51 protein-coding genes (2 of these 51 running past the window's edge) are annotated in these 57,671 nt (G+C 62.1%); 23 read left to right on the top strand and 28 right to left on the bottom strand.

The annotated features are described in order from the left end of the window. From ADU59_RS14765 to ADU59_RS14715, 11 genes are all read right to left on the bottom strand, one after another. Window positions 1-2,721, bottom strand: partial view of a molybdopterin cofactor-binding domain-containing protein gene (locus ADU59_RS14765; protein ID WP_068954932.1) — the 5' portion only. 435 nt of this gene lie to the left of the window's left edge; only the first 2,721 of its 3,156 coding nucleotides appear in the window; the start codon lies at window positions 2,719-2,721; the stop codon falls past the left edge of the window. A gap of 2 nt (window positions 2,722-2,723) precedes the next feature. Next, the gene (locus tag ADU59_RS14760; protein ID WP_068954865.1) at window positions 2,724-3,593 is read right to left on the bottom strand and encodes an aromatic ring-hydroxylating oxygenase subunit alpha; all 870 of its coding nucleotides are present in this window, start codon (window positions 3,591-3,593) and stop codon (window positions 2,724-2,726) included. A gap of 21 nt (window positions 3,594-3,614) precedes the next feature. Then, window positions 3,615-5,000 carry an amidohydrolase family protein gene (locus tag ADU59_RS14755; protein ID WP_068954864.1) on the bottom strand — a complete coding sequence of 462 codons (1,386 nt, stop codon included), beginning with the start codon at window positions 4,998-5,000 and terminating at the stop codon, window positions 3,615-3,617. 45 nt (window positions 5,001-5,045) lie between these two features. Then, window positions 5,046-6,605 (bottom strand): GMC family oxidoreductase, encoded by a 1,560-nt coding sequence (locus ADU59_RS14750; protein WP_068954863.1) that lies wholly within the window; start codon window positions 6,603-6,605, stop codon window positions 5,046-5,048. Further along, window positions 6,605-7,213, bottom strand: a complete 609-nt coding sequence (locus ADU59_RS14745; protein ID WP_068954862.1) for a thiamine pyrophosphate-dependent enzyme — start codon at window positions 7,211-7,213, stop codon at window positions 6,605-6,607. Before ADU59_RS14745 ends, ADU59_RS14750 begins: the two co-directional genes overlap by 1 nt. Continuing rightward, window positions 7,210-7,710, bottom strand: coding sequence for a thiamine pyrophosphate-binding protein (locus tag ADU59_RS14740; protein WP_068954861.1), 501 nt, complete (start codon window positions 7,708-7,710; stop codon window positions 7,210-7,212). The genes ADU59_RS14745 and ADU59_RS14740 overlap by 4 nt, the downstream gene beginning before the upstream one ends. Window positions 7,711-7,803: 93 nt before the next feature. After that, the gene (locus ADU59_RS14735; RefSeq protein WP_068954860.1) at window positions 7,804-8,724 is read right to left on the bottom strand and encodes a LysR family transcriptional regulator; all 921 of its coding nucleotides are present in this window, start codon (window positions 8,722-8,724) and stop codon (window positions 7,804-7,806) included. A 3-nt stretch (window positions 8,725-8,727) separates the two neighbouring features. Continuing rightward, window positions 8,728-10,527, bottom strand: a complete 1,800-nt coding sequence (locus ADU59_RS14730) for an adenine deaminase (RefSeq protein ID WP_068954859.1) — start codon at window positions 10,525-10,527, stop codon at window positions 8,728-8,730. 33 nt (window positions 10,528-10,560) lie between these two features. Continuing rightward, window positions 10,561-11,193 carry a glutathione S-transferase family protein gene (locus ADU59_RS14725; protein WP_068954858.1) on the bottom strand — a complete coding sequence of 211 codons (633 nt, stop codon included), beginning with the start codon at window positions 11,191-11,193 and terminating at the stop codon, window positions 10,561-10,563. Then, the gene (locus ADU59_RS14720) at window positions 11,193-11,933 is read right to left on the bottom strand and encodes a Rieske (2Fe-2S) protein (protein WP_083198276.1); all 741 of its coding nucleotides are present in this window, start codon (window positions 11,931-11,933) and stop codon (window positions 11,193-11,195) included. Before ADU59_RS14720 ends, ADU59_RS14725 begins: the two co-directional genes overlap by 1 nt. A gap of 32 nt (window positions 11,934-11,965) precedes the next feature. Continuing rightward, window positions 11,966-12,202: a hypothetical protein gene (locus ADU59_RS14715; RefSeq protein ID WP_068954856.1), complete on the bottom strand. Its 237-nt coding sequence runs from the start codon at window positions 12,200-12,202 to the stop codon at window positions 11,966-11,968. Window positions 12,203-12,252: 50 nt separating this feature from the next. Here ADU59_RS14715 and ADU59_RS30260 point away from each other — a divergent pair, with 50 nt between their 5' ends. From ADU59_RS30260 to guaD, 8 genes are all read left to right on the top strand, one after another. Beyond that, window positions 12,253-12,756, top strand: a complete 504-nt coding sequence (locus ADU59_RS30260; protein ID WP_139093174.1) for a hypothetical protein — start codon at window positions 12,253-12,255, stop codon at window positions 12,754-12,756. Then, on the top strand, window positions 12,753-13,877 hold the full coding sequence (locus ADU59_RS14710) for a BMP family ABC transporter substrate-binding protein (protein ID WP_068954855.1): 1,125 nt from the start codon (window positions 12,753-12,755) through the stop codon (window positions 13,875-13,877). The genes ADU59_RS30260 and ADU59_RS14710 overlap by 4 nt, the downstream gene beginning before the upstream one ends. Before the next feature lie 119 nt (window positions 13,878-13,996). Then, the gene (locus ADU59_RS14705) at window positions 13,997-15,565 is read left to right on the top strand and encodes an ABC transporter ATP-binding protein (RefSeq protein ID WP_068954854.1); all 1,569 of its coding nucleotides are present in this window, start codon (window positions 13,997-13,999) and stop codon (window positions 15,563-15,565) included. Further along, window positions 15,565-16,614, top strand: coding sequence for an ABC transporter permease (locus ADU59_RS14700; RefSeq protein WP_193427082.1), 1,050 nt, complete (start codon window positions 15,565-15,567; stop codon window positions 16,612-16,614). Before ADU59_RS14705 ends, ADU59_RS14700 begins: the two co-directional genes overlap by 1 nt. A gap of 13 nt (window positions 16,615-16,627) precedes the next feature. Further along, window positions 16,628-17,563, top strand: coding sequence for an ABC transporter permease (locus tag ADU59_RS14695; protein ID WP_068954853.1), 936 nt, complete (start codon window positions 16,628-16,630; stop codon window positions 17,561-17,563). A gap of 20 nt (window positions 17,564-17,583) precedes the next feature. Then, entirely contained in the window at window positions 17,584-18,984 is a 1,401-nt protein-coding gene (locus ADU59_RS14690; RefSeq protein ID WP_068954852.1) for an 8-oxoguanine deaminase, read from the top strand. 25 nt (window positions 18,985-19,009) lie between these two features. Then, on the top strand, window positions 19,010-19,867 hold the full coding sequence (locus ADU59_RS14685) for an aromatic ring-hydroxylating oxygenase subunit alpha (RefSeq protein ID WP_068954851.1): 858 nt from the start codon (window positions 19,010-19,012) through the stop codon (window positions 19,865-19,867). Further along, entirely contained in the window at window positions 19,864-21,228 is a 1,365-nt protein-coding gene (gene guaD, locus ADU59_RS14680; RefSeq protein WP_068954850.1) for a guanine deaminase, read from the top strand. Before ADU59_RS14685 ends, guaD begins: the two co-directional genes overlap by 4 nt. Before the next feature lie 359 nt (window positions 21,229-21,587). Here guaD and ADU59_RS14675 read toward each other — a convergent pair whose 3' ends face one another. Further along, a complete protein-coding gene (locus ADU59_RS14675) occupies window positions 21,588-21,839 on the bottom strand; it encodes a helix-turn-helix domain-containing protein (RefSeq protein ID WP_068954849.1) in 252 nt (83 codons plus the stop codon). Window positions 21,840-22,040: 201 nt separating this feature from the next. After that, the gene (locus ADU59_RS14670) at window positions 22,041-22,325 is read right to left on the bottom strand and encodes an acylphosphatase (protein WP_338012938.1); all 285 of its coding nucleotides are present in this window, start codon (window positions 22,323-22,325) and stop codon (window positions 22,041-22,043) included. Between the two features lie 229 nt (window positions 22,326-22,554). Between ADU59_RS14670 and ADU59_RS14665 the strand changes: the two genes are divergently transcribed. The 4 genes from ADU59_RS14665 (at window position 22,555) to ADU59_RS14650 (ending at window position 25,807) form a co-directional block, all read left to right on the top strand. Continuing rightward, window positions 22,555-22,761, top strand: a complete 207-nt coding sequence (locus ADU59_RS14665) for a hypothetical protein (RefSeq protein ID WP_068954929.1) — start codon at window positions 22,555-22,557, stop codon at window positions 22,759-22,761. A 44-nt stretch (window positions 22,762-22,805) separates the two neighbouring features. After that, a complete protein-coding gene (locus tag ADU59_RS14660; protein WP_425332019.1) occupies window positions 22,806-23,324 on the top strand; it encodes an acyl-CoA thioesterase in 519 nt (172 codons plus the stop codon). A 26-nt stretch (window positions 23,325-23,350) separates the two neighbouring features. Continuing rightward, window positions 23,351-24,310 carry a LysR family transcriptional regulator gene (locus ADU59_RS14655; RefSeq protein WP_083198275.1) on the top strand — a complete coding sequence of 320 codons (960 nt, stop codon included), beginning with the start codon at window positions 23,351-23,353 and terminating at the stop codon, window positions 24,308-24,310. 222 nt (window positions 24,311-24,532) lie between these two features. Then, on the top strand, window positions 24,533-25,807 hold the full coding sequence (locus ADU59_RS14650) for a glycerate kinase type-2 family protein (protein WP_068954928.1): 1,275 nt from the start codon (window positions 24,533-24,535) through the stop codon (window positions 25,805-25,807). A 45-nt stretch (window positions 25,808-25,852) separates the two neighbouring features. Here ADU59_RS14650 and ADU59_RS14645 read toward each other — a convergent pair whose 3' ends face one another. The 4 genes from ADU59_RS14645 to ADU59_RS14630 form a co-directional block, all read right to left on the bottom strand. Further along, complete coding sequence (locus ADU59_RS14645) at window positions 25,853-26,872, bottom strand: LacI family DNA-binding transcriptional regulator (RefSeq protein ID WP_068954846.1); 1,020 nt, start codon at window positions 26,870-26,872, stop codon at window positions 25,853-25,855. A 120-nt stretch (window positions 26,873-26,992) separates the two neighbouring features. After that, window positions 26,993-28,003 (bottom strand): zinc-dependent alcohol dehydrogenase family protein, encoded by a 1,011-nt coding sequence (locus tag ADU59_RS14640; protein WP_068954845.1) that lies wholly within the window; start codon window positions 28,001-28,003, stop codon window positions 26,993-26,995. 23 nt (window positions 28,004-28,026) lie between these two features. Next, window positions 28,027-28,797, bottom strand: coding sequence for an L-iditol 2-dehydrogenase (locus tag ADU59_RS14635; protein WP_068954844.1), 771 nt, complete (start codon window positions 28,795-28,797; stop codon window positions 28,027-28,029). A gap of 221 nt (window positions 28,798-29,018) precedes the next feature. Continuing rightward, entirely contained in the window at window positions 29,019-30,332 is a 1,314-nt protein-coding gene (locus ADU59_RS14630; RefSeq protein WP_068954843.1) for an ABC transporter substrate-binding protein, read from the bottom strand. A 322-nt stretch (window positions 30,333-30,654) separates the two neighbouring features. On the opposite strand from ADU59_RS14630, the gene ADU59_RS14625 reads away from it, so the two are divergent. Then, window positions 30,655-31,656 carry a tagatose kinase gene (locus ADU59_RS14625; RefSeq protein ID WP_068954842.1) on the top strand — a complete coding sequence of 334 codons (1,002 nt, stop codon included), beginning with the start codon at window positions 30,655-30,657 and terminating at the stop codon, window positions 31,654-31,656. Beyond that, window positions 31,649-32,926: a D-tagatose-bisphosphate aldolase, class II, non-catalytic subunit gene (locus ADU59_RS14620; RefSeq protein ID WP_068954841.1), complete on the top strand. Its 1,278-nt coding sequence runs from the start codon at window positions 31,649-31,651 to the stop codon at window positions 32,924-32,926. The genes ADU59_RS14625 and ADU59_RS14620 overlap by 8 nt, the downstream gene beginning before the upstream one ends. A 54-nt stretch (window positions 32,927-32,980) precedes the next feature. On the opposite strand, the gene ADU59_RS14615 is transcribed toward ADU59_RS14620, so the two are convergent. The 8 genes from ADU59_RS14615 to ADU59_RS14580 form a co-directional block, all read right to left on the bottom strand. Beyond that, on the bottom strand, window positions 32,981-33,790 hold the full coding sequence (locus ADU59_RS14615) for an ABC transporter permease (protein WP_068954840.1): 810 nt from the start codon (window positions 33,788-33,790) through the stop codon (window positions 32,981-32,983). Continuing rightward, window positions 33,787-34,656: an ABC transporter permease gene (locus ADU59_RS14610; protein WP_068954839.1), complete on the bottom strand. Its 870-nt coding sequence runs from the start codon at window positions 34,654-34,656 to the stop codon at window positions 33,787-33,789. Before ADU59_RS14610 ends, ADU59_RS14615 begins: the two co-directional genes overlap by 4 nt. Window positions 34,657-34,715: 59 nt before the next feature. After that, window positions 34,716-35,894 carry an ABC transporter substrate-binding protein gene (locus ADU59_RS14605; protein WP_068954838.1) on the bottom strand — a complete coding sequence of 393 codons (1,179 nt, stop codon included), beginning with the start codon at window positions 35,892-35,894 and terminating at the stop codon, window positions 34,716-34,718. A 53-nt stretch (window positions 35,895-35,947) separates the two neighbouring features. After that, entirely contained in the window at window positions 35,948-37,033 is a 1,086-nt protein-coding gene (locus ADU59_RS14600) for an ABC transporter ATP-binding protein (protein ID WP_068954837.1), read from the bottom strand. A gap of 1 nt (window position 37,034) precedes the next feature. Beyond that, a complete protein-coding gene (locus tag ADU59_RS14595) occupies window positions 37,035-39,098 on the bottom strand; it encodes a hydantoinase/oxoprolinase family protein (protein WP_068954836.1) in 2,064 nt (687 codons plus the stop codon). Continuing rightward, window positions 39,095-40,789, bottom strand: a complete 1,695-nt coding sequence (locus ADU59_RS14590) for a hydantoinase B/oxoprolinase family protein (protein WP_068954835.1) — start codon at window positions 40,787-40,789, stop codon at window positions 39,095-39,097. The genes ADU59_RS14595 and ADU59_RS14590 overlap by 4 nt, the downstream gene beginning before the upstream one ends. A gap of 120 nt (window positions 40,790-40,909) precedes the next feature. Then, window positions 40,910-43,585: a winged helix-turn-helix domain-containing protein gene (locus tag ADU59_RS14585; protein WP_068954834.1), complete on the bottom strand. Its 2,676-nt coding sequence runs from the start codon at window positions 43,583-43,585 to the stop codon at window positions 40,910-40,912. Between the two features lie 199 nt (window positions 43,586-43,784). Beyond that, window positions 43,785-45,407 (bottom strand): ABC-F family ATP-binding cassette domain-containing protein, encoded by a 1,623-nt coding sequence (locus ADU59_RS14580; protein WP_068954833.1) that lies wholly within the window; start codon window positions 45,405-45,407, stop codon window positions 43,785-43,787. 176 nt (window positions 45,408-45,583) lie between these two features. Between ADU59_RS14580 and pepT the strand changes: the two genes are divergently transcribed. Then, complete coding sequence (gene pepT, locus ADU59_RS14575; RefSeq protein ID WP_068954832.1) at window positions 45,584-46,816, top strand: peptidase T; 1,233 nt, start codon at window positions 45,584-45,586, stop codon at window positions 46,814-46,816. Here pepT and eglC read toward each other — a convergent pair. Further along, window positions 46,813-48,204 carry an endo-1,3-1,4-beta-glycanase EglC gene (gene eglC / locus ADU59_RS14570; RefSeq protein WP_068954831.1) on the bottom strand — a complete coding sequence of 464 codons (1,392 nt, stop codon included), beginning with the start codon at window positions 48,202-48,204 and terminating at the stop codon, window positions 46,813-46,815. The two genes, pepT and eglC, sit on opposite strands and share 4 nt — an antisense overlap. 230 nt (window positions 48,205-48,434) lie before the next feature. Continuing rightward, window positions 48,435-49,103, bottom strand: coding sequence for a GntR family transcriptional regulator (locus ADU59_RS14565; RefSeq protein WP_068954830.1), 669 nt, complete (start codon window positions 49,101-49,103; stop codon window positions 48,435-48,437). Between the two features lie 388 nt (window positions 49,104-49,491). Between ADU59_RS14565 and ADU59_RS14560 the strand changes: the two genes are divergently transcribed. From ADU59_RS14560 to ADU59_RS14525, 8 genes are all read left to right on the top strand, one after another. Continuing rightward, the gene (locus ADU59_RS14560) at window positions 49,492-50,160 is read left to right on the top strand and encodes an amino acid ABC transporter permease (protein WP_068954829.1); all 669 of its coding nucleotides are present in this window, start codon (window positions 49,492-49,494) and stop codon (window positions 50,158-50,160) included. 10 nt (window positions 50,161-50,170) lie between these two features. Continuing rightward, window positions 50,171-50,821, top strand: coding sequence for an amino acid ABC transporter permease (locus ADU59_RS14555; protein WP_068954828.1), 651 nt, complete (start codon window positions 50,171-50,173; stop codon window positions 50,819-50,821). A gap of 52 nt (window positions 50,822-50,873) precedes the next feature. Then, window positions 50,874-51,716, top strand: a complete 843-nt coding sequence (locus tag ADU59_RS14550) for a transporter substrate-binding domain-containing protein (RefSeq protein ID WP_068954827.1) — start codon at window positions 50,874-50,876, stop codon at window positions 51,714-51,716. A gap of 64 nt (window positions 51,717-51,780) precedes the next feature. After that, the gene (locus ADU59_RS14545) at window positions 51,781-52,503 is read left to right on the top strand and encodes an amino acid ABC transporter ATP-binding protein (protein ID WP_068954826.1); all 723 of its coding nucleotides are present in this window, start codon (window positions 51,781-51,783) and stop codon (window positions 52,501-52,503) included. Between the two features lie 14 nt (window positions 52,504-52,517). Next, a complete protein-coding gene (locus ADU59_RS14540; RefSeq protein ID WP_068954825.1) occupies window positions 52,518-53,399 on the top strand; it encodes a shikimate dehydrogenase in 882 nt (293 codons plus the stop codon). 45 nt (window positions 53,400-53,444) lie between these two features. Then, the gene (aroQ, locus tag ADU59_RS14535; protein ID WP_068954824.1) at window positions 53,445-53,894 is read left to right on the top strand and encodes a type II 3-dehydroquinate dehydratase; all 450 of its coding nucleotides are present in this window, start codon (window positions 53,445-53,447) and stop codon (window positions 53,892-53,894) included. 18 nt (window positions 53,895-53,912) lie between these two features. Continuing rightward, complete coding sequence (locus ADU59_RS14530; RefSeq protein WP_068954823.1) at window positions 53,913-54,950, top strand: Gfo/Idh/MocA family protein; 1,038 nt, start codon at window positions 53,913-53,915, stop codon at window positions 54,948-54,950. A 22-nt stretch (window positions 54,951-54,972) separates the two neighbouring features. Continuing rightward, window positions 54,973-56,862, top strand: coding sequence for a bifunctional sugar phosphate isomerase/epimerase/4-hydroxyphenylpyruvate dioxygenase family protein (locus tag ADU59_RS14525; protein WP_068954822.1), 1,890 nt, complete (start codon window positions 54,973-54,975; stop codon window positions 56,860-56,862). Between the two features lie 55 nt (window positions 56,863-56,917). On the opposite strand, the gene aptA is transcribed toward ADU59_RS14525, so the two are convergent. Beyond that, window positions 56,918-57,671, bottom strand: partial view of an omega-aminotransferase AptA gene (gene aptA, locus ADU59_RS14520; RefSeq protein ID WP_068954821.1) — the 3' portion only. The gene runs 584 nt beyond the window's last position; only the last 754 of its 1,338 coding nucleotides appear in the window; its start codon lies off the right edge, out of view; the stop codon is at window positions 56,918-56,920.

Below are 57,671 nucleotides of genomic sequence, written 5' to 3'. Positions count from 1 at the left end.
GAAGGCAAACAGGAAGCGGGCGTTGCCGCTGGTATAGTCCGTCTTCGGAAAATCGAAGCGCGTCGAGACAGCGGGCAAAGCGCCGGGACCGAGCGCATCGGCAAGCTGCCGGAAGCTCAGGAGGGGCATGCCGCTGTTCGATCCACACTCGCCGATGCCGCCGGCCATGAGGACAAGCTGCCGGACCGGCCGCCCAAGCACGCCGGCGGCGGCGGCCAGGATATGCGCCGAGAATTCAGGCGCTGCCAGCGCGGCCGCTTTCCAGACGACGTAAGCACCGCGCGAGGCGGTGGTCGAGCCGGATTCCGGTGTCTCTGCGGTATCGCCCGTCACCGCGCGGATGTCAGCGCGGGCGCAGCCGAGCGCGCTCGAGACAGCGGCCTGAACGGAGGTCAGCAGCCCCTGCCCCATCTCGTCCAATCCATACAGCGCCTCAATCATGCCGTCCGGCGCCAGCCGCAATCCACCGCCCCCCGGATCGGGCGGCAGGGTACCAAGGCCATTGCCCTGATAGTTCAGTGCCATACCGATGCCGAGAACCTCGCTGCCATCGAGCGACAGGCCAGCGGGCTTTTGCCAGAGCGGGTCGGCCTGCGCGGCAGTGAGCATTTCAGCCAGCCGTTCGGAGGGCGCGACCTTCTGGCCAAGCGTTCCCGCCATGCCCGGCTGCCGCAGATTGCGGCGGCGCATATCGAGGGGATCGAGACCGCAGGCTGCCGCCAGCCTGTCCATCTGGCATTCGACGGCAAAGGTCATCTGATTGGCGCCGAAGCCGCGAAAGGCACCGCAGACCCCGTTGTTGGTATAGGCAAGCCTGCCGCTGCTGGCGACATGCGGAACGACATAGGGGCCGCAGGCATGTTCCAGCGCCGTTTCGAGCACCGCTGCGCCGAGAGAGACATAAGCTCCGGCGTCGCCGATTACCTCCACGTCCTGAGCGAGCAGCATACCTTCGCTATCGCAAGCCGTGCGCATGCGGATCGTCATCGGGTTGCGCTTCGTGCCCGCCATCACCGATTCCGCCCGGTCGAGCTGCAGGCGAACCCGGCGGCCGGTCTTCAAGGCCAGAAGCGCCAGGGCAGGTTGTACGGTCAGTTCGTCCTTGCCGCCGAAGGCCCCGCCGGTGGGGCTGGTGACAACGCGGATTTTCTCTTCCGGCATCGCCAGGATTCGCGACAGTTGCAGCCGGTCGCGGCTGCCGTGCTGGCCGCCCGCGCAGACGGTCAATATCCCGTCTTCGCCGACGAAGGCATGGCCACCTTCGGTTTCCATGAAGCCGTGCATCTGCCTCGGTGTCTCATAGGTAGCCTCGACCACATGGGCGGCGCGGGCAAAGCCGGTCTCGATGTCGCCCTTCGAAAAGCTCAGGGCACATTGCAGATTGCCGCCATTATGGACCGCCTGCGCATCCGGCAGGAGGGCCGCGTGCGGATCGGTCACCACCGGCAGTGGCGCATAGTCGACCCGGATCAGGGCAAGCGCTCTTTCGGCCGTGCGCGCATCGACGGCGGCGACAGCGGCCACTGCGTCGCCGGCATAACGGACGGTGTCGAAGCAGAAGGCCGGCTGGTCCTGGATGACGATACCGAAGGCATTGTCTCCGGGGACGTCAAGGTGCGTCACGACAGCAGCGACACCGGGCAGCGCTTCCGCGGCGCTGGTATCGATCGAGACAATACGCGCATGCGGGATGCCGGCGCGCAGGATACGTCCGACCAGCATGTCCGGCGTTCGATGGTCGGTGAGATAGGTAAATGTACCGGCGACCTTGGCGGGACCATCCGGACGGACATGCCAGCGATCGCCATGCGCGGCTTTCGACAACAGTGTTTCTGCTCCTAGATTGCTGGACGCCTGCACGATGCCCATGGCGCTTGCCTGGGTGTCACCCGTCAGTGTGCCGCTGAGACCGTGAACGAGAGCATTGGCAGCAGCATGGCGCCGATAGGCGGCGGAGCGGAACGCGTCGTCAGGCGCGACGATGTCTGAAAGGAGAGCGGTGTGGACCCCGGCCCAATCGATTTCCGCAAGGTTGAGGCCCGCAAGTATCCGCTCCGCCTGCAGCAATCGCGCCGGCACGACACTACCGCCGCCGACGGCCAGCCGGGCGGCGCGGATTGTGTCACCATCGAGATCAAGCACGGCCGAAATGCCAATGATGCTCGGCGTGAACGCGGCGCGCAGACCGATCTTGCGCTGTGTCCAGCGGCAACCGGGCTTTGGGCGGGGAACGATGATGGTCTCGATGACGGTGGGGCCGCTCTGGTCCTCCGCAAGCCATGCGGTCAACGACACCGTCCGTCGCCCCTCAAGCGTTGCGATCTCGAGCGACGCATCCAGCGCCAGAAGGGACGGCAAAAGACAGCCGCTTCGCCCGGCAATATTGCCGCCGATGGTCGCCAGATTGCGCACGGCGGGGCCTGCGACGGTTTTCGCGGCGGTGGTCAATAGCGGCAGGGCAATAGCCAGTGCAGCATCCATCGTCAGACGGGCGAGCAGCACGAGCGCGCCGATGCGGACCCGATCGGGACTGATATTGATCGCCGACAGCCCGGCGATCCGTGTCAGATCGATCAGCCGCTCCGGCTTCGGCTGGCCTTTGGCCCATTCGAGCTGAAGCGCCGTCGCGCCGGCCACAAGGCGGGACGACGGGTTCGCAGCAAACGACAGCGCTTCGTCTGCCGAAGCCGCGCGCACCACCGTGAACCCGCCTGCGGCCATGATCATGCAGCTCCTGCCGTGGTGCCGAAACGCAGGCCTTTTTCCTTCAGCCAGCGGCGATAGGCGATGGAGGAACTGTCGGCACGCGTCGGGATTTCCTGGCGGGGTTCCAATGGCAGCAGCAGCGGCCGCTGGTTTTCGACGATGATGCGGTCCTGCAGGAAGATGACCTGCTCGAAATTGAGCAGTGCGGTCTGCGTCGAGGCATCATCGACCAGATACATCACCGGCTGGGCCCGGCAGAGCCCCTCTTCCAACGGCTGGATGAAGAGCGCGATGGCGTCCAGCCGGTTGGGCGAGGTCGGACAGACCCGGTAGAGCATCACCACGAATGGATTGGGCACGCGGTAGGTCAGCTGCACGAAAGCACCTTCGGATTCGGTGGCAGCGATGCGCGGTTGGAAGAAAGTGCAGTTGGTGGCCCAGACCTCATCGACGTCACGGCGGATCTCGCTGAGATAACCCGGTACTTCCGTATGCGGTTCGGAGCCGAGAATATCCGCATGGACGAAGGGGAAATGCGCCATGTCGAGGAAGTTTTCCACGACACGCAGACCCGAGGCGCGCATCTTCACCCAGCCGCACGGCACGAAACGGCGATCGTCCTCGCCCGCTTCCATGATGTCGAAGATCTCGCGGCGGGGCGTTCCGAGCGTCGTCCAGACGCAGCCGTAGCGCTCGCGCACCGGCAACTGCGGGCCGAACGAGCCGCCGTCAAGCACCTCGCGGACGACCGGCGCACCGCTTTCGTCGCGGTAAAGCTCGATCTCCTGTCCGAGCAGGCGCGTGCGCACCGGCCGGACGGTGAGGTCCGCGCCCGTTTCCACGGCGTACCACTCGTCAAGCGCTGCCCTGTCGATCGTCTTGCCCATCCGCTCAGGCTCCCTTCGCGTTCATTGGGTCTTTTGGGTCCATTGGACCGTTCCGCCGGTGTTTTCTGCCAGAAAGGCGGCGCGGCGGGCAAAATGCCCCGGCGCGAGCATGTGGATTTCACGGATGATATCCTGCATATCCGCCGTTTTCAGCACGCCGTCTTCAACCAGGATCTGTCCGTCCACCATGGTCAGCGACACGTCGCCGCCACGCACGGCATGAACGAGATTGTGCTGCAGGTTGAAATAGGGCCCCTCTCCGAAGAGCGGTGTCATGCGCGGCGTGTCGGTTCGCACGGCAATGATATCGGCCCGCTTGCCCACTTCGATGGAGCCGATTTCATCATCGAGCCCGATCGCCTTTGCGCCGGTGATCGTCGCCATTCGCAGCACCTGCCAGCTGTCCATGGCGGCGGCATCCAGATCCTTGAGCTTGCCGAGCAGCGAGGCGACCTTCATTTCCTCGAACATGTCGAAATTGTTGTTTTCCTTCTCACCATCCGTGCCGATGCCGACGGGAACGCCCGCCGCCAGCATGTCGCCGACCAGTGCGATGCCGCTGGCGAGCTTCATGTTGCTGACGGGATTGTGCGCCACGGATACGCGGTGGCCGGCGATGAGCGCGATTTCGGCGGCATCGAGCCAGACGCCGTGGGCGATCATGGTTCGCGGTGCTTCGAAGAAACCGAGATCCTCCAGCACGAACATCGGCCGCTTGCCGTAGCGCGTCTGGAATTCGGCAAGCTCGATCTCGGCTTCGCTGCAATGGGTGTGGAAGCCGGTGCCGTGCCTCTTGGCGATCTCGATGGCACGTCTCTGGCCCGCCTCGTCGGCGTAGAAGAGATGTTCGAGACCCACCCAGACATTGACGCGGCCGCCGGCCTTGCGATGCCATGTCTCGATCAGTTCCTCGTTCATGTCGAGCGTATCGAAATAGTTGTATTCAGGATGCTCGCCGACATAGGGCACGGCAACCAGCCGGTTGCCGATCGCCTCGGCCGCCTTGGCGCTGCCGTTCATGAAACGCCACATGTCGACCACGGTCGTGGTGCCGCCGAGCACCGATTCCGCATAACACAGCCAGGAGGCGGCTTCGGCTTCATGCCGCTGCAGGACGCGATGCATGGGATTGATATGCAGCGTCAGCCAGTCCCAGACCGGCAGATGCTCCGCCGTGCCGCGCAGGAAGCCGGAATGGGCGTGGGCGTTGACGAGGCCCGGCATCAGCACGCTGTTGGCCACGCGCTTGACCGGTACGCCGGCATGCGCGGCCTGCAACGCCGAAAGCGTGCCGACGGCTGCGATGCGGCCATCCTCGATCAGCACCGCGCCATCCGGAACGACGCTGTTTGCGGCATCCATGGTGAGCAGATAATCGCCTGCCAAAATCATGTTTTCCGTCGTCATGGCCGCAGCCTCCCTTTCGGCTTGTTCAAGTGAGCCATGCAAATCTCAGGCCGCTTGCAGGATGAAGTCCGCCGCGCGCTCGCCGATCATGGTGACGGGCGCATGGGTATTGCAGCTGGGAATGATCGGGATGACCGAGGCATCGGCGATCGTCAGGCCATCCAGCCCGCGCACCGCCAGGCGGCTGTCGACGACGGACATAGCATCTTCGCCCATCTTCGCGGTGCCGCAGGTGTGAAAGAAGGTCGAGCAGGACATGCGGATGAAATCGACGATTTCCGTCCGGCCCGGGTGCTTGGCCGGCGCTGCGAAGCCATCAAACCAGTCGGCATAGGCCTGCGTTCTGGCAAGGCTCAGGGTGAAATCGACCGCCTCGACCAGATCATCCATGTCGCCTTGCTCGGCCAGGAAATTCGGCTGTATGTCGAGTAGCGACCGTGGATCCGTACCCAGCAGCCGCAGAAAACCGCGGCTGCGCGAGCGCATGAGCCCGGTACCGATCGCAAAGACATCGCCGCTCAGATCGTGGTTTGCAGCCACATCCGGAGTGGCGCTGCGGTTCAACACAGGGAAGGCGTGGATGTTGGGCTGGGCAAGGCTTGCCTGCGTCTTCCAGTTGACCATCGACCCGCCGCCATTGTCGCGCGGCGGACCGACGGGCTTGCGGGCGCGGAAATTGATGGCGCGGACCAGCGGATGATCCTGCAGGTTCTGGCCGACGCCGGGCAGCGCCGCCAGCACGGGAAGCCCCAGCCGCTTCAATTCGGCGGGATCGCCGATGCCGGAGAGCATCAGCAGGCGGGGCGTGTCGATGGCGCCCAGTGCCAGAACGATGCCGGCGCCGGCACGGGTTTCCGTGAGCACATTGCCAACCATATGCCGGACGGAAACGCAGCGCCGCCCATCGAAACCAAGGGAAACGGCAAGCGACCCGGTCAGGACATGCAGGTTCTCACGATCGAGCACAGGCCAGAGATAGCCCTGCGCCGAACTCCAGCGCTTGCCCCGTGATATGTTGAAATTGGAAAGCGCGGCACCCTCGTTGCCGGGACCGTTGGGGTCGTCGATGACCGGGACACCCAGTTCGTGCGCACCGTCGATCAGGGCCGTGGCGAGCGGATGCGGACCAGGGCTGCGCTCAATCCGAAGCGGACCGCCGGTGCCGCGAAACGCCGTTTCACCGTCTTGCCAGTCCTCGCAGCGTTTGAAATAGGGCAGAACGCCGGCAAAGCCCCAACCCCTGGCACCCGCCGCCTCCCAGGCGTCATAATCGGCCGGATGGCCGCGATACCACATCATCCCATTGATGGCTGACGAGCCGCCCAGCACGCGGCCGCGCGGAATGCCGATCGTGCGGCCGTCGATACGATCCGTCGGCGCATAGTCGTAGCCCCAGTCATAGACGCTGCGACCGAGCGGCACCCATTGGGTGGGGTCGTCGATCTCGGGGATGCCGATGCCATCCGGCCCCGCCTCGATCAGAAGCACATCCGCCCCGGCATCCACCAGACGGCGAGCAACCGCCGCGCCGCCCGACCCCGAGCCGATGACGATATGGTCATAGCTTGGCTTCAAGGGACGTTTCTGGATGAAGGGATGCGTCATCAATTATGCTCGCTCGGCCCCATGATGACGATGCCTTCGGTGGCTTCGACATGACGCACGAAAATGTACTTGTCCTCCCGGCCGTCGCTGTGCTTGCGCTTGATGTCCGGCTGGACCGTTCCCGCGACCTTGGCGACAACCACGTAAGGCACATTGGCGGCAAGGCCCGCCGCGCAGTGGGCATCGAATTCCTCGAGCGTGCGGGCGGTAAAGGCATTGTCGATGCCCGCGCCACGGGCGATGGCGGCAATATCCACACGGCCGGAGGCAGTATGGGTCGGCGGGCCACCGATCGACTGGTAGCATTCGTTGTCCCAGACGACAACGAACAGGTTTTTCGGCTGCTCGTTGCCAAGCGTGGCGAGGATGCCGAGATTGAACATCATGCCACCATCGGTATCCAGCGAGACGATGCGCCGGTGCGGCAGGCCGGCGGCCAGCCCGAACGCCTGCGGCGTAACGCAGCCGAGCTGTTGCTGAAACAGGCTGGCGGCGCGCATATGGGGTGCTGCGTTGTACCATTCATCGACGCTGGCGCCGAGCGACAGGATCACCAGTTCGTCCTTGAGGCGGGCGGACAGAGCCTTCATGCAATCGAAGCGTTTCATCGCACCACCTCGCCGCCGAGTGCCACGGCCGAATGATAATAGGAGGCATAGGACCATGCGTAGGCATCCGTGATGGCGCGCTCGATCTTGTCTTCCTCGCGCACGACGGAATAGGGAATGCGCAACGCATTCAGCACCGGCTCCATGGTGATGCCGTGCGGGATGGCCCACCAGTTGTTTTCGCCGAGTTCGCCGCGATAACTCATCAGCATGACGACCGGAATGCCGGCGCCAAGCCCCATGCGGGCGAGCGGTTCGACCGAAGCACGCAGGCCGGAGTTTTCCATCACCAGCGCCGCCTTCTTGCCGGACAGGAAAACGCCGCCGCAGATGGCAGCCCCCTCGCCCTCGTTGGTCACCCTTATGGTGCGGATATCCGGATCGGCATCGAGCGCCGGATAGAGTTCCTTGAAAAGCGAATCCGGCAGGTAGCAGACAACACTGACCCCCGCCTTCTTCAAACCGCGGATCACCGCGTCCACTGCGCTCTGCTTCATGAATTTTCCTCTTTGAAGCCGGACCTTCGCAGGTGGGACCTGTTTCAAATAGTGGTTATTTCTTGACGCAAATGATGCACAAAACGCAACATGTCAGCGCTGCAGTCCATCGATCGCCTGCGCCAGCAGGGTTCCAAACGCGGTCGCCGCATCGGAGATCTCCTTTGCCGAGCGCGACAGCAGCATCAGGCGGCGCGGATTGATCTTCGGATCGCGAAGAGGCACGAACATCAGGGCACCCTCGGCCATTTCCTGCTCGATGCCGACCCGCGTCTGCAGCACCGTGCCGAGGCCGCGTTTGGCCATGTCGACCATCAGGCCGATCGAGTTGGTGCGCGAGCGGCGGTTGAGCTCGACCAGCGAGCGGCTGAAGGCTTCCTCCACCGAATTGCCGAGCATGAGGCTCGCATCCGACATGATCACCCGTTCGCCGGCGAGATCAAACAGCCTCAGCTCCTTCCTGCCGGCAAAACGGCTGCCGGGCAGCGCAAGCACACCCAACGGCAAGGTGACCGAGGCGATACGGCGGACGTTGCGCGGGATGCGCACATCGAAGGTCAGCGCCAGATCGCAATCGCCCTCCGCCACCGCATCGCAGACTTGCTGCGAGCCCATGACTTTCACATCGACGGTGATCTCGGGGTGTTTCGCCCAGAAATCCGAAAGCGCCTTCGGCATCAGGCCGCGCGCAACACTTTCGATCACCGCGACCGACACCGTGCCGCGGTGCAGGCCATGCAGATCGTTGATCTCCGACCAGGCACGGTTCAGCTCGGCGGTCGAGACGCGGGCGTGATAGAGCATCAGCTCGCCGGCGCTGGTCAGTTTCAGGCGCTGCCGGATACGTTCGAACAGCGGTGTGCCAAGCTCATCCTCCAGCTGCTTGATGACGCGGCTGATCGAGGAAGGCGCCGCATTCAGCGCCAGCGCCGCCTGCCGGATCGAGCCAAGACGCGCGACCAACTGGAAATAGTGGATGCGGGTTGCGACAAGGCCGAGCCGGTAAGGGTCCATGGATCAAGCCACCTCGAACAATGGCACGATCTCCATTTCGGGCACCAGCACCAGCCCCTTGTCGGTGATGCGGATTTCCGGGATGACCGAGAGCGGGATCAGGTTGAAGCCCATATAGGGGATCGAGCAACCGGCCTTCTCCCATTCGACCTTCAGCGCCCGCACCTGTTCGGCGACTTCCGTGACGCGCTTGTCGGAGAGTAGGCCGGCAATCGGCAACGGCACCATGGCGGTGACCTTGCCATCCCTGACGACGCAGGCGCCGCCTTGCGTTTCCTCCAGCGCCCGCAACGCCACATGCATATCGGCCTCGTTGGTGCCGGCGATGATGATGTTGTGGCTGTCATGGCCAACGGAGGACGCAACCGCTCCCTGCTTGAGGTTGAAACTGGTCAAAAGGCCATGGGCGACATTGCCCGCAGATTTGGCGTGGCGCTCGACGACGGTGACGAAGCACAGGCCATGGCGCTCGAAATGCGTCTGCCAGTCATTGGCCGGTTCCAGCGTCACGGTGACATGGCCGAGCGTGATGCCCGGCAGTTCCGTCTTGATGGTGTGGGCGATGACCTTTTCTGTCGGCAGGTCCGGCGTCAGCTTGATCGTCTTCGGCAGCTTGACCGTATGATAGGCGGCCTGCGGATATTGGTAGCGCGTCGACAGGGCCTGATCGAGCAGCGGAGTGATCTTGCCGCCATCGACGACGAGTTCGCCGCCATACCATGTGCTGACCGGTTTGAAGGCATCATCGAGAAGAACGAGATCGGCCCGGCGTCCACCGCCCAGACCGCCAATATCGCCTTCCATGCCGAAACGGGTGGCGCCGTGCAGCGAGCCCATGGCCCAGGCCTGTTCCGGTCTCATGCCCGCCTTCATCGCCTCGCGGGTCACCCAGTCGAGGCCGAACATCATCAGGTCGTCGGCGTCGCGGTCGTCGGTACAAACAGCGACGCGCTTGTGCGAGGAGCCGAGTTCGGTGATCGTCTTGATCGCATCCGGCAGGCTGTGCCATGGCGTCGACGGCGGGCCGCCGCGCAGGAACAGCCAGATACCGGCCTCCAGCATGTCGTCGGCAATCTCGCGATCGATGGCTTCATGGGTGTCGGTGACGCCGGAGGCCGCGTAGGCCGATACAAACTCGCGGCCATAGACATGGCCTGAGACCGGGCGTCCGCGCTCCAGCGCTGCGGCAAGGATCGCATGGCTGCGTTCGTCGCCCATGGCCACCTGGACGAAATCCATCTTTTCGCCGAGTGCTACGGCTTCGGGCCATTTGTCGAACAGCGCTGCAATCTTGGCCGCAGTCAGATCACCGCCGGCCGTTTCGAGTTGTGGCGAGGTTGCCGGCACCGTGCTCGGCACGGTCAGGAAGATCGACAGCGGCGCCATGCGGGCATCTTCCAGCATCGCCTCGACGCCGGCCACGTCCATGACATTGCCGATTTCGTGACTGTCGCAGAAGATCGTCGTCGTGCCGTTGAGGAGAGCCGCCTCGGCATAGGCGCAGGCCGTCACCATCGAGGACTCGATGTGGATGTGCGGATCGACCAGGCCGGGCGCGATGATGCCGCCCCTGGCCTCGTAGCGCTTCGCCGATCCCTTGTGGGTTCCGGCCGGTTTCACCGCTGCGATACGCCCGTCCGACAGCCAGATCTCCCGGTCCGGCAGGATGCGCTCGGAATAGGTGGAAAGCACCCGGGCACCCCCGATCACCAGATCCGGTTCGCTCCGTCCGGAGGCGACATCGGCAAGCCGCCGCGTCATCGTCGACAATGGTTTTACGGAGAAACGGGTCAACGCACGCATCGGATCACTCCCTTATCCTGTTCTGTCTCTGCTTCAATGGTAGTCCGGAATGCCCGGCATGGTCATGAAGCCCTTGATCGTCCGGAATTTTCGCGCCCAGCGCCGAAGTGCCGGATATTCGTCGTGATCGATGCCGAAGTCTCTGGAAAGAGCGAAGGCCGGAAACAGGGCGATATCGGCGATCGTCGCGTCACTTCCGACAAACCAGTCCGCGCCTTCAAACCCGCGCCCCGTCATGTGATCGTCCATGATCCGCAAAGCCCTGGCGGACGCCGCACGCAAGGCCGTCTCGTCGCCCGGCGCATCAAACAGCGAATGCTGGCGGGCAGTGATCGTCGCATCGAGATCGCGGGCGGAGAAATTCAGCCACTGCATGACCAGCGCAAAAGCGGCACCGGATTCAGGCAGCCACTTTCCGGTGGCATCGTGCGTTTTGGCGAGATGAGCGAGGATTGCTTCGGTGCCGGAAAGAACGAGATGATTGTCCTTGAGGATCGGCAGCCGGCCGGCGGGGTTCATCGCCAGGAATGCGGGTGTCGTCTGTTCCCTGCCCGGAAAGACATCGACAGCGATCGTCTCCCATGTCAGCCCGAGCATCGAAAGACCAAGGCGGACCTTATAGCAGCTATCATCCAGCTCGTAATTGTACAGCATCAGGGCCGTCATCACAGCGCCTCCGCAACAGCGTGTGCAGAGGCAGCGAAAGTTTTCTTCGGCGGGTTTTCGATGCGGTAGCGCAGGTCGAGCGCCCAGGAGAGGAAATGGGCCTGCCCGCCGCCTTCATAGATTTCCGGCAGGCCGGAAATCACCACATGAAGGGCCGTCCGCTTATCCGTAATGGTCTGGATGCCGACCAGCAGCCGGTCCTGCCCGGCAGAGACCGAATAGAGCGACGGCGCAACGGCAGAGACCGTGGTTTCGGCATCGCGCCCGGCCGAGAAGGGAGCAAGCGTCATATTCTCGAGCGCAGCGATGGCAGTGTCCGCGGAACAGTCGACATAGAGGCTTTGAACGGGAACCGTTCCTGTCTCGTCGGCCGGTACCGTCAAAGGCCCGGCATCCGCCGCCAGCGTCGTCCAGATCATGCCGGCCCGCTCCTGCGTCAGATAAACAGGCACCTTGATCGTCTTCGGAACCTCAAGGTCGGGATGGGCGGGAATGTACTGGCATTGGCCGCCGGTATCGTACTGCCAGCCGTGATAGAGGCAGGCGATGTGATCGCCGCGCACGAAGCCGAAGCTCAGACGCATGCCCCTGTGCGGACAGCGGTCCTCCCAGACATGGGCGACGCCGCTATTGTCGCGCCAGACCACCAGATCCTCGCCGGACAGCCGTGTTCCCGCCGATGTGGCGGTTTCGATCGAATGGGACAGGCTGACCGGTTGCCACATGTTTCCCGTACTCATTTTCAACTCCTGTTTCGCCGCCCACCGACCCGTCAGGCGGCGGTGCGAACCACATCCAAGACAAGACAGTCATAAGGGCCAAGGCTGCAGGCCATTTCGAAGGCATCGACCAGATCGGCCGCCCCTTCCACGGTAACACTCAGTGCCGCATCGTCTGCGCTGGTGATCTCGAGCGTGATGTCCAGGCGGCGGGCGCGATGACCGGCAAATTCGATAAAGGCATCGGGGTTCAGATGTCCTTTGAAGACGAGGCGGGCCTTTTCATTCATGCGCGCAGCCCCAAACGATCATCACCCTGCTGGCGAGGCCAGACGGCACTGTGACACATCCGTTCAAACTGCGGGAACTGCCTCAAAACTTCACTTCCGGACCAAAAAACTTCCAAAATGCACAATATTTACTCATGCACTCTATTTGTGCAAAATTGCCATTGCGGGTTTTACGCCCAGAAAAAACGCGCCGTCAAGTGTTGCGTTTTGCGCACCGCAATCATCGGGAAATACGCTCTATTGCGAACACCGGGCTTCTGAAACTGTTTCCGCGCTGGCCGGATCAGGGGTCAGAAGCGGCACTTTGCGCCACAGCCGTCAAGACGCACTGCCAATGCCCGCGCCACGCCGCCTCCATAGGCCGGCATCCTGGCCTGCGCCTGACAGCCGCGTCCTGCATGGCCGGATGGCAACGAGCACCGCCTCCTCCCCGACCATCCGGCTTGGCACATTTGTTGCGTTGCCAGTTCACAGTATCGAAAGCGGCATTGGCGGCAGACCGGATCATCCGGCTGCCGGAGAGAGCCGTCAACAATCAAAAGGGGAATACATGATCGACCTGCGTACACTTTCCCGCCGAGGCTTCCTGAACATGAGCGCCGTGGGCGCCGCAGCCCTTGCCATGCCCGGCGGGCTCCTGCGCCCGTCGACCGCCCTGGCGGCCACGCTTCCGGCCGTTGCCGAAGAAGACGCCGTCATCGGCTTTGGCCATGTCGGCCCGATCACCGACGAAGGCTGGACCTGGAGCCACCATCAGGGCCTGCTCGCCGTCAAGGAGGCCTTTCCGAAGCTGAAAAAGGTCATCGAAGTCGAGAACGTTCCCTATTCCGCCGACGCGACGCGCACCTACCGCCAGTTCGTCTCGGAAGGTGCCAACATGATCTTCGACACGTCCTCGACCGGCGACTTCCTGCACGACGTGGTCAAGCGCGCGCCGGATGTGGCCTTCATGGAGTGCAACGGCCACCAGACGATGGACAATCTGGGCTGGTACTATCTGGCCCATTGGTATCCGACCTACGTGCTGGGCGTTGCCGCCGGCCACCTGTCAAAGACCGGCAAGCTCGGCTATGTCGCGTCCTTCCCGGTCGCCTCGGTGTATACCTCCACCAACGCCTTCCTGATGGGTGCGCGGACCGTCAACCCGAACGCGACGCTACAGACGATCGTGATCAACTCCTGGTTCGATCCGCAGGCCGCAACCCAGGCCGGCACGGCGCTGATCGACAACGGCTGCGACTTCCTCTTCGGCATCATGGACGAGGCAGGTTACCTGCAGGTGGCTGAAAAGCGGGGCGTCTGGGCCGCCATGTGGAACACCGATATCCGCCGCTACGGTCCGAATTCCTATGTCTCGTCGATCATCATCGACTTCAAGGATTTCTACGTCGATCAGGTCAAGAAGCGGCTGGCTGGCGAATGGACACCGACCGAGAACCTGTTTGGCATGGGCAAGGGCGTCGATCGCGATGCCTGGGGCGAAAAGGTCCCGGCGGATGTCGCCAAGGCGGCCGATGCGGTGCGCGACAAGATCCTCGGTGGCTGGTCGCCTTTCGTCGGCGAACTGAAGGACACGACCGGCACCGTGCGTCTCGCCAAGGACCAGAAGATGACGGAACTGGAGCTCTACAATTGGGATTGGTCGGTCGAGGGTGTCAGTGGCCTGACGAGCTAGGCCGCCGCGACGCCGCATGACAACTTGAACCAGGGGGCGGCGTCCATCGCCGCCCTTCCCTCCCGCGACACCTACCAGGCCCGGCATTCGGGCACGTCTCATGCAGCCGGACCTTTTCGATGAATGACATTTTGCAGAGCCTTCCGCCGGGAACGCCACCGCTTGTTCAACTGAAAGGCATTGCCAAATACTTTCCCGGCGTCATTGCCAACCAGGATGTCGATCTCGACGTCAGGCCCGGCGAAATCCATGCGCTGCTGGGCGAAAACGGCGCCGGCAAGTCGACGCTGATGAACATCCTCACCGGCATCTACCAGCCCAATGCCGGCGAGATCATCATCGACGGCTATGCCAAGGAATTTGCCTCGCCGCTCGATGCGATCGCCGCCGGCATCGGCATGGTGCATCAACATTTCAAGCTGGTACAGGCGTTCACGGTGGCCGAAAATATCCATCTTGGCTGGGACAAGACGCCCAGGCGCGCTTCCGCCCAGAAGCTTAAGGCCCGCACCGCCGAACTCGCCGCGAAATTCAATTTGCAGGTCCGTCCCGACGCCCGTATCAGCGAGCTCTCGACCGGCGAGCAGCAGCGTGTCGAAATCCTGCGGGTGCTGGCCCGTGAGGCGCGCGTCCTCATCCTCGACGAGCCGACCGCCGTGCTGACGCCCGCCGAAGCGCGCGAACTGTTCAAGGCGCTGCGCGAATTCCGCAACCGCGGCAATGCCGTGATCTTCATCAGCCACAAGCTCGACGAGGTACTGGAAATCTCCGACCGCATCACCATTCTGCGCGGCGGCCGCAAGATCGCCACCGAGCAGGCGGCCGATTGCAATCCGCGCTCGCTCGCCAAGCAGATGGTCGGCCGCGACATCGTGCTGGCCGACATGCGCCAGCGCCCCGCAGGTGCAGCGCCGATTTCCGTAGAACCGGTCTTGCGGCTCGACGCCGTTTCGGCGCTCGGGGAAACCGGACTTTCCGCCCTGCACGGCGTGACGCTCGACGTCTTTGCCGGCGAGATCGTCGGCATCGCCGGGGTTGCCGGCAATGGCCAGCGGGAACTGAGCCAGGTGCTGACGGGTATCCGCGCGCCCTCCTCCGGCCAGATCCTTGTCGACGGCAAGCCGGTGACCCGCGCCAATGCCGCCGATTTCGTCGAGATGGGTATCGGCCACATTCCGGAAGACCGGCTGCACAGCGGCCTGGCGCCGGCACTCAGCGTCACCATCAACGCCGTCATGCGCGAATACAAGAAGCCGCCCGTCACCACCGCCGGCCTCTACCGCCCGGGGGCAGCGACCACGCTCGCGAAGGATATCGCAGAGATTGCCGACGTCGCCGTGCCGGATTTCGCCATGCCGATCCGCAACCTGTCGGGCGGCAACCAGCAGCGCCTCGTTGCTCGCCGTGAAATGCGCATCGCCAGCAAGGTCTTGATCGCCGCCTATCCGAGCCGCGGTCTCGATGTCGGCGCGATCAACACCATGCTGAAATACATCGTCGAACTGCGCGACGCCGGCGCCGGCATCGTGCTGATCTCGGAGGAACTGGAGGAACTGCTCAATCTCTCCGACAGGATTGCCGTGCTTTATGAAGGGAAGATCATGGGTGTGATTGACAATGACAAGGTCGATATCGACGAGATCGGCCTGTTGATGGGCGGCCGCCAGCAGACCAAAGAGGTCGCCTGATGCTGTCCAGCCTGCGTCTTCAGCGCCTTCCTTCCGCCCATCCCGGCATTGCGCTTGCCGCCCGTGTCGCAGCGATCGTGATCGCCCTGCTTCTTGCCTCCATCGTCCTTGAAATTTCAGGCGCGGCACCACTGGAGCTCGGCGCGCAGGTGATCAGCGCCACCTTCGGCTCCACCTACGGCATCGAGGATCTTTGTCTCCTGCTGATCCCGCTTCTCTTGACCGGCCTCGCAGTGGCCGTCGGCCAGCAGATCGGTGCCTGGAATATCGGCGCTGAAGGCCAGTTTTATGCGGGAGCCTTTTCGGCGACCGCCATCGGCCTGTTCGTGCCCGGCCCGCCGGTCGTCATCCTGCCCTTGATGTTCATCGCCGGTGCTGCCGGGGGCATGATCTGGATCCTGGTGCCGACGCTTGCCCGCGCCTATGCCGGCGTCAACGAACTGATCACCACGCTGCTGCTCAACTTCGTTGCGGCCTTGCTGGTCTATTATGTCTCAACCGGCCCATGGCGCGACCGCGTCGGGATGTCCAATTCCTCGACCCCGCGTCTGTCTGCCGAAATTCCGGAATTCTGGGGATTGGTCCATTGGGGCCTGCCGCTCGGCGTGCTGATGGCGGTCGGCTTTGCGCTGGTACTCTCCTATTCGAAATGGGGCTATGAAGTCCGTCTGTCCGGCTCCAATCCATCGGCGGCAAAGTACGCCGGCATTCCGGTGCGCCGCCATATCATCACCGTCATGCTGCTTTCCGGCATGGTCGCCGGCATTGCCGGCATGTTCGAGGTCGCCGGCACCGTGCACCGGCTGCAAGGCGGCATTTCCAACAATTTCGGCTATCTCGGCATCATGGTCGCTGTGCTCGCGCGCAACTCCTGCATCGGCGTGATCTTTTCGGCAGCCCTGATGGCACTGATCCTCAATGCCGGCATCATCCTGCAGACGCAGGGGCTGACCACCTCGGCGGTGCTGGCGATCACCGGCCTCATCCTGTTCCTCACCGCGATCGGCGACGAGCTGGCGCATTACCGCATCACGCGCATCAAGATCTGAGGAGAGAAAAAACATGGACCTCCTGACCGGACTGTTCTCGACCGCTTTTCTCGCCGGTGGGGTTCTGGCACTGGCAGCCCTTGGCGAGGTGCTGGCCGAGCGCGTCGGCGTCGTCAATCTGGGCGCGGAAGGGCTGATGGCGATGGGGGCGATCACCGCAATCGCCACCGTGACAGCGACACCCAATCCCATGCTCGGCTTCATTGCGGCGCTCGCCGTCGGCACCCTGTTCGGCGTGGTGTTTGCCACCGCCACCGTCTGGCTGCGCGCCAACCAGGTGCTTTGCGGGCTCGCCTTGACGTTGATGGGGACAGGGCTTGCCTCGACCATCGGCCGCTCCTATTCCGGCATGCCGGCGCGTGCCGTCTTCGCGCCCATAGAGATCCCGTTTTTGAGCCAGCTTCCCATTCTCGGCAAGGCGCTGTTTTCGCAAAACATCCTCGTCTATCTCATCTACATCATCCTGCCGCTGGCACTCCATTACCTGCTGTTCAAGACGCGTCACGGCCTCAACCTGCGCGCAGTCGGCGAAAACCCGGCAGCGGCGGATGCGGCCGGCATTCCGGTTAACGCGATCCGCTTTGCCTATGTCACGGCGGGCTCGGCGCTCGCCGCCGGCGCCGGTGCTTATCTCACCCTCGCCTTCGTGCCCTCCTGGTCTGACGGTGTGGTCGCCGGCCGCGGCTGGATCGCGGTGGCGCTGGTGATTTTCGCCGGATACCGGCCGATTCCAGCGGTGCTCTCCGGCCTGCTCTTCGGCCTCATCACCGCGCTCGGCTTCGTTGGCCAGGCGCGCGGATGGCCGGTGGCACCCGCCGTTCTCTCGATGCTGCCTTATCTTGGCACCATCGCGCTGATTATCGTGCCGGTTCTCGCCTGGCAGCGCATGCGCCGTGTCATGGCGGCACCCGCCGCCCTTGGCGAACCCTATTTCCGCGACGTCCGCTAAACGTCCGTATCGGAGGCGAAATGCCCAGCCTGCTTGTCAAGAACATCGATCATCTCGCCACTTTCGACGACACCCGCCGTGAACTAACGAATGGCGCCATTCTCGTGCGGGACAACGTGATCGAGGCCGTCGGCACCACCGGGGAACTCACACATCTTCAAGCCGATGAGACTCTCGATCTCTCCGGCCACATCGTCATGCCCGGCATGGTCAACACGCATCACCACATGTACCAGAACCTCACCCGCGTCATGGTGCAGGACGACGAACTGCTGGTCTGGCTGAAGACGCTCTATCCGATCTGGTCGGAACTGGACGATGATGCCATCGGCATTTCGGCACGGATCGCCATGGCCGAGCTCATCCATTCCGGCTGCACCACCAGCTCCGACCATCTCTATATCCTGCCGAACAACTGCACGCTGGATGCCACCATCGATGCCGCCCGTGATATCGGCCTGCGTTTTCACGCAGCACGTGGTGCGATGTCGCGCGGTGAAAGCCAGGGCGGCCTGCCGCCCGATCGCTGCGTCGAGAAGGAGGATGCCATCCTGCTGGATGCTGAGCGGCTGATCGGCCGGTATCACGACAATGCGCGCCATTCGATGAACCGGATCATTCTCGCGCCCTGCTCGCCCTTCTCGGTGACACCGGACCTGATGCGCGAGGCGGCCACGCTAGCGCGCAAGCATCCCGGCGTGCATCTGCATTCGCATCTGGCCGAGGAGCTGTTTGAAGAAAAATATTGCCACGAGATCTACGGCATGCGGCCGGTGGAGTTCGCCGAATCCGTCGGCTGGCTGGGACCGGACGTCTGGTTTGTCCATTCGATCTTCATGACCAGCGCGGAGATCGACCGTTTCTCCGAAACCGGTACCGGCGTCGCCCACTGCCCGTCTGCCAACATGCGCTGCGGACAGGGCATCGCCAAGATCCGTGAAATGCTCGACAAGGGCGTCAAGGTCGGCCTCGGCGTCGATGGCTCGGCCTCCAACGACACCTCCAACATGTTCATGGAAGCGCGGCTGGCGATGATGCTCCAGCGCGTCGCGCCGCATCATTACCTTTCGGAAAAGCCCGGTGGACGTGGTGGTTTCGGCGGCACGCCGAAGGCATTGTCGGCGCGGGAATCGCTGGAAATGGCAACGCGCGGCGGAGCCGCCCTTCTCGGCCGCGACGATATCGGCTATCTTGCACCCGGCATGAGCGCCGACTTCATCGCCGTGAAACTGAACCAGCTCGGGCTCTCCGGCACGCAGCGCGATCCCTTGGCGGCGCTCGTCATGTGCGGTCCGTTCAAGGTCGATTATTCCTTCATCAACGGCCGGGAGATCGTCCGGAAGGGCGAATTCACGGGTTTCGATGTCGAAGCGGCGATGTCGGCCCATGAAGACGTGATGAACCGCATCTACCGCCAGTGAAGACGGACATGAAGAGGACCGCACCATGAGCAGACCCGCCGAAAAGGCAGCCCTCGACCAGTGGTATTGCATCGAGGCGCTGCAGGATATTGCCGAGGGCACGATGGCCAACCGGCTGCTTGGGATCGACCTGACGGTGAGCCGCGCAGCCGACGGAGCAATTACGGTTTATGCGGTGGACCGAAGCGAACCTCTTCAGGCGACGGAGCGCTACGGCTATCTCTGGGTGACGCTTGGGCAACCGGAAACCGATGTTCTGCCAATCCCGGAAACCGACGAAGACGACCGCCGCGTCATCGTCTGCGGCGCGATCTCGGTGAAGGCATCCGGCCTGCGCATCGTCGAGAACTTCCTCGACATGGCGCACTTCCCCTTCGTCCATACGGATATCCTTGGCGCCGAGCCGAATACGGAGGTGCTGCATTACACCACCGAAATCCGCCGCGACGTCGATGAGGTCTGGGCGACCAACTGCCAGTTCTTCCAGCCGCAGGCAGCTCTCTCGGCGACCGGCGGGATCATGACGCAGTACATGTACCGCGTCGCCAATCCCTTCGCGACCATCCTCTACAAGACCTGCCCGAATGCCGCCAACCGCTGGGACGTCATCTGCCTGTTCGTCCAGCCGCTCGATCCGGATCGCTGCCGGGCGCATCCGGTGATGTTTCTGATCGATGATGTCTCGGCGTTGACGGACCTCATCCATTTCCAGCAGCTGATCTTCCTGCAGGATCGCATCATCCTGGAAAACCAGCGCCCGCGCCTTTTGCCGCTCGAGCCGCGCTCGGAAATCCCGACCCGCGCCGACGCATCCTCCATCGCCTATCGCCGCTGGCTGAAGGAAAAGGGCATCACCTACGGAACGAACGTGCAGGCCGCATGACCCATCTTCGTGGCAAGACACTTCTCGCCTCCGGTTTTCACATGCCCGAGCGCGGGACAGTCGATGAACTGACGGACGCGCTGATCGCGATCGGTGCGGATGGCGTGATTCAATCGGTCCGGCGCCCCGACGAAGCGGGTTACGAGGCCGAGAAACGCGCGCGCTCGGCGGAAGGAAACCTCGTTACCCTGCCGACGGGCTCTTTTCTCCTGCCGGGTCTGGTCGATCTCCATGTCCATGCGCCGCAATATCCGCAGCTTGGGCAGGCCCTCGACGTTCCGCTCGAGGTCTGGCTGCATCAATACACCTTCCCGCTCGAAGCGCGGTATGCCGACATCGCCTTTGCCAGACGAAGCTACGGGCTGCTTGTCGATGACCTGCTGGCCAGCGGCACGACGACGGCTCTCTATTTCGCCACCATCCATCAGGATGCCAGCCGCCTTCTGGCAGATCTCTGCCTGGAGCGGGGGCAGCGGGCGCTGATCGGCAAGGTGGCGATGGACAATCCGGACCAGTGCCCGGACTATTATCGCGATGCATCGCCGGAAGCGGCGATCGGCGGCACGCAGGCCCTGATCGACTATATCCATGCGCATCCGGACAATGAGGAACGTCTTGTCAGGCCGGTGATCACGCCGCGTTTCATTCCATCCTGCACCGATGCCGCGCTGGAAGGACTGGGTGCCCTTGCCAGGAGTTGCGGGTGCCATGTCCAGACCCATTGCTCGGAAAGCGACTGGGCGCATGGCTATGTGCTTGAGCGCCACGGGATGACCGACACCGAGAGCCTCGATCGCTTCGGACTGCTCGGCAGGCGCAGCGTTCTCGCGCACGCGAATTTTCTGACACGGCTGGATATGGAAACGATCCGGGTGCGGCAGGCGGCGGTGGCCCATTGTCCGGTGTCCAACGCCTATTTCGCCAATGCGGTGTTTCCCCTGAAGGCAGCACTGGAAAAGGGCCTGCATGTGGGGCTCGGCACTGATATTTCCGGCGGACCGATCGGCTCCATGTTCGATGCCATGCGTGGCGCGATCATGGTGTCGCGGATGCTGGAAACGGGCACCGATCCCGACCTTCCGCCCGAGGCAAGAAGCAGGCAGTCCAACAGCCGCGTCGATTTTCGCGATGCGTTCTATCTCGCCACCACCGGCGGCGGCATCGCGCTGGATTTGCCGATCGGCCGGTTCGAACCGGGATATCAGTTCGACGCGCTGGCCATCGACACCACGGCTGAAAATGGGACTATCCGCCTGTGGGACGATCTCGATCGCGGAGACGCCGTTCTGCAGAAGATCGTCTATACCGCCTCAAAACCGAACATCGCTACCGTCTGGGTCAGCGGACGGCCGGTCAAATAAGACCATCGGCCGATTGCGTGATAGCAAGCTCCCCGCCTCTTGAGATGGCAGCCGGGTCCCGGACGAAAACCGGGGCCCGGCCCGCAAGCCGTGTTCGGCGTACCGATCGCCATCCGGGTCGAAAGCGGCGCCGCATGCCAACAGGCCAAGGGGTGTCGCGTGCCGGGACGGATCGGTGAAATTCTGGAATATATCGGTTATTTTTGTTGAGAAAGAGCGCGCCGGGGTTTTGGAGTGTTCTGGGTTCCAACCCCGTCTCGCAGTCTGTGCCTCGATCGTGGAAAATCTGACGCCGTGAGTGCGGCAATCCCGTTTATCCACACCACTGTCTCAAACAGCTGGCCGAGGCAAAAATCGGTTTAGGAATCGGTGGTCAACAAGGCCGACACAGGAACCTGGAGTGCCGCGGCAATCCTTCTCAGCTTCGCCGGGTCGGCGTCCGTGCCGTCTTCGATCGCTGCAATCTCGGAATTCGCCAGTCCGCATGTTACCGCAAGGTCCTCGATGCTGTAACCGGCAGATTCCCGATAGGCCTTGACCCGGGATGCTACGGTTGTGCCGGAAATTGCGCCGAGGCCGAGGCCATCGATGGTGTTGAGTGCAATGGACATAGAAGTCTCCTGTTGTTCATGGATATGACGTACGCGCTTTATGGTTCCCCGTTTTCATGTCTGACGGTAAAATGTCGATCACCCTTTTATTGCTGCATTGCATCATCGACAAGCAAATATTGTTGCACCCGCTAGCGAAGTCGAATGGATGTCTAAAAATACCAATAGAAACAATATGTAAGGTAGATCTTGCTCCGGCCACTATTTCGTGATGCGGAACCCCGGGGACACCTCACCAAGGGAGGTTGACGCGGTTTCGACGCTGGAAACGAGGGCACCGGGTGGTCCGTTCCGAAGCAGTTGCAGCATGGCGGAGACTGCTCGATCCGGCCCGGCGATCAAGGCCTTCACCGATCCATCGTCTTCGTTTCTGACCCAGCCTGACAGACTGAGTCGCTCAGCCTGGCCGCGCGTCCAGAAACGGAACCCCACACCCTGCACCCTTCCGGTGATGCGAACCAGCAGTGCCTTGCGGTCATCCGTCACGGCCATCTCCCTAAATGCCAGTCCCGTCAATCTGGAGCATGCGCGCAGGATTGCAAGCGCGGTTTCCGTTCCGGCATTGCGTACTGAAACCACGGCGGACCAATATGCAGCGGGGGTACTCTCTTGCTCTTTGTAACACGGCCTTGCCCTGTTATTGGAGAGGATGGGTCAATTCGAAACATGCGCGAAGCCTCTTCGGCCGCGACAATCGACAGCAATGGACGTGCAGATGGATACCGTGGAAATCAATGGTCGAAGCGATTTTGCTCTTTGGGCAATCCAGCGGGCACAAGAAATCGTCATGGCGGAGGGCGCAGCACTTGCGCTGGCAGCCCGCGATATGGATGAGACGGCGCTTAAGGACAATGGAACGGCGTTGGGTAAGGCCATCGCAGATGCGATGCTCGAAGTCTTTGATGGGTTGATGACCGAGTAGACTGACTGGGATCGAGGGCGCCCTCGGGCACAGTCTATCGCGCAATGGAAACGGCAGGGAGATTCGCTTTGGAATCCGGGCATGACACAAGCCAACTCGAGATGGTCGTCCTGATGACGCCCGACATGGCCAATTTCAGCGGTAAAGTTCATGGCGGCGCGCTTCTCAACCTTCTGGACCGGGTCGCCTTCTCCTGTGCCTCGCGCTATTCGCAGGAATATGCGGTGACCCTCTCGGTCGATCAGGTCGTCTTCCGCCAGCCGATCCATGTCGGCGAACTCGTCACCTTTCGTGCCTCGATCAATTATGCCGGCCGAACCTCGATGGAGGTCGGCATCCGGGTCGAGGCGGAAACCATCCGCACGGGCGAGCGCCGGCACACCAATTCCTGCTATTTCACGATGGTGGCCGTCGATGCCGAGGGACGCCCCACCAACGTTCCGGCCTACAATCCCGAGACAGCCATCCGAAAGCGGCGCCAACGGGCAGCGGAAGTGCGCCGCAGCCTGAGACGTGAATTCGAAGAGCGCTTCCAGGCGGCCGGTTCCGCCCCGGAAGAGTAATATAGGCCGGAGCGGAGCCCGCTCCCATGCGGAACCCGCTTGCAAGGATATCGGCGTCCATATGGCGTAGACAGGTCGGCACCATGGAAATCTATCAGCTTCGGACATTTCTTGCCGTCGCGCGCTGTCAGAATCTGACGCGAGCCTCCGAGCAGCTTCATCTGAGCCAGCCCGCCGTCTCCAAGCAGATCAAGGCGCTGGAAGAGGAGCTCGGGCTGGCCCTGTTCGAGCGCACTCCGGCGGGCGTCCTGCTGACGAAGAGCGGCCGGGACATTCTCAGTCTGGCGGAAACGACCCTCGCCGCGGCCATGGCCCTGACCGGCAAGGCCGCGCAGTTGCGCGGCGAAGTCGCAGGAACAGTGCGGCTCGGCACGATCATCGATCCCTCCTCATTGCAGCTGGGAGATTTTCTCGCCCGGATGCTGCAATGGCATCCGATGATCGAGATCAAATTGAAACACGGCATTTCCGGCGACATCCTGAAGCAGGTCGAATCGGGCGAACTCGATGCCGGCTATTACCTCGGAACGGTCGAACGGCCCGGCATCGCGGCGGTCGAGCTTCGCAAGGTGGGCTATGTCGTCATTGCACCGGGAGGCTGGGCGTCAAAGGTCCACAATCAATCGATAGAGGACCTTGCGGCCTTGCCATGGGTCGGGCCTCACATCCACAGTTCGCAATATCGCATCCTGCAGACGCTTTTTTCCGATGCCGGGGTGATGCCGCCGGCGATGGCGATCGAAGTCGATCAGGAATCGTCGATGATCAGCCTGGTCAAGAGCGGCGTCGGGCTTTGCCTGATGCGCGAGGAGATTGTCCGGGCCAGCGCCCGCGAGGGAGAACTGCTGATCTGGGAAGGCGCCATCCCGCTCTGCCCGCTGTCGTTTATCTATGCTGAAGACCGCAGAACGGATGGCGCCATCGCCGCGATGCTGCATGTTCTCGACGGAATGACTGCGCCCACGGAGATGCCGAAGCCCGAATAGGGGTCTCCCAAAGGAAATCATCCATCCGGCAGGACGATTGCTTTCCCCGCTTTCATCAGAGCCATATCTTCATGCTATTCACGCATCGTCGGCGCGTCATTCCCGGCGGGAATGACGGCAATTCCGAAATGCCATTGGCGCGCATTTCTGCCGGCTGTTAGAGCTGCACAATCGGCGGATCGCCAAGACTTTGCGTCCATGTTTGAAAAAGGCCAGTCCATCATGCCAGCCTCCATTGCACCCGAAGCCTGCCTGAATGCAGTTTTCGCAGCCGCGCTCACCGCCGTCGATCCTCTGGTGGTGGTGCCGCCATTCCTGCCCGCGCCGCCCCGCAGCGGACGTACCGTGGTTATCGGCGCCGGCAAGGCTGCCGCCAGAATGGCGCAGGCGGTGGAGCAACACTGGACGGGAGAGATCGAAGGCCTCGTCGTTACGCGCTACGGCCACGGGGCCGATTGCCGCCGGATAGAGGTAATCGAAGCAGGGCATCCGGTGCCTGATGAAGCGGGAGCGCAAGCGGCGCGGCGTATCCTTGATCTCGTTTCCGGCCTCGGACCGGAAGACCTCGTGCTGTGCCTGATGTCGGGCGGCGGCTCGTCGCTTCTCACCATGCCGACCGACGGTGTTTCTCTTGCCGAAAAGCGGGCCATCAACCAGGCACTGTTGCGAAGCGGCGCACCGATTTCCGACATGAACTGCGTTCGCCGGCATCTGTCGGCAATCAAGGGCGGAAGGCTTGCCGATGCCTGCGGCCCGGCGCAGATCGTGACGCTGGTCATTTCCGACGTTCCCGGCGATGATCCGGCGATCGTCGCATCCGGGCCGACAATCCCCGATGCCAGCACCCCGGCGGATGCGCTCGCCATTCTGGAGCGCTATGCCATCCCGGTTCCGGATCACATACGGGCGATGCTGCGCAAGCCCACTGACCGCAAGGCAATCGTGCACAACCCTTTCAACCGGGTAAGCGTCATCGCCTCCGCCCAGCATGCGCTGGAGGCCGCGGCACAAAAAGCCCGCGAACTGGGGCTCACGCCGCTGATCCTCAGCAACCGCATCGAGGGCGAATCCCGCGACGTGGGGGCGGTCCATGCTGCGATCGCGCGCCAGATCCGGGATTTCGGTCAGCCTGTCAGCGCTCCCGCACTGCTGCTGTCAGGAGGAGAAACCACCGTTAGCGTCCGGGGCAACGGCCGGGGCGGCCGTAATGTCGAATTCCTGCTGTCGCTGGCGGCCAGCCTTGACGGCTGCGCGGATATCCATGCCTTGGCCTGCGATACGGATGGGATCGACGGGTCGGAGGACAATGCCGGGGCAATCCTGCGGCCGGATACGCTGGAACGTGCCCGCGCGCTTGGCCTGAGTGCCGGGGATCATCTGGCTGGCAACGATGCCTACAGCTTCTTCGCCAAGCTGGACGATCTGATCGTCACCGGCCCGACCCGCACGAACGTCAACGATTTTCGCGCCGTGCTGGTGACCGCATCGCATGCCTGAAAACCGCGCCCGCCGGTCATCTGTGCAGTTCGGCTGAAACGGCCATCAAGCCGAGCTGCGCAGCATAATATCCGCGGTCAGCAACACCCGCTCGTCCATTCCGCCCGCACCTGAAACGGGTGCAGCATCGCCAAGCTTGTACAACAGCAGATCGATCGCGCGCCGTCCGATCTCGTTGTAGTTCTGCGCAACGGTCGTCAGCGGCGGGCAGGCGTAGCGCGACAGGGGATGATCGTCATGCCCTGCCACCCGCAGATCGCAATCGCTGCCATGGCCGACCTTGAGGCCCTTCCGGTACGCGGCCGAGATGACGCCGAACGCCACCCGGTCGTTGGCGCAGAGGATGGTTTTGGTCGGCAGCAGGTTGCCGCCCTCAAACAGTCGCGTCGCTTCCTCGAACCCGAACCGCTCGAAATCCCAGGTGGCGCTATCGGTGACATCGATGATTTCCGGCGTGAAGCGAAACTGCTCCATCGCCTCGATATAGGCATGCTGCCGCGTTGCCGCGTTGATATTGACCTGGGGCATGCCGAAGTAACACGGTGGCTCTCCCGAACGGCACAGGTAATCGACGATCAGGCCGAAGCTCTGGCGATTGTTCGTTCCCACGAAGGCCGATGTCTCGTCCAGGGGCGAATCCACATAGATCAGCGGAATGTCCTTGCCGAGCTGTTCGAGCGTGGAATGGTGAGACTTGATCCCGAGCGGGGCGATGACGGCGCCGGCGACGTTCATCGATTTGAATGTCGTGATGGCCCGGTCTTCCATCTCCGCCTTGCCATCGGAAGACAGCACGAAGGCCAGGAACCCGGCTTCGTTGGCGGTCGATTCGATACGGCGCGTCAGCGCCATATAGAACGGGTCGGTGGAATTCGGGATGATGACGCCGATAATGTTGCTGCGCCTGCGATTGAGGTTGACGGCAAACATGTTCGGGCGAAAACCCGATTTCTTGAGCGCCACCTCGATGGCGTCCCTGGTTTTCTTGCGCACCGAGGCCGGATCGTTGAAGTATTTCGAGACTGTAGGGCGCGACAGGCCGACGAACTCGGAAAAATCCTCCATCGTTCTGATCGTTTTCCCCAAGTGCTTACTCCCGATGCGGCAAACCTTTCGGCTTTTTAGATGATGAAGCGATACGCGGAAAGTCGAAAGCGCACCAGCCGTCACGAGGCCCTCAAATACCTAGTCCGCGACGAACTGCACCTTCATCGTTGCGGCATCGCCCGATTTTTTCGTCAGGAAAGGCAGGATTTCCAGCAGCGGCAGGCGATGCGACACCAGCCGTGCCATGGCGCCGTCGTCCTTCGTCAGGATATCCAGCGCATCCGGGATATTGCGATTGAGCGAATGCGAGCCGACCAGCTTGATCTGCCTCCGGAAGATCTCGAACGGGGCCACGGAAATCCGCGTATCTGGTGCGCAGACGCCGAAGACCAGAACCGTTCCTCCGTCCGCTGTGAAATCGATCATTCCTTCGACAACACTTGCGATGCCGGTGGCGTCGGCAACGAAATCGAAGTCCCGCTTGCGCGCCAGCAGTTCCTCGGATCCGGACATCGCACCCTTGAGCCCGAGGTCCTGCGCAAACGCAAGGCGGTTCTCGTTGATATCGGCAACGGTCACCGTCCCGACACCCTCCGCCTTCAGGGACAACGCCAGGAGCAGACCGATCGGGCCGGCGCCAAAGACGAGGGCACTTTGCGAGCCGGAGGGGCCGGTCTTGAGATCGGCGCTGCCGAGCCCGTTGAGCACGCATGCCAGAGGTTCAGCCAGGGCGGCGACATCGAACGGCAGGTTGCCGATGTCGTGGAGATGATCTGCCTTGACGACGCTGAACTGCGCGAAGCCGCCATTGTGCGTGACGCCATAGGCCTTGAGATTGCGGCAGAGATTGGTCAGCCCCTTGCGGCAGGCGTGGCACTCGCCGCAGGGCAGGTTTGGATCGACCGCCACCCTTGAACCCGGTTGAACACGGATCACATCAGAGGCGACCGCCTCGACGACACCGGCATATTCGTGGCCGGGAACCAGAGGGAAGCGTCCCTCCCCGTAGCGGCCATGCAGAACGTCGATATCGGTGTGGCACAATCCGGATGCTTTCACGCGCACAAGCGCATGGCCCGGGGGAATTTCAGGCAACGGCAGGTCAGCCGAGGCGGCCACGCCCTTGGCGGTAAATTGGATGGCTTGCATCTCTTGTGTCTCCTCGCGTCCGCTCAGCTCATCCAGTTTCCGCCGTCGACATTGTATGTCTGGGCCAGAATGTAATCGCTGTCGGCGGAGGCGAGAAAGACGGCAAGGCCCTTGAGGTCATCGGGCGTCGCGAAACGGCCGATCGGCACGGACTTGGCAACGGCGGCCTTCTTCTCTCCTGGCTTCAGGCCTTCCCATTCGGCAAACTTTGCATCGACGATGTCCCAGTGCTCGCCGTCAACGACGCCGGGGGCGATCGCATTGACATTGATGCCGTGCTTGACGAGCGCCAGCGCCGCCGACTGGGTGGCCGAGATGATCGCAGCCTTCGATGCGCAATAAAGCGTGACGAGCGCTTCGCCGCGCCGTCCGGCCTGGCTTGCCATGTTGATGATCTTGCCGCCCCGGCCACGGGCGATCATGACGTTGGACACGGCCTTCATCACGAACAGCGGCGCCTTCAGATTGATGGCGAAGACCCGGTTGTAGCTGTCCTCGGTGATCTCGTTGATCGGCGCCATGTCGAAGATGGCGGCGTTGTTGACGAGAATGTCGATGCCGCCGAACTCTTCGTCGATGGCTTTGACGACCGTTTCGATCGCCGCGAGGTCCGTCACATCGAGTTTGACAGCCTTGGCGGCCGGGCCGATTGCCGCGGCAGCGACTGTAGCCCGCTGGATGTCGATGTCGGCGATCACGACCTTGGCGCCTTCCTTGACAAAAGCCTCGGCAAAACCGAGCCCGATGCCGCGTGCGCCGCCCGTGATCAGCGCGATCTTGTTCTGTAGCTTCATGTCGGTCTCCGATAGTCATGGTCCGCCGCGGTTTGTGTTTGGCGGGATCGTTCCAGGGGTGGCTTGGATAGAACTGGCGTTGTGGAACCAGGGCGCTGCGGTCAGGATCCGAGGTGGCTGGCCCCGCGGATCGCCTTGATCTTCAATCTGCAAGGCCCGGCAGATCGGCCGCCGGACCTTCCGAGGGAGCTGCCCGCGGCCGGAGCCGCAGGCAGAGACCTTTACTTGATGTAACCTGCCCGCGTCATGTCGCGCTCGACCTGCTTCTGAGCAGTTTCAAGGGCTGCATCGACGCTCTGCTGGCCAGCAAGTGCCGATGCGATCTGCTGCCCGACAACCGTGCCGATGGCCTGGAACTCAGGGATCGCCACGAACTGGACGCCGGTATAGGGAACCGGATCCTTCGTCGGCTTGGACGGGTCGGCGGACAGGATTGCCTCGAGAACCGTTGCCGCAAACGGCGCGGCCTTTTGATATTCCGGCAATGCGTAGGTCGACTTGCGCGTACCCGGTGGCACGGCAACCCAGCCCTCCTTTTCGCCGACCAGCTTTACGTATTCCTTCGAGGTCGCCCATTTAAGGAACGACTTCGCCGCCTCGGCCTTTGTCGAGGTCTGCGGAATGGCAAGATTCCAGGACCACGACCAGCTCGAACCATTCGGCGTCACGGCAACCGGCGAACGCGTGAACGCGGTCTTGTCGGCCACCTGGCTCTGATTGGGATCGTAGACGCGGCCGGCAGCCGATGTGGCATCGATCCACATGGCGCAATGCCCCGTCGAGAACAGGGCCTGGTTCTCGTTGAAGCCGTTTGCCGTTGCACCCGGAGGGCCATAGTCCGTCAGCAGCTGAACGTAGTCGGTCACGGCCTTCTTCCAGGGCTCGGACGTCAGCTGCGGCTTCCAGTCCATATCGAACCAGCGGCCGCCGTAGGAATTGATCATGGTTCCGAGGAACGCCATGTTCTCGCCCCAGCCCGGCTTGCCACGCAAGCAAAGTCCATATTGCTGCTTCGACTTGTCCGTCAGCTTGGCTGCGAATTCCTTGATCTGGTCGTAGCTCGGCTGTTCTGGCATCTTGAGGCCGGCTGCGTCGAACAGGTCCTTGCGATACAGGGTGAACGAGCTCTCGGTGTAGAATGGCACCGCGTAGAGCTTGCCATCAACGGTCAGGCCGGCCTTGATCGGCTCCAGCAGGTCGCCGTAATCATAGTCGTCGCCAAGATCGTCAACCGGGGTCAGCCAGCCTGCTTTGCCCCAGATCGGTGCCTCGTAGCCGCCGATCGTCAGGATATCGAACTGGCCACCCTTGGTGGCGATGTCGGTCGTTACGCGTTCGCGCAGGACGTTTTCTTCGAGCACGATCCAGTTCAGCTTGTTACCGCTCTGCTTTTCCCACTCGCTGGACAGTTTCTGCATGATGATCATGTCGCCATTGTTGACGGTCGCGATCGTCAGCTCCTCAGCGTGAGCCAGCCCTGTCATCAGCCCCAGGCCAACGACGGACGACGATAGAATTCGAGTGATGTTCCTCATGATTTCCGCTCCTCCTCTAACGAATGTTGATACGCAAAAGTTACATGCGTAAATTTTCTATCTGCCATTAATCCCGCACTTGTCAAGAGACAAGCGTACCTCGCCGGGTTTCAGTTTTCCGGAATTTCGCCCATGAATATGATATAAAACCATAATTTAGGAAAAACTGTTCGCGTATGAATGCGAGGCAATAATTTCTTGCACTGCAAAAATAATTATCGCGTGTAAAATAAAGTTGACTGCACCTCGCCCTCACACTACTTGGCTCGATAGTCGGCAGCTCCGGAAGTGATCCGGGGCTTGAATGGATCAAGGGAGGCTGATGTTGTCCGTTTCGAATATCCGGGGTCTCGCGCCCGAAGCGCTTGGGCCCACGATCACTGTCGGCGAAATCCTCGTGGAGATCATGGCGACAACCATCGGTGCGGGATTTCTGGAGCCGCAGCCGCTGACCGGTCCCTACCCGAGCGGCGCTCCCGCCATCTTTATCGATCAGGTGGCCCAAATGGGCGGATCCGCCGGGATCATAGCCAGTGTCGGCAACGACGATTTCGGACGACTGAACATCGAGCGCCTCGAACGCGACGGCGCCGATATTTCGGCGATTTCGATCATCGCCGACAAACCCACCGGCAGTGCCTTCGTGCGATACCGTCCAGACGGCGCGCGTGATTTCGTCTTCAACATCGCGCATTCCGCAGCCGGCGACGTCAGGATGACGGAAGCCGCCCATGCTCTGGTGGCGCGTGCCGGGCATCTTCACATCATGGGATCGGCATTCGCCATTCCCGGTGTCGCCGATATTCTGGAGAACGCCATCAAGACGGTGAAACGCCGTGGCGGCTCCGTCTCCTTCGATCCCAACATCCGCAAGGAGCTGGTCGACGCCGGGCGCGGGCGCAAGCTTGTGGATGACATTCTCGCGGTGACCGACCTGTTGCTTCCCTCCGGTGAGGAATTGCTCATTGCTGCCGACAGCGCCGACGAGGCAACGGCAGTGGCGAAACTTCTGGACGGCGGCGTCAGCGAGATCGTGCTGAAGCGCGGCCGGGACGGCTCATCCTTCTTCGGCCGGGACGGTGCGCGGGTCGATAGCCCGGCCTTCACGGTCGAGGAAGTCGACCCGACCGGCGCCGGCGATTGTTTCGGCGCCACCTATCTCACATGCCGCCGCGCCGGCATGGAGCCGGAAAGAGCCCTTCTGCTCGCCAACGCGGCGGGCGCCCGCAATGTCACCCGACGGGGTCCGATGGAAGGGGTCTCCAGCCTCGCCGACCTCGAGGCCTTCATTGCATCCAGCACGACGGAGAGCATTCATGCGTGATATCCTGACGAGCCTCGCCCCATCCCGTCGCAACGGCAAGCCTTTCGGCATCACATCCGTATGCTCCGCGCATCCCGTCGTGCTGCGGGCCGCAGTGAGACGCGCAGCCCTGAACGGCAGCACAGTGCTGATCGAGGCCACCTGCAATCAGGTCAACCATCTCGGCGGCTATACGGGCATGACGCCGCAGGCCTTCATCGACTTTGTCAACGGCATTGCCGACGAGGAAGGATTGGACCGCAGCCGTATCATCTACGGTGGCGATCATCTTGGTCCCAATCCCTGGAGGAAGGAGCAGCCGGACATCGCCATGGAAAAGGCCGAGGCGATGGTCGATGCCTATGTGCGGGCCGGCTTCTCCAAGATCCATCTGGATGCTTCGATGGGCTGCGCCGGCGAGCCGGCGGCCCTCGACGACAAGACGATTGCACAAAGGGCGGCGCGGCTGGCGCGGGTGGCCGAAAAGGCAGCCTTGGCGGCCAACCTCCAGCCGCCGGTCTATATCCTCGGAACCGAGGTTCCGGTCCCCGGCGGGGCAGATCACGTTTTGAGCAGTGTGGAGCCGACATCGCCTGATGCCGCGCGCTCGACGATCGACATCCACCGGACCATCTTTCAGCAGGCTGGCCTTGCGGACGCATTTTTCCGCGTCATCGCATTCGTCGTTCAGCCGGGCGTCGAATTCGGGAGCGACAACGTCATCGCTTACAGGTCGGAGCAGGCCTCAGAGCTGACGGCGCTGCTGGACGAGCAACCGCAACTGGTCTTCGAGGCTCATTCCACCGACTACCAGACGGAGGTGGCGCTCACATCGCTGGTGCACGACGGGTTCCCGATTCTGAAGGTCGGTCCGGGCCTCACATTCGCCTATCGCGAAGCCGTTTATGCCCTGGACATGATCGCCTCCGAATTGATCGACGGATATGGCGATCGCCCGCTTGCCAAAGCCATGGAAGACACGATGCTTGCATCGCCTGGCGATTGGAAGGGCCACTATCACGGCGACGAAACCGCCCTTCGTCTTCAGCGGCACTACAGCTACAGCGACCGTATCCGATATTACTGGGGCAAGCCGGATGCTGAAGCAGCCGTTGCGAACCTCATGACGGCGCTCAAGGGAAAAGCGATCCCGGAAACCCTGGCGCACCAGTATCTGCCAAACCACCTCGCGTGGCTGGCAGGGACAAGTGAGCCCGAGACAATCCTGATTGCTTCCGTCGATGCGGTTCTCGCCGCATACGAACAGGCCTGCCTTCAACCGGCGCGATAACACGCAAGCGTCGGAACGCGGCCGTCTGCCGGAGTGTCCTATATATTCCACCCCTTATCGGGGCGAGCGTTGCCCTGTGCCTGTCCATAGCGAGCGGATCGCGATCAATGCGACGCATGCGACGGAGGCCATAAAGATAGCGCCGGACATGGCGTAGATCACCGGCGAGGCGCCCGAGTTCATCTTGCCGAACAGGACGACCGGCAGGGTGTTCTGGCGGCCTGCCAGATAGAAGGCACGGGTGAATTCGTTGAGCGACAGCAGGAATGAAAAGAGGAAGGCGCTGATCAGCCCCGGCCGGATCAGCGGCAGGGTGATATCGACGAACTGGTGCCAGCGTGTTGCCCCAAGATCGGCTGCGGCCACCAGATAGGAGCGGCGTACCGCGGCAAAGCTGGTGAGAATGACGATGAAGGCAAAGGGCATGGCCCACAGCAGATGGCCGGCGATGACCGTCAGGCTGGAGGCCTTGATACCGCTGCGGGTGAACACCGCCGACAGCGCCAGCCCCTGGATCACCCCCGGAACGAACATCGGCAGGATCACCGTCAGGAACCAGCTCGTCCGCCGGGCACGCAGTTCGAAATAGGCAAGCGCTGCCAGCAGCGACATGCCGGTTGCCAGCACCGCCGTCACCGTGGCGATGATCAGCGACTGCTGCAACGCCCCGATCAGTGCCCTCTCCTTCGGCAGTGCCGCATACCAGGTGAGGCTGAGATCGGACAGGCGCGGCAGGCCGGGCTGCAAAGCGGGATTGAACGACACGGCCAGCAGGTAGAGCGGCGGCGCGTAGATGATGATCAGCCCGGCGATGGTGATCGCCCAGAGCAGGATACGGTTGGCAAGACCTTCATGGGTCATCATGGCGACTGGTCCTCGAACAGCGAGGCAAGGCCGAAGAGGCGATTGCCGATCAGCACAAGTCCGAAGATCACCACAAGCACGATGGTGGAGATGGCAAAGGCGAGCGGATAATTGGCGACACGCATCACATCGTTGATCATCACCGACACGATCGACGCACCGGCACCGCCAAGCATCTGCACCTCGGTGGACGATCCAACCACCATGACGAAGACGAACAGGAAGCCGGCAAAAATGCCCGGCATGGTTAGCGGCAGAAGGATGCTCGTCAAACCTTTCCAGAAACCGGCGCCGAGATCCTGTGCCGCAGCCAGAAACGTCGGATCGACCCGGCGCATCGACAGAAGCAGCGGAAAGGTCGCAAACGGCAGGTAGGAGGCAAGCAGTCCGACGACGACGGCAAAATTGCTGAACAACAGCCAGTCGAGCGGCGCATGGATGATGCCCCAGTCCTGCAGCCATGTGTTGAGAACGCCGGTGCGCCCGAGCACAAGCCGCCAGGAGAAGGACCGGATGAGGTAGGACGTGAAGAACGGGATGGTGATCAAAGCCAGCAGGAGGATACTGAGCCGTCGCCCGGCAAGGAAATGCACGGCATAGGCCGTCGGATAGGCGATCAGCAGGCAAAGCAGCGCCGTTGCGAACGCCTTTACCAGTGTCGAGACGATCACCGTCCACCGCCCCACCTCCAGAATGGCCGCATACCCGGCAAGGCTCAGGTCCGGCTTGATCCAGTAGGTCGAGGGGTCCCAGTTCCAGAAACTCCAGACGACGACGATGGTCAGCGGCGCCAGTCCGAATGCCAGGATGGCCAGCAGCGGCGGCGTCATCAGAGCCGATGAAATGGGCAGGCGCGATCCGGTCATGCTGGTCCTTCAAGGGTCTGGCGGCAGCGGCAAGGAGATTGCCGCTGCCGATCATTGGCTCAGGCGTTGCGCAGCTTCTGCCACCATTCCTCGTAAAGCTGGAAATTGTCCGGCCGGGCATTCTGCCAGTAGATCTTGCCGGCAAACTTCGCCTTCACATGTTCGCCGAGCTTCTCGACGTCATCGGGCTTGTATTCTTCCGGATGGGCCTTGGCATAGACGACATTGTTGTCGGTCGGCACGAGATAGCCGCGCGCCTGGCCGAGTTCGCAGCCGTAGAAGCCGCCGAGCAGGCCGTTGACGAAGGTATGGGCCGTATCCGAAACGCCGCGATCGCCGGCACCCTTCAGGAGAACCATATTGTTACCCCAGCCCTCATACCCCTCGACGGGCGCCGCATACTCCACCTGAAGCCCGCGCTTGCGGCCTTCGTAGACGATCGGCTCCCAGCCGGTCATCGCATCGACCTCCTGATCGGCAACAAGCTGGACGCCTTGCTCCCAGCCGTTCCAGAAGGTGCGGAACTGTCCGTCCGACTTGTGCTTGATCAGGAATTCCATGACCAGACCGAGTTCGGATTCCGACAGATTGCCGGGATCGGCGATCGGCTGGTTTTCGCTTTCCTTCAGATACATGGCGGTAAAGATGGCGCTGTTGATCCAGGCATCCTCCATCGCCACGCGACCCTTCAGCTTCGGGTCGAAGATCGCACCGTAGCTGTCGATTTTGCCGAGCTTGTCAGGCCGGTAGATGATCGAGTCGGCATTGACGACGGCCGGAATGCCGTATTGCTTGCCGTCATACTTGAGATAGGGGATGTCCTTCGCCCATTGCCAGAGGCTTTCGTAATTCGGGATCTTGGCAACATCCCATGGAATGATGACGCCCTGCCGCGCCAGTTCCTTCTCGGCGCCGCCCTGAAAGCCGCCGATGTCGAACAGGTCGTTGGCATTGCCGGCGGCGAGGCGCGCGATCACCGGACCGAGGTCGTTGCCGTTGTCGGTGAATTCCGGTGTCACGCCATTCTGCGTGGCGAATTCCTGCCATTTGTCGCCGATATCCAGCGTTGCCGTCGCCCAGAAGGCGACGCTTGCGGCACCCTGCGCGGCCAGACGAGAGGCAAAGCCCAGGCTGCCGGCGGAGAGCGCGATACCGCCCGCGCCCATCAGCTTGAGGAAATCACGCCGCTGCACATTGCTGTGCTGCCGGGGTAAAGGCGATCTGTTCTGCTTGCTCATTGTCATTCCCCTTTTTGGTTCTTGGCATGCGTTGTCATTCCTTCACCGCCGGATCATCCGGCCGGCGGCAATCCCGCGCTGGAAATCAGCACCGCGGCATCCGGCTTGAGGCCGACGGCCACTTGCTGTCCGATGGAAAACGGCCCGATATCGGCGTCTGCTTCGATGGCGATCACCAGCGTCTGGCCATCTGCAAAGGCTAGTTTCAGGTCCCGATGGAGCCCGCGGAACGTCGTTCCGACAACTGTCAGCATCAGCGCGGGTAGCGTGCCGGCCCGAGCCAGAAACAAGCGGTCCGGGCGGATGGCGATAACGCTTGCGGCTGGATCCGTTGGACCTTCCACCCGCGCTGGCAGCGTCTGGCCGGCAACGGTCACCTCCGCATGACCACCGGCCGCAACGATGCTTTGCGGCCGCAACAGGGTATCGATACCGATGAAGCGGGCAACGAACGCATTGGCCGGAGCCTCGAAGAAACGGGCGGGCGCATCCACCTGCTCTATCCGCCCCCGATGCATGACGGCCATGCGATCCGACAGGCTCAGCGCTTCGTCCTGATTGTGGGTGACGAGGATGAAGGTGGCGCCGGTGCGCTTGTGCAGCCGTCCGAATTCATCGCGCATCTGCTGACGCAGGCGCTCGTCAAGCCCGGTCAGCGGTTCGTCGAGAAGCAGAATGCCCGGCTCCATCACCAGCGCCCGGGCCAGCGCCACACGCTGCCGCTGGCCGCCGGACAAGAGGTTGACGTCGCGCGGACCGAAGCCGGAAAGTTCGACAAGGTCCAGCGCGTCGTTGATCCTGATTTCCAGCGCAACGCCCCACAGCCCCTTCAGGCGCAAACCGTAGCCGACGTTCTGCGCCACGCTCATGTGCGGAAACAGGGCCAGGCTCTGGAAGACCGTATTGACCGGGCGTTTGTTGGCCGGCAGATCGCCGACATCCTTGCCGTCGAAGGCGACGCGGCCGGATGTCGGCCTGTCGAAGCCACCGATCAGCTTCAGAAGCGAGCTTTTCCCGCATCCCGACGATCCAAGCAGAGTGAAGAATTCGCCCGCCCGGATGTCGAGCGTCACGTCATCCAGCGCCTTGACCGGCCCATAGTCCCGACTGACACGATCGATCTGGATCGATATCGCCATATCACTCCGCCTCAACGCTGCTCTCACGGATGATCAGGATACCGGTATCCGTCACTTCAAGCACCTGGTTTTCCTGAACGAGCGTGGTTGCCGTCGGCTCCTCCACGATCATCGGCCCCTCGATCGATTGGCCGGGTCCGAGCCGGCAGCGCTTGTAGACAGGGCACGATACCCAACCGAGGGCAGCACCGAAATAGACGTCACGGCGGCCCGTGAGGGCTGCATCTGCCCCATGGCCGGTTCCCGGCAGCGGCGGCAATGCGATGACCGGCCCGTTCAGAACCGCTTCGAGATGCAGGGTGGTGATCTCGATGCCGGCATCGGGCAGCCGGAACGAATAGGCGCGCTCATGGGCGGCATGAAAGCGTTCCGCAAAGTTTTGAACATCGTCATCCCGATGAAACTGGGCAAAGACGCCATGTTCCTGGCCGCGATACCGGGCTTCGACCTGATAGGTGAAGCGGATATCGGCATCCTGCCCCTTGGCGAAATAGGCGACGGCCTCGGTTTCCAGTCCATCGAACCGGGTGGACAATTCCGCAAGCGCGCCCGCCGTCAGAGCCGAAAACCAGGTGCCGCGAAAATCGGCACGCGGTTCTGCGGCCAGCATCCCCCAGGCGGAGAAAATGCCGGGGTGCGGCGGAATAACGGTCGCCTTGACGTTCAGATCCCGTCCGAGACGGGTGGCCAGTGCCGGCCCGGCGCCGCCGCTGACGACGAAGACCGCATCGCGCGGGTCGTGGCCGCGCTGCACCGTTACCAGTTTCAGGGCATTGATCATGCTGGCATGGGCGATGTCGATAATGGCGATCGCCGCATCCTCTATGCTCATCCCGAGCGGTGTGGCGACGGTGGCGATCGCATCCGCCGCCTTCTGCCTGTCCAGATGCAGGCTGCCGCCGGCAAACGTGGTGGGATCGAAAATGCCGATCGTGAGGATGGCGTCCGACAGCGTCGGTTTCTTGCCGCCAAGCCCGTAGCAGGCGGGACCGGGGGTGGAACCGGCGCTTTCCGGGCCGACACGCAACCCGCCGCGATCGTCGAGCCGGGCGATCGAGCCGCCGCCGGAGCCGATCTCGACGATATCCACCACCGGCACCTGCACGGGATGGCCGGGCCGGATGCGGGTATGTTCCAGCTTGTAGTCGACATTCAGGGTCGGGCGCCCACCATGGATCAGCGAGCATTTGGCCGTGGTGCCGCCGACATCAAGCGACAGGACCTCGCGCTCACCGAGCGCATCGCCGATCCGGGCCGCACCAGCAACGCCGCCGGCTGGCCCCGATTCCACCAGGGTCAGCGGACTGCCCACCGCCTGATCGAAGGTCGAGATACCGCCGTTCGACTGCATCGCGTAGTAAGGGCATGTCAGCCCTCGCTTCATCAGGGCCTCTTCCAGCCGCTCGAAATAATGCTGGATGATCGGCTGGACATAGGCATTGAGCACCACCGTGTTGGTACGTTCGTATTCGCGCCATTGCCGCGATACCGCGTGACTGGCGCAGACCGTGACCTCTGGAAGAGCGTCGGCGAGAATGCCCGCGCAGAGAATTTCATGTTCGGGATTGGCGTAGCTGTGCAGAAAGAGGATCGCGATGGCCTCGATCCCTTCCGCCTTGCAGCGGGCGATGATCGGCCTCAGATCGTCGAGCTCCAGAGGCAGGATGACCTTGCCTGAGGCATCGAGCCGCTCGCGGACTTCGAAGCGCAGCTCACGGGGAACGAAAGGTTCGGGACTGTGGAACTGCAGATTGTAGAGATCGGGGCGATTGCCCCGGCCGATTTCCAGCACGTCGCGAAAGCCGGCGGTGGTGACCAGTGCCGTGCGCACGCCCTTGCGCTCGGTGATGGCATTGATGACCGTGGTTCCGCCATGAGCAAAGAAAGTCACGTCCCGCGTTCGCAGTCCACATTTCTCTTCCGCCGAGGCAATGGCATTGAGCACACCCCGGGATTGGTTTTTGACGGTGGTCAGGCTTTTGGCGGTAAACAGTTCGCCGCTACGTTCATCATACCCGACAAGATCGGTAAATGTCCCTCCGACATCGGTTGCCAGCCTGATCATCCTGAAATCCTCGTGTTGTACCCGTAGAGACTGGAGGCCTGTGCCTCCGTCAGAAAGCCGTTGCGCAGATCCTGCTCGACCAGCAGAGGTTCGCGCTCGCAGGCATCGCCCCAGCCACCGCCGCCGCCGGTGATCACGCGCAGAACATCGCCTCTGTTCAGATCGATATGGGCGACGCGGCCATAGGTTTGCAGCGCGCCCCCCTTTGCCGGTGCGATCTGCAGCCTATTCACGCTTCCCTGCCCGCCGCCATCCATGCCCCAGGGTTGCGTTGCCGTGCGCCCGAAACTGCCATAGGCGGATGCGTCTTCACCGAGGATCTCGTATTCCCGCACGATGCCGAAGCCGCCGCGCCTGCGGCCGGCACCCGTGCCACCCTCGACATTGAAGCCGTAGCGCTTGACCCGCAGCGGAAACCGCGCCTCGATCACTTCGACCGAATAATTGTAGGTATCGCCGTCGGTGAGCGCGATCAGCGCGTCGGCGCCGTCGCGATGCTCGCTCGCCCCCCAGCCGCCGTGTTGCGGCTCGATGTGGATGAATGGCTGGCCGCTCCGGTCCTTGCCGGAAATATAGACGACGCAGAGGCTGGAATAGGATCCGGCGGAAAACCGCGACGGCATCAGCGGCGCCAGCGCCTTCCAGACCAGTTCCGACGCATGTACCGACCCCTCGTAGTACCAGCCGGTCGGCGAAGGTTTTTCGGCGGTGAAGATGGTGCCGGCCGGCGCGATGACGGTGAGCGGCCGGAACCAGCCTTCGTTGGAGGGTTCCTGGGGGCCGACCATCGCCTTGACGATCGTCCTGACTGCCGACTGCAACGCACCGCGGGCACAGTTGATCGGCCCGGCAACGGCTGGCGGACAGCCGGTGAAATCGGCCGTGATGCGGTCGCCGGCAATGGTCACCACCACATTGACAGGGATCGGCGCAAGGCTGACTCCGTCTCCATCGATGATGTCGGCAGCCTCGTAGCGGCCGTCGGGGAGCGCGGTGATGGCGGCGCGGCTGCGGGATTCGCTTGCGGACAGGAGATTGGCGAAGGCGGCTTCGACAACCCCAGCCCCGTACTTGGCGGAAAGTTCCGCCATACGCCGCGCGGCGACCCGCACCGTTGCCACCTGTGCGTTGAGGTCGCCTAGCGCGATTTCAGGCAGCCGGACATTCTCGCTGACGATGTGCAGGATTTCGTCGGAAAAGACATCGGCACGGACGATCTTGACGCCCGGCAGGCGCAGCCCCTCCTGAAACACCGAGGTGGCATCGGGCGCAAGGCTTCCGGGCACCGACCCGCCGACATCGAGGTAATGCGCAACATTGATGGCATAGGCGAGGATTTTGCCGTCGATGAACAACGGCTTGACGATGGCAAAATCGCAGGCATGCGTGCCGCCCGCATAGGGATCGTTGGACAGCAGGATATCGCCATCGGCGAGATTGTCCGTAAACTTCTCGATAAGAGCCTTCACCTGCACACCGAAGGTGCCGGTAAACAGGGTGATGCCGTTCATCTGGGCGACCAGTTCACCATCGGCGGTCAGAAGGCCGCAGGCGAAATCGAGCACTTCGTAGATGACCGGGCTCATGCTGGTGCGCGCCATGACGATACCCATTTCATCGACGGTCGCCATCAGCTTGCCTTCGATGATTTCCTGCGTCACGGCATCGACGGGATGTTGCCCGGTGGTCATCGTCTCGTCACCCTCGTTTTTCTTGTTGAGGGCAAACTAGGGGCGTTCGTTGAAGGCAGGTAGCCTACCAGATGGGTGGGTGGTTTTTGACGCGTCCCACCCGTTTGGGTAGGTGCCAGTTCATGAGTGTACGCCGATATCGCGTCCGGCCATGACCGCTGCCGTTCGCGTCGTCACGTTCAACTTGGCAAAGATATTGCGCAGGTGAAATTTCACCGTGTTGTCGCTGAGCTTGAGTTTGCGGCCGATTTCCTTGTTGCTGAGACCAGCGCTCAAAAGATGCATTACACCGCGCTCGCGTTCGGTCAGGCTGCCGGTCTCCGGCATGGTGGCCGCGGCAATACCCCGCGCAGGCGGTACGGTATCAAGAACATGGATGAGCCGTTGCGACACGATGGCCGGGACATCCTGGGAGCCTGCCAATGACCGCAGCCGGTCTGCGAATTCTGCACCTTCGACCTGCAGGATTGCCCGGTAATCGGCAACCGGCAGCGACAGCATCAGATCGGACAGCGTCGCGGCGGCCTTCTGCAGTTCACCTTCCGCAAGCAGCAGGCGGATATCGATGAAGCCGAGTTCGATGCGACGCGGCACATGCGGCTTTTGGGCCTGCTGCGTGACAAGGCTCTGGAAAACAGCGCGCGCCCGTGCGGTCTCGCCGAGCGCCGCATGGATCCGTACCCACAGGAGAGCCGGAACGCAGCCACGCAGATGAACAGCCAGGTTGTTGGCCCCGTCGGACCGGGCGCTCTGTGCAGTGAAGCCGCAGACATCAGCGTAGCGGATCGCCTCCTCGACGTCTCCCGAAGCGATCAGCAGCGTCGCACGCTCGCCGTCGATCAGCCGGGTCAACCGGTCGAAGCCCCGGCGCCGGGCCGCCGCACGGGCCGTGTCGATGGCGGTATGGGCCGCCATCACGTCATCATTCAGCCGGAACACCCGCTGCTGTGCCGTGAAGCCGGCGGCCAGCAGATCGAACCAGGTATCATGCCGCTCCAGATGCGGCAGCGCCCAGGAGAGGGCGGACGATGCAGCCTGCCGTTCGCCGCCCATGGAGAGAACTTCGCTCTGCAAGACTTGACCGACGGCGTCAAGATCGCTGCCCTCGCCGATATTGGTTTGTGCCTCGGCAATCAGGTTTCGGTACGCATCCGCAGCACTCGCGCTGTCGCCACTGAAAAACGCCGCCTGACCGATATGGGTATAGAGATGCATGGCACCGAAATCCGCGCCACCGTCGCGGAAGGCCCGCATGGCGAGCTGTCCGTAATGCAGGGCACGCTCAAGATCAGTGCGGATCAGGAAGTTGTAGGACAGCATATTCAGCGCCAGCGCGCGGTGGATCAGCTCCATATCGCGGTCTTGCGACAGATCGGCCTCCAGCGCCGACAGGTCGGATGCCGTCGCCCAGCGGTCGGTGTACAGCGACATGAGGACGCGGACCACCCGCAGATCGCGTAACAGTTTCTCACTGGCGATCGCCCGTTCGGCGATCGCCAGATAATGGTTGGCTGCGTCCAGCTGGCCGGCCTTGGCGCTGATCACCGAAAGCCCGAGCGTCGTCAGTGGAAAAGCGGCAAGATTGATGTCGGCGGCCCGATCGATCAAGGTGCGAAACAGCAGCGTACCGCCGCGCGTCGTCGCATAGACCCGCCGCCAGCCGCCGGCATCCTCGACGATCTCCGCGGCCAGCTCCGCATCGCTAGCCAGCAAGGCATGCCGCACCGCCGCATCGCAGTCGTTGCGCGCAGCAAACCAGCGCGCGGCCTTTTTCAGCACCTGACCGGTCTCGATGCCGACCCGTTCGGCCTCCTCCTTCAGAAAGCTGTTGAAGACCGGATGATAGCGGATCCATGTCCCCTGGCCATCAAGAACGGCGATTGGAAGCGCATGGTCCCCCAGCCGGTTGAAGAGTGCCGCGGCATCCGCCTGGCCGGAAACGGCAGCAACGAGAGCCCGGCTGACAGCGGGAAGCGACGCCGTTTCGGTCAGGAAATGGCGGATGTCTTCGGGTAGGCTGGAAAACACCTGTTCGGAAAGATAACGGCCCATCTCTGCATTGCTGCCGTCGAACGACGACAGGATGGCGCCGCTTTCGATTCTGTCATTGACGAGCACCCGGACCATCTGCAGCGCGACCGCCCAACCCTCGGTACGGTGGTTCAGTTCGCCCACCTGCTCGGGCGTCAGTTTTGCGGCCTTGCTTGCAAAAAACTCCTGCGCCTCCGCGTCGGAAAAGCTCAGATCGGTGACGCCGATCTGCTTGAGTTCACCGTTGAGACGCAGGGTCGAGGTCGGAAATCGCGGCGAACTGCGCGAGATCAGAACGAACGCCACATGGCTCAGATCGCCCGCTGCCAAGAGCTTCGCCATCAGCGATTCCGTCGCATCGGTCTGGGCGAAATGGTAGTCGTCAAGGAAAAGCGTAACCGGCGTCTCTATGCGGCGCAGGCGCGTGATCAGAACCGAGAGAAGTGCCGCGACCGGCATGCTGCCAGCGTCGATCCCGCGTGCCTCGTCCGGCAGCAGATGCTCGAGGGGCTCCAGTATCGCCAGAAGAAAACGGCTCTGGTCGCAGTCGTCATGTTCCAGCGGAATCCAAACCGGATTGCCGCCTTCGTCTTTCAGAAGATTGTACCATTGCGCGCCGAGCGAGGTCTTTCCGTAGCCGGCGGGCGCGACGATGGTTGTCAGCCGCCGGGGACTTGAATGCTGCAATTGCAGCAGAAGGCTGCGGCGCCGGATCGGCTGATAGCCGCTCGCCGGCGGCTGAAATCGGGTTTGATTGCTGACCATTGCCTATGATTGCGATGCGCAAACCAGTTTGCAAGCCAGAGATTGTGTAGACATGCCGAAAATACCGCAAACGGGTCTTGCTACGAAGCGATGGCGTTGACCGATGAGGTCAAGCCATGCGCCGCTGGGCCGTCTTCCGCAGTATCTTGGCATTCTTCCATATCATTCAGCCAACACCGGCAATGCCCGATGCTTTCCATCAGCTCCGGAGGCCCGGAGCCTCATGGCCGGTGCGCGCCACGTATTCCGTGTAGCCGCCGCCATATTCGTGGATGCCATCCGGCGTCAGTTCCAGCACCCGGTTCGACAGCGCACCGAGGAAATGCCGGTCGTGCGACACGAACAGCATGGTGCCCTCGTATTCGGACAAGGCCTTGATGAGCATTTCCTTGGTGTCGAGGTCCAGATGGTTGGTCGGCTCATCGAGTACCAGCAGATTGGGCGGGTCAAACAGCATGATCGCCATGACCAGCCGCGCCTTCTCGCCGCCAGACAGCACCCGGCAACGCTTTTCCACGTCATCACCGGAAAAGCCGAAACAGCCGGCCAGCGCCCTGAGCGGTCCTTGTCCGGCCCGCGGGAATTCGTGTTCCAGCGTTTCGAACACCGTGCGCTCGCCGTCGAGCAGATCCATCGCGTGCTGGGCGAAATAGCCCATCTTGACGCTGGCGCCCAGCGCGACGGTGCCCTGGTCCGGCTCGGTGGAGCCCGTCACCAGCTTCAGAAGCGTGGATTTGCCGGCACCGTTGATGCCCATGATGCACCAGCGCTCCTTGCGCCGTACCATGAAGTCCAGCCCCTCATAGATGCTCCGGCTGCCATAGCTCTTGTGCACGTTTTTCAGGTTGATGACGTCTTCGCCGGAGCGTGGCGCCGGCTGGAATTCGAACGCAACGACCTGGCGGCGCTTGGGCGGCTCGACCCGTTCGATCTTGTCGAGCTTCTTCACGCGGCTCTGCACCTGGGCTGCATGCGAGGCGCGGGCCTTGAAACGCTCGATGAACTTGATTTCCTTGGCCAGCATCGCCTGCTGCCGCTCGAATTGCGCCAGCTGGTGCTTCTCGTTCAGCGCCCGCTGCTGCTCGTAGAATTCATAATCGCCCGAATAGGTCGTCAATCCGCCGCCGTCGATCTCGATCAGCTTGGTAACGATACGGTTCATGAACTCGCGGTCATGGGAGGTCATCAGAAGCGCGCCCTCGTAGCCCTTGAGGAACTCCTCCAGCCAGATCAGGCTTTCCAGATCCAGATGGTTGCTCGGTTCGTCGAGCAGCATGACATCGGGGCGCATCAGCAGAATGCGGGCGAGCGCCACGCGCATCTTCCAGCCGCCCGACAGCTTGCCGACATCGCCGTCCATCATTTCCTGGGTGAAGCTCAGACCCGACAGAACCTCGCGCGCCCGTCCGTCCAGCGCATAGCCGTCCAGCTCCTCGTAGCGCGCCTGCACCTCGCCGTAGCGCTCGATGATCGCATCCATCTCGTCCAGCCGGTCGGGATCGACCATGGCGGTCTCGAGTTCGCGCAGTTCGGCGGCAACGATGCTGACCGGGCCGGCGCCATCCATCACCTCGGCAACGGCGCTGCGGCCTTCCATCTCACCCACATCCTGATTGAAGTAGCCGATGGTGACCCCCTTTTCCACCGCCACCTGACCTTCGTCAGGCTGTTCTTCGCCGGTGATCATCCGGAAGACCGTCGTCTTGCCGGCACCGTTCGGCCCGACAAGGCCGATCTTCTCGCCCTTGTTGAGCGCTGCGGAAGCCTCGATGAAGAGAATGCGGTGGCTCAACTGCTTGCTGATATTTTCAATACGGATCATGTTGCGGCGCCCAAGAATGTTGCGGCGCCCTTATGGCACGTGTTTTGGCGAATGTCGCAGGTTTTCGATGCCCGGATCCGTGTCTTTTTGACGGGCTTTTCCCGCGAAGAGTCTTCACTGTGGCACTGGTCAAGGCTACAGAAAGGCACCGGACGCACCCGCAATGGAGCCAGCCCATGACCGACACCGTGACCGATCGCTTCCTCCGCTACGTCGTCATCGACACCCAGTCCGATCCCAAATCGGCAACACAGCCGTCGACCGAAAAGCAGAAGACCCTTGGCCGGATACTGGTCGAGGAACTGCTGACCATCGGCCTTTCGGATGCGCATATGGACGAACACGGCTACGTCTATGCGACCATTCCATCGAATGTCGACAAGCCGGTGCCCGTCATCTGCTTCTGCTCGCACATGGATACGGCGCCCGATTTCACCGGAACGAACGTCAAGCCACAGTTGATCCGCAGCTATGCCGGCGGCGATATCCAGCTTTCAGGCGATCCGCAGCAGATCATCCGCGTTGCCGATCATCCCGCACTGCGCGACCAGATCGGCAACGACATCATCACCACCGACGGCACGACCTTGCTTGGCGCCGACGACAAGGCCGGCCTTGCCGAGATCATGACGGCAGCGCAATTCCTGATCGACAGTCCGAGTATCAAGCACGGGGCGATCAAGCTCCTCTTCACCGTGGATGAAGAAATCGGGCGCGGTGTCGATAAAGTCGACCTTGAAAAGCTGGGTGCGCAGTTCGCCTACACCATGGACGGTGAAACGGCCGGTCATATCGAGGACGAGACATTTTCGGCAGATGGCGTCGAGATCGGCATTCAGGGCGTTGCCATCCATCCGGGCTTTGCCAAGGGCAAGATGGAAAACGCCATCAAGATCGCCGGCGCCATCATCGACCGGCTGCCGAAGCATGTTGCGCCCGAAACGACGTCCGGCAAGGAGGGCTTCGTTCACCCCACGGGCGTTACCGGCTCGATGGAGAAGGCAACCATCAGCCTGATTGTCCGCGACTTCGATGACGAAGGTCTTGCGGCAAAGGAAGCGATGATCGAGGCGATCGTGAAAGATGTCATGCCGGATTATCCCGGCTCCTCCTACACGTTCGAGGTCAAGCAACAGTATCGCAACATGAAGATCGTGCTCGACCGCCATCCGGAAATCGTCGACAACGCCGTCGAAGCCATCCGCCGCGCGGGCATGGCGCCGGTGCGCGGCAGTATCCGCGGCGGGACCGATGGTTCGCGCCTGTCGTTCATGGGCCTGCCCTGCCCCAACATCTTCGCTGGCGGCCACGCTTTCCACTCGCCGCTGGAATGGATCAGCCGGCAGGACATGGAAAAGGCCGTCCAGACCATCGTCGAACTCGCGAAGGTCTGGGAAGAGCGCAGCTAGGCGAGATCGTCCAGCGTATAGGCACGGATATAGTCGATCTTCATTTCCGAACCATCGGGAAGGCCATCCGTCGGCGTACCGGCCATGCCTCCGACGGCGAGATTGACCAGCATATACATCGGCTCATGCATGTCGGAGGGCGTATCGGCGCGGGCAACGGCAACGTCGTCGATATACCAGACGATCTCGTCCTCCTGCCACAGGACGCCATAGGTGTGGAAGCCTTCCGTATCGGAGACGCTGACGGCGGAGGAAACCGAGGTCTGCGAGCCTGTCTCGTTCGAGTGAACGGTCACGTGCACGGTGTTCGGATCCTGACCACGCATTTCCACGACGTCCAGCTCCGGCGGCCAGGAGCCATCCTCCGGAAGCAGCCAGAAAGCCGGCCATACGCCTTTGTCGTCCGGCATATCGGCGCGGATTTCGAAATAGCCGTAGGTCTGCGCAAAGGATGCGTGGGTCGTCAGCATGCCCGAGGTATAGTCATATCCTTCGACTTCCGCGCTGATCGAGGCGGGCGTCTGTTCCGCGGTGATCGTCAGCACCCCGTTATCGATGGAAAACGGGTTGACGGCGGATGTCGGCGCATAGAGCGGATTGACGTACCACTGCAGTTCGCCATTTTCCGTCAAGGTCGCGCCCTTGTCCGGCGCCCACCAGTATTTTGCTTCCCAGACGCCGCTCGTTCCATTGACCAGCGAAAGTGTATCGAAGTTGTCGTTGAACGTCTGCGTCAGGGCGGAGCGATCAAGGCTCAGTTCGAATTGACCGGCATTCAGATCGGACGCCGTCGTGTCGGCAAAGACCAGGCTTTCGCCATCGCCAAGATCGAGCCGGAGATTGGCTCCCTCCTGCGTGGTATTGCTAAGAAGCTGGTCAAAGGATGTCAGGGAGTAACCGTTCAGCCGGACGGTATCGTCGGCGGCAAAATCGGTGATCAGGTCGCTGCCGTTGCCCTTGCTGAAAATGAAGGTATCCGCGCCGCCGCCGCCGGTGAGCACATCATTGCCAGCACCGCCGTCGATCGTCTGCCGCCCCGTGCCACCCGTGATGATGTTGTCGGCGGAATTTCCAAAGGCATGGCGCAGGTCGCCGGTGACGATGAGGTTTTCGAAGTTGTCCGGCAGGGTGTAGCTCATCCAGGTGCTGATCGTGTCTATCCCCTCGCCCGCCGCCTCATAGGCTCGGTTGATCGCCGAATAGAGGTAGTAGATATCGTCGCCCGTGCCGCCGCTCATCGTGACGTTCACGGCGCTGTCGCCCCACATGGAATCATTGCCCGCCGTCCCATACAATGTCGGGCCGGAGCCGGTCGCCGAGAAAAACCCGCTCGAACTGTCGCTGTAGAACAGCGTTTCCCCAAGGGCGTTCAGAACCGTTTTGCGCATGGCCGTCTCCCGTCAATGCTGCTGATGACAGCCGGCGGCAACCATTCCAGATTGATAAAATCGGCACCTCGGCAGTGCCAGACTACCGCAACGCAGCATTTTCCCAACCAAGGATTGTCGTGAGCTGCGGCAAACAGTCAGGGGACGTTAACGCGGGGATAAGCCGTTCCCATTCTGGGGCAGCGACAGGCGGCTCGAAATCGTGTTCGCAAGACGGAGTCGACGGCCGGCTACAGCGATCCGGCTGCCAGGGCGTGCACGACGCCTGCCTGGATATGGACAGCGAGAACCTGCTTGGCTGCCTCGGCGTCACGGCGCAAGGCGCAGTCCAGAAGGGTCTGATGCTCGTTGGCAGCGATATCGCCGCGATAGGAAAGTGCGACCATCTGGTAGCGCAGATATTTGTCGAACACCGCCGCGTGGGTTTCCATCAGCAATTTGGAGCCGCAGGCCGAAATCAGGGCCTGATGGAATTCCCAGTCGTAGCGTTTCCATGTTTCGGATTGGCTCATGTCACCCGCCTTCATGCGGCGCTCCATACTGGCCAGCTTGTAGTGGGCCGAGACGAGACGGGCCTCCCACTCCATGTCGCCATCGGCAATGGATTGTTCGAGCGCATGCGTCTCCAGCAGCAGGCGCAGCGCGGCCACCTCCTTCAGATCAGCAACGGAGACCGGCGACACTTCGAAGCCGCGCTGCCCTTCTGCAAGAACAAGCCCTTCTGAAGAAAGCCTGTTCAGAATTTCGCGGAGCGTGCTGATGCTTGTTCCGTAGGTATCCTTCAAACGGTCGAGTTTGAGTTTCTGACCGGGCGTCACCCGACCGAATATGATGTCGGCCCGTATCCGACGATACGCGCTTTCTCCGATGCTTTCCGGTGCAGGGTCTATGGCGGACATTCTTGCCATTTCTCATAGGATTTGAAGATCATCTGATATAATCGCATCGCTCACAGGAATTCAAGCGACTGCTCATCGTGATCGCGAAACAATTCGAGCCGGCCGCGGCTGTTCCTTGTGCGCATTCGAAATGACCAGCAGCGCGGCTGTCTTCAGCTTCGCAAAACCACTCCTGAATCAGCTCGCCCGACCGGTATCGACATCAAATGCCCCACAGAATATGGCATCAACAACCGTCGATCGACGCCATAATCACCATATGATTATAAAAATATCATATGTTTTTACGATCATATATTGATTTCGCATTTCCCGAGTGGCATGAATGACAAAAATCGCTCCCTCGCTGCGCGTCGAGGAGGACGGTTGCGGGAGGAGAGACGAGATCATGAACTACGTGCTGGATTTCAGCGTTGTTCTGGAAAAGATGCCCGACCTTCTGGTGGCGGCGATGGCGACGATCGGTCTTGCGCTTGCGGGTATGTCGCTGGCGCTGGTCATCGGCGTTCTCGGCGTCGCAGCCAGAACCTCGGCCATCCGCCCCTTGCGTGGCGCGGTCATCGCCTTCGTCGAAGTGATCCGCAACACGCCGTTCCTGGTCCAGATCTTCTTCATCTTCTTTGCCCTGCCGATGATGGGGGTTCGCCTCAATCCCACCGTGACAGCAATCATCGCACTGGGACTCAACGGCGGCGCCTATGCCATCGAGATCATTCGCGGCGGCGTCGACAGCATCCACAGGGGCCAGGTCGAAGCCGGCCTGGCGCTTGGCCTGCACAAGGCGCAGGTCTTCCGCCTGATCGTGCTGAAGCCGGCGCTGCGGGCAATCTACCCCTCCTTGACCAGCCAGTTCATCATGCTGACGCTGACGACATCGGTCTGCACCTCCATCGCTGCTTACGAGCTGACCTCCGTAGCGCAGATCATCGAGTCCGACACGTTCCGCAGCTTCGAGGTCTATTTCACCATCACGCTCATGTACCTCGTCATCTCCTGGATGATGATGGGGCTGTTTGCGCTGATCTCGCGGCATTTCTTCAGCTATCCGGTGCGGTGAGGACGAGACGATGGGTGTTATCGGCCAAAACGAAATGCTGTTCCTGTTGCAGGGCCTGAAGTGGACCCTGCTCCTGTCAGCGATCGGCTTCATCGGCGGCGGACTGTTCGGTCTTGCCATTGCTCTTGCCCGCACCTCGGAACGATCGGTGTTCCGCAAGATCGCCGCCAGCTACATCTCCGTCTTTCAGGGCACGCCCCTGCTGATGCAGCTGTTCGTCGTCTATTACGGCATTGCGCTTCTCGGCGTCAGCATCGAGGCCTGGATGGCCGTTGCCATCGCCTTCACGCTGCATGCCAGCGCTTTTCTCGGAGAGATCTGGCGTGGTGGCATCCAGGCCATCCCGAAGGGCCAGACGGAAGCCGCCAATGCGCTGGGTCTCCACTATTTTTCGCGCATGAAGGATGTGGTTCTACCGCAAGCCTTCAAGGTCTCGCTGCCGGCAACGATCGGTTTCCTCGTCCAGCTGATCAAGGGCACGTCGCTCGCCGCCATCGTCGGCTTTATCGAGCTCGCCCGCGCCGGACAGATCGTTTCCAACCAGACCTACAGGCCGCTGCTGATCTTCGGCATCGTCGGCGCGATCTACTTCATCATTTGCTGGCCCCTGTCTCTCTATGGGGCCCGGCTGGAAAATCGGATGGCCAAGGCCGTCCGGTAAGTTGGCAATCCAACGCATGCACAAGCTCTTATCAACCAAGGAGGAGAAGGTAATGATCAGCAGCTTCAAGACCGGCCTGAAGCGCCGTGGAATTCTGTTTGCAGCCGCAGCCCTGGTGATGGCCCCGTGGCTTTCGCCCATGTCCGCGCAGGCCGCAACCGTCGAAGAAGTCAAAGCCAAGGGCAAGGTCGTCGTCGGCATTCAGGGCGACAACGCCCCCTGGGGCTTCGTCAATTCGAGCGGCGTCCAGGATGGTTTCGATGCCGATATCGCCAAGCTCTTTGCCAAGGAACTCGGGGTCGAGGTCGAGTTCACGCCGCTGGCGGTCGCCAACCGCATCCCGGCGCTCGTCACCGGCAAGGTCGATATCCTGTTCGCCACCATGGCGATGACCGAGGAACGCGCCAAATCGATCCAGTACAGCAAGCCCTATGCCGGCAACATGATCTCGCTCTACGGACCGAAGGACAAGAAGATGGCCGAGGTCACCGACCTTTCAGGCATCGAGATCGGCGTGCCGCGGTCAAGCGCGCAGGATAAGGCCGTCACCGATGCGGTCGGCTCCAACGCAACGGTCCGCCGCTTCGATGATGACGCAGCCACCATTCAGGCGCTGCTGTCCGGCCAGGTTCAGGCCGTCGGCGGCAACGTGTTCTACATGGAGCGGCTCGATGCGGCGAGCGCCGGCACCTACGAGCGCAAGATCGACTTCGTGCGGACCTATAACGGCGTCGGCACCCGTCTTGGCGAAAAGGACTGGAACGAAGCTGCCAATGCCTTCCTCGACAAGATCATGGCGAACGGCGAACACGCCAAGGTCTATGCCAAGTGGATGAAGGTGGAGGTTCCGAAGTTCCCCGAGAGCCTGCCGAACATCCCCTTCACCATCAACTAAGACCGAAAACGCAAGGAGCCGCGCCGTGCCGCACGCAGCTGACGATCAGAGCCCGCTCCTCTCCATGGAGGGTGTGGACAAATGGTACGGCGCATTCCATGCGTTGAAAAACATCAATCTGACAGTCCGCAAAGGCGAGAAGATCGTTCTTTGCGGACCGTCCGGCTCCGGCAAATCCACCCTCATCCGCTGCATCAATGCGCTCGAGAAAATCGAGAGAGGCACGATCATGGTCGAAGGGACCAAGCTGGATGACAGCGGCAAATCCATCGATGCCGTGCGCCGCGAGGTCGGCATGGTATTCCAGAACTTCAACCTCTTCCCGCATATGACCATCCTGGAAAACTGCTCGCTTGCCCCGATGCGGGTTCGCGGCACCAAAAAAGCGGATGCCGAGGCAATCGCCCGCAAATATCTCGAACGCGTCCGGATTCTCGATCAGGCCGACAAATTCCCCGCCCAGCTTTCCGGCGGACAGCAGCAGCGCGTGGCCATTGCCCGTGCGCTCTGCATGGAGCCGAAAGCCATGCTGTTCGACGAGCCGACCAGCGCACTCGATCCCGAGATGGTCAAGGAAGTCCTCGACACCATGATCGGTCTGGCCAAGGACGGCATGACGATGATCTGTGTCACCCATGAAATGGGCTTTGCCCGGCAGGTCGCCGACCGCGTGATCTTCATGGCTTCTGGCGAGATCATCGAAGAGGCGCCGCCGGAAACGTTCTTCCGCAACCCCACGCATCCACGCACCCAGGCCTTCCTCGGCGAAATCCTGGCACATCACTAAGGCGAATACCCACAATGACCGGTTCGAATGGAACATCACGGACACAGCGCGCAGTGCTGGTGGGATTGATCGGCGCTGGCATCCAGACGTCGAAAACCCCCGCCCTCCACGAACGCGAGGGCGCGCTGCAGGGCTTCGATTATCGCTACGAACTTCTCGATCTTGCCGAGCGCGGGCTGCCGCCCAGCGCCCTGCCGGATCTGCTGGCCGAAGAGGAGGCCCGCGGCTTTGCCGGCAGCAACATCACCCATCCCTGCAAGCAGATCGTTCTGGAATATCTGACCGACCTGTCCGAAGACGCCCGGATGCTGGGCGCCGTCAACACGGTGGTGTTCAAGGACGGCAAGAGGACCGGGCACAACACCGACTGGTATGGCTTCTACGAGAGCTTTCAGCGCAACCTTCCCGATGTGCCACGCCAGCACGCGGTGCTTCTGGGCGCCGGCGGCGCCGGTGTCGCCGTTGCCCATGCCGCAATGAAACTCGGCATCGAGCACTTGTCGATCTTCGATCAGGATGTGTCCCGCGCAGAGCGCCTCGCCGATGATCTGAACAGCCGGTTTTCCACTGGGCGCGCCCTGGCGGTCACCGATGTCGGCAAAGCCATGCGATCTGCCAATGGCCTTATCCACGCGACGCCGACGGGCATGAAGGACCATCCGGGTCTGCCGATCGAGGCAAGCTGGCTGGAGCCACGCCATTGGGTCGCGGATATCGTCTACATGCCGCTCACGACCGAGCTTCTGGCCCTTGCCACCCGTCTCGGCTGCCGCACCCTGCCGGGGGGCGGGATGACGGTGTTTCAGGCTGCCGCCGCCTTCAAGCTCTTCAGCGGCGTCGAACCCGATGCCGCGCGCATGACCGACCATTTCACCGAACTCTGCAAAGCCTCATAGCGGAACGACCGGACCCGGCTTCGTGATCCGCAAAAGGAAAGAACAATGAGCCTGATCTACGTTCTCAACGGCCCGAACCTCAACCTGCTCGGCAAGCGCCAGCCGCATATCTACGGCCATGAGACACTTGCCGATATCGAGGCCGACTGCCGCCACGTCGCCTTGGAGCTCGGTCATGACATCCGCTTTCACCAGAGCAACCGCGAATATGAGATCATCGACTGGATCCATGAAGCGCGTGAAGACGCTGCCGGCATCGTCATCAACCCGGCGGCCTTCAGCCACACCTCCGTCGCCCTTCTCGATGCGCTGAACGCCTTCGAACAGCCGGTGATCGAGGTGCATATTTCCAACGTCCACAAGCGCGAGGCCTTTCGCCACCACTCCTTCGTCTCGCAACGCGCCGACGGCGTCATCGCCGGGCTCGGAACGGAAGGCTATCAGCTGGCGATCCGAAGGCTGGCAAGCCTGATCAAGGCCGCAGAAAAGAAGTAGACGCAAAGGGACTTTCGGATGCAACGGACAGTGAAGCTTGCGGTTCTCGGGGCCGGTTTGATCGGCAAAAGGCACATCCAGCATGTGCTCGCCGAGCCGCAGGCCGAGCTTTCTGCCGTGGTCGATCCGACGCCGCTCGGGCAGCAGGTCGCGTCGGAAGCAGGCGTGGCTTGGTTTCCAAGCTTCTCCGCCATGATGGCCGTCGAGCGCGCCGATGGCGTCATCGTTGCAACGCCCAATCAGCTTCACGTCGAAAACGGCCTTGAGGCCATCGCCGCCGGTGTGCCCGCCCTGATCGAAAAGCCGATCGCGGACGATATCGCCGCCGGCGAAAAGCTCATCCAAGCGGCCGAAGCAGCCGGTGTGGCCCTCCTCACCGGCCATCACCGCCGCCACAATCCGATGATGCAGAAGGCCAAGGAGATCATCGACAGCGGCGAACTGGGCCGCATCCTCGTCGCCAATGCGATGTTCTGGCTGTTCAAGCCGGACGACTATTTCGACATCGGCTGGCGGCGGCAGGCCGGCGCCGGCCCGGTTTTCGTCAACCTCATCCACGACGTCGACAATCTGCGCTATCTCTTTGGCGACATCGTTGCCGTCCAGGCGCGGGAATCCAACGCCATTCGCAAGAACGTCGTCGAAGAAACGGCCGTGATCCTGCTGGAGTTTGCCAGCGGGCTGCTGGCGACCGCATCCGTGTCGGATTCGGTCGTCGCCCCCTGGAGCTGGGAAATGACGACGGGCGAAAACCCGGCCTATCCAAAAACCGAAGAGGCCTGCTACGTGATCGGCGGCACCCATGGATCGCTGACAATCCCCGCGCTGGAGGTCTGGAAGAACGGCGTCAAACGCAGCTGGTGGGAACCGTTCGAGAGACACCGTGCCGCGGTTGAGGACGAAGACCCGCTGGCCCTGCAGATCCGCCAGTTTTGCAGCGTCATCCGCGGCGAAGAAGCACCATTGGTCAGCGGCCGCGAAGGGCTGAAAACGCTGAAAGTCATCACCGCGGTCAAGCAATCGGCCGCAAGCGGCGAGCGTATCCTTATCGGATAGAAATGGTCAGAGGAGCAGGTCGATGAAAACTTCGATAGCCACCGTCTCGTTGAGCGGCGATCTCAAGCAGAAACTCGAGGCGATTGCCAAGGCTGGTTTCGACGGGGTCGAGATCTTCGAGAACGACTTCCTGATTTTCGACGAAAGCCCGAAGCAGGTCGGAAACATGGTGCGCGACCATGGGCTGGAGATCACCCTGTTCCAGCCCTTCCGCGATTTCGAAGGCATGCCCGAACCCTTGCGCAGCCGCACATTCGACCGGGCCGAGCGCAAGTTCGACCTGATGCAGGAAATGGGCACCGATCTGGTGCTCGTCTGCTCCAACGTCTCGCCGGCAGCGCTCGGAGGACTGGACAGGGCCGCGGCCGATTTTCACGAACTGGGCGAACGGGCTGCCAAACGAAACCTTCGCGTCGGCTACGAGGCGCTGGCCTGGGGCCGTCATATCAACGACCACAGGGATGCCTGGGAAATCGTCCGTCGTGCCGATCATCCAAATATCGGACTGATCCTCGACAGCTTCCACACGCTGTCGCGCAAGATCGATGTCAATTCGATCCGCTCGATCCCGAAGGAAAAGATCTTCATCATCCAGCTTGCCGATGCGCCGCTGATCGACATGGATCTGCTCTATTGGAGCCGTCATTTCCGCAACATGCCCGGCGAGGGCGACTTGCCCGTGCTGGACTTCATGAAAGCGGTGGCCGCCACCGGCTACGACGGTTATCTTTCGCTGGAGATTTTCAACGATCAGTTCCGCGGCGGATCGCCCATCGCGATCGCCGTGGATGGCCGCCGGTCGCTGATCTATCTCGGCGATCAGGTGAAACGCGCCGAGCCCGATGCCGCCCTGCCCGTCCCGCAGATGCCGCCGCGCAGCACAGTCGAGGGCGTTGCCTTCATCGAGTTTACCGTGGAGGAGGCGGAGGCGCCGCAGCTGGAAACGCTGCTCGGCAACCTCGGCTTTCGCAAGACTGCAAGGCACAAGACCAAAAATGTGACGCTCTTTCGCCAGGGTGGCATCAACCTTGTCGTCAACACCGACGAGCGCGGCTTTGCCGGATCGTCCTACCTTGTCCATGGCGCATCGGCCTATGCGATGGGACTGGTGGTGGACAATGCCCGCGATGCCCTGGCAAGGGCGGTTGCGCTGGGGGCCGAACGCTTCGAACAACCACTCGATGCCGGCGAAATCGAAATGCCGGCCGTGCGCGGCATCGGCGGCGGCGTACTCTATTTCCTCGACAGGGCATCGGACCTTGGCCGCATCTGGGAGATCGAGTTCGACCCGCTGATCGATGATGCGCCGGGACAGGCAGCTGGCCTCGTGGCCATCGACCACATCGCCCAGACGATGCGCTACGACGAGTTGCTGACCTGGCTGCTCTTCTACACCTCGATCTTCGAAGCACATAAGACGCCGGTGGTCGACATCATCGATCCCTCGGGGATCGTGCGCAGCCAGGTCGTGGAAAACGCCGATGGATCGCTCAGGATCACCATGAACGGGGCGGAAAACCGCAACACGCTGGCCGGCCATTTCATCGCCGAGACCTTCGGTTCCGGCATCCAGCACCTGGCCTTCGAGACAAAGGATATTTTCGCAACGGCACAGGCGCTTGCCGCCAACGGCTTTACCGCACTCCACATTTCGCCCAACTATTATGACGACCTCGAAGCCCGCTTCGGCCTCGATCCTCACCTGACCGAACGGCTGAAAACCAGCAATATCCTCTACGACCGTGACGAGCACGGCGAATATTTCCAGCTCTACAGCCCGACCTATGGCGAAGGCTTTTTCTTCGAAATCGTCGAGCGGCGCGGCTATCGCGGCTATGGCGCGGCCAACGCCATCTTCCGGATCGCGGCGCTCAGAAAGCATCTGAGGCCGGCAGGACTGCCGAAAGAGTGAATGGCTATGGCGGAGGCGCCCGGAAACGTTCCGGAGCGCCTCATGCTGGCTGGGATTACTGCGCCCGTTTCAGGGCATCGCCCAGGATCGAGACGATGTCCTCGATATGGGATTTCTCCGCGATCAGCGGCGGCGAAAAGGCGATGATGTCGCCGGTGACGCGGATGAGAAGGCCGCGTTCGAAGCAATCGACGAAGACGTCGTAGGCCCGTGCGCCGGGAGCGCCTTCACGGGACGTGAGCTCAATGCCGGCAATCAGGCCGATCGTCCGGATGTCTGCGATATGGGGAAGCCCCTTCAGCGAGTGCATCGCCTCGTGCCAGTCGTCCTGCAGGGCCGCCGCGCGCGTCAAAAGATCTTCGTCGCGGTAGATATCCAGCGTTGCGATGCCGGCCGCACAGGCTGCCGGATGGCCGGAATAGGTATAGCCGTGGAAAAGCTCGATCTGGCCTTCCGGCCCATGCATCAGCGCATCGTGCACCTTGCGGCTCGCAAAGACTGCACCCATCGGAATAGCACCGTTGGTGAGGCCTTTCGCCGTGGTGACGAGATCGGGCGTCACGCCGAAATAATCCGTGGCGAACGAGGCACCGAGGCGGCCGAATCCGGTGATCACCTCGTCGAAAATCAACAATATGCCGTGCGCTGTGCAGATCTTGCGCAGCCGCTCGAGATAGCCCTTCGGCGGGATCAGCACGCCGGTCGAGCCGGCGACGGGTTCGACGATGCAGGCGGCGATGGTTTCCGCGCCATGCAAGGCGACCAGTCTTTCGAGATCGTCGGCAAGTTCGGCGCCATGCTCGGGCTGC

It is taken from the genome of Pararhizobium polonicum, from assembly GCF_001687365.1.
Classification (GTDB): Bacteria; Pseudomonadota; Alphaproteobacteria; order Rhizobiales; family Rhizobiaceae; genus Pararhizobium; species Pararhizobium polonicum.
This window is presented reverse-complemented; position numbering and strand designations above follow the sequence as displayed.

Bases quoted from the DNA above. Each gene is read 5' to 3' on its own strand.
- ADU59_RS14760 (WP_068954865.1), bottom strand. From the start codon at position 3,593: ATGGGCAAGACGATCGACAGGGCAGCGCTTGACGAGTGGTACGCCGTG.
- ADU59_RS14755 (WP_068954864.1), bottom strand. From the start codon at position 5,000: ATGACGACGGAAAACATGATTTTGGCAGGCGATTATCTGCTCACCATG.
- ADU59_RS14750 (WP_068954863.1), bottom strand. From the start codon at position 6,605: ATGACGCATCCCTTCATCCAGAAACGTCCCTTGAAGCCAAGCTATGAC.
- ADU59_RS14745 (WP_068954862.1), bottom strand. From the start codon at position 7,213: ATGAAACGCTTCGATTGCATGAAGGCTCTGTCCGCCCGCCTCAAGGAC.
- ADU59_RS14740 (WP_068954861.1), bottom strand. From the start codon at position 7,710: ATGAAGCAGAGCGCAGTGGACGCGGTGATCCGCGGTTTGAAGAAGGCG.
- ADU59_RS14735 (WP_068954860.1), bottom strand. From the start codon at position 8,724: ATGGACCCTTACCGGCTCGGCCTTGTCGCAACCCGCATCCACTATTTC.
- ADU59_RS14730 (WP_068954859.1), bottom strand. From the start codon at position 10,527: ATGCGTGCGTTGACCCGTTTCTCCGTAAAACCATTGTCGACGATGACG.
- ADU59_RS14725 (WP_068954858.1), bottom strand. From the start codon at position 11,193: ATGACGGCCCTGATGCTGTACAATTACGAGCTGGATGATAGCTGCTAT.
- ADU59_RS14720 (WP_083198276.1), bottom strand. From the start codon at position 11,933: ATGAGTACGGGAAACATGTGGCAACCGGTCAGCCTGTCCCATTCGATC.
- ADU59_RS14715 (WP_068954856.1), bottom strand. From the start codon at position 12,202: ATGAATGAAAAGGCCCGCCTCGTCTTCAAAGGACATCTGAACCCCGAT.
- ADU59_RS14710 (WP_068954855.1), top strand. From the start codon at position 12,753: ATGATCGACCTGCGTACACTTTCCCGCCGAGGCTTCCTGAACATGAGC.
- ADU59_RS14705 (WP_068954854.1), top strand. From the start codon at position 13,997: ATGAATGACATTTTGCAGAGCCTTCCGCCGGGAACGCCACCGCTTGTT.
- ADU59_RS14700 (WP_193427082.1), top strand. From the start codon at position 15,565: ATGCTGTCCAGCCTGCGTCTTCAGCGCCTTCCTTCCGCCCATCCCGGC.
- ADU59_RS14695 (WP_068954853.1), top strand. From the start codon at position 16,628: ATGGACCTCCTGACCGGACTGTTCTCGACCGCTTTTCTCGCCGGTGGG.
- ADU59_RS14690 (WP_068954852.1), top strand. From the start codon at position 17,584: ATGCCCAGCCTGCTTGTCAAGAACATCGATCATCTCGCCACTTTCGAC.
- ADU59_RS14685 (WP_068954851.1), top strand. From the start codon at position 19,010: ATGAGCAGACCCGCCGAAAAGGCAGCCCTCGACCAGTGGTATTGCATC.
- guaD (WP_068954850.1), top strand. From the start codon at position 19,864: ATGACCCATCTTCGTGGCAAGACACTTCTCGCCTCCGGTTTTCACATG.
- ADU59_RS14675 (WP_068954849.1), bottom strand. From the start codon at position 21,839: ATGTCCATTGCACTCAACACCATCGATGGCCTCGGCCTCGGCGCAATT.
- ADU59_RS14665 (WP_068954929.1), top strand. From the start codon at position 22,555: ATGGATACCGTGGAAATCAATGGTCGAAGCGATTTTGCTCTTTGGGCA.
- ADU59_RS14660 (WP_425332019.1), top strand. From the start codon at position 22,806: ATGGAAACGGCAGGGAGATTCGCTTTGGAATCCGGGCATGACACAAGC.
- ADU59_RS14655 (WP_083198275.1), top strand. From the start codon at position 23,351: ATGCGGAACCCGCTTGCAAGGATATCGGCGTCCATATGGCGTAGACAG.
- ADU59_RS14650 (WP_068954928.1), top strand. From the start codon at position 24,533: ATGCCAGCCTCCATTGCACCCGAAGCCTGCCTGAATGCAGTTTTCGCA.
- ADU59_RS14645 (WP_068954846.1), bottom strand. From the start codon at position 26,872: ATGGAGGATTTTTCCGAGTTCGTCGGCCTGTCGCGCCCTACAGTCTCG.
- ADU59_RS14640 (WP_068954845.1), bottom strand. From the start codon at position 28,003: ATGCAAGCCATCCAATTTACCGCCAAGGGCGTGGCCGCCTCGGCTGAC.
- ADU59_RS14635 (WP_068954844.1), bottom strand. From the start codon at position 28,797: ATGAAGCTACAGAACAAGATCGCGCTGATCACGGGCGGCGCACGCGGC.
- ADU59_RS14630 (WP_068954843.1), bottom strand. From the start codon at position 30,332: ATGAGGAACATCACTCGAATTCTATCGTCGTCCGTCGTTGGCCTGGGG.
- ADU59_RS14625 (WP_068954842.1), top strand. From the start codon at position 30,655: ATGTTGTCCGTTTCGAATATCCGGGGTCTCGCGCCCGAAGCGCTTGGG.
- ADU59_RS14620 (WP_068954841.1), top strand. From the start codon at position 31,649: ATGCGTGATATCCTGACGAGCCTCGCCCCATCCCGTCGCAACGGCAAG.
- ADU59_RS14615 (WP_068954840.1), bottom strand. From the start codon at position 33,790: ATGATGACCCATGAAGGTCTTGCCAACCGTATCCTGCTCTGGGCGATC.
- ADU59_RS14610 (WP_068954839.1), bottom strand. From the start codon at position 34,656: ATGACCGGATCGCGCCTGCCCATTTCATCGGCTCTGATGACGCCGCCG.
- ADU59_RS14605 (WP_068954838.1), bottom strand. From the start codon at position 35,894: ATGAGCAAGCAGAACAGATCGCCTTTACCCCGGCAGCACAGCAATGTG.
- ADU59_RS14600 (WP_068954837.1), bottom strand. From the start codon at position 37,033: ATGGCGATATCGATCCAGATCGATCGTGTCAGTCGGGACTATGGGCCG.
- ADU59_RS14595 (WP_068954836.1), bottom strand. From the start codon at position 39,098: ATGATCAGGCTGGCAACCGATGTCGGAGGGACATTTACCGATCTTGTC.
- ADU59_RS14590 (WP_068954835.1), bottom strand. From the start codon at position 40,789: ATGACCACCGGGCAACATCCCGTCGATGCCGTGACGCAGGAAATCATC.
- ADU59_RS14585 (WP_068954834.1), bottom strand. From the start codon at position 43,585: ATGGTCAGCAATCAAACCCGATTTCAGCCGCCGGCGAGCGGCTATCAG.
- ADU59_RS14580 (WP_068954833.1), bottom strand. From the start codon at position 45,407: ATGATCCGTATTGAAAATATCAGCAAGCAGTTGAGCCACCGCATTCTC.
- pepT (WP_068954832.1), top strand. From the start codon at position 45,584: ATGACCGACACCGTGACCGATCGCTTCCTCCGCTACGTCGTCATCGAC.
- eglC (WP_068954831.1), bottom strand. From the start codon at position 48,204: ATGCGCAAAACGGTTCTGAACGCCCTTGGGGAAACGCTGTTCTACAGC.
- ADU59_RS14565 (WP_068954830.1), bottom strand. From the start codon at position 49,103: ATGTCCGCCATAGACCCTGCACCGGAAAGCATCGGAGAAAGCGCGTAT.
- ADU59_RS14560 (WP_068954829.1), top strand. From the start codon at position 49,492: ATGAACTACGTGCTGGATTTCAGCGTTGTTCTGGAAAAGATGCCCGAC.
- ADU59_RS14555 (WP_068954828.1), top strand. From the start codon at position 50,171: ATGGGTGTTATCGGCCAAAACGAAATGCTGTTCCTGTTGCAGGGCCTG.
- ADU59_RS14550 (WP_068954827.1), top strand. From the start codon at position 50,874: ATGATCAGCAGCTTCAAGACCGGCCTGAAGCGCCGTGGAATTCTGTTT.
- ADU59_RS14545 (WP_068954826.1), top strand. From the start codon at position 51,781: ATGGAGGGTGTGGACAAATGGTACGGCGCATTCCATGCGTTGAAAAAC.
- ADU59_RS14540 (WP_068954825.1), top strand. From the start codon at position 52,518: ATGACCGGTTCGAATGGAACATCACGGACACAGCGCGCAGTGCTGGTG.
- aroQ (WP_068954824.1), top strand. From the start codon at position 53,445: ATGAGCCTGATCTACGTTCTCAACGGCCCGAACCTCAACCTGCTCGGC.
- ADU59_RS14530 (WP_068954823.1), top strand. From the start codon at position 53,913: ATGCAACGGACAGTGAAGCTTGCGGTTCTCGGGGCCGGTTTGATCGGC.
- ADU59_RS14525 (WP_068954822.1), top strand. From the start codon at position 54,973: ATGAAAACTTCGATAGCCACCGTCTCGTTGAGCGGCGATCTCAAGCAG.